The 57,671-nt window shown below is 50.0% G+C and carries 54 protein-coding genes and 2 riboswitches (1 of these 56 running past the window's edge); of the genes, 4 read left to right on the top strand and 50 right to left on the bottom strand.

Features of this window, described 5'->3' with window-relative positions; translation table 11 throughout:
- The 16 genes from DWY84_RS04440 to DWY84_RS04365 form a co-directional block, all read right to left on the bottom strand.
- Positions 1–587, bottom strand: the 5' portion of a protein-coding gene (locus DWY84_RS04440) for an ABC transporter ATP-binding protein (protein ID WP_118531202.1). The gene continues 199 nt to the left of window position 1, outside the view; 587 of the gene's 786 nt are visible here — the first part of the coding sequence; its start codon is at positions 585–587; its stop codon lies off the left edge, out of view.
- Positions 587–1,441: an ABC transporter permease gene (locus tag DWY84_RS04435; RefSeq protein ID WP_118531201.1), complete on the bottom strand. Its 855-nt coding sequence runs from the start codon at positions 1,439–1,441 to the stop codon at positions 587–589. Before DWY84_RS04435 ends, DWY84_RS04440 begins: the two co-directional genes overlap by 1 nt.
- Entirely contained in the window at positions 1,438–2,379 is a 942-nt protein-coding gene (locus DWY84_RS04430) for an ABC transporter permease (protein WP_118531200.1), read from the bottom strand. Before DWY84_RS04430 ends, DWY84_RS04435 begins: the two co-directional genes overlap by 4 nt.
- A gap of 15 nt (positions 2,380–2,394) precedes the next feature.
- Positions 2,395–3,198, bottom strand: a complete 804-nt coding sequence (locus DWY84_RS04425) for a class I SAM-dependent methyltransferase (RefSeq protein ID WP_118531198.1) — start codon at positions 3,196–3,198, stop codon at positions 2,395–2,397.
- A 127-nt stretch (positions 3,199–3,325) separates the two neighbouring features.
- Entirely contained in the window at positions 3,326–4,672 is a 1,347-nt protein-coding gene (gene larC, locus DWY84_RS04420; protein ID WP_118531196.1) for a nickel pincer cofactor biosynthesis protein LarC, read from the bottom strand.
- Between the two features lie 60 nt (positions 4,673–4,732).
- Positions 4,733–5,500, bottom strand: coding sequence for a nickel pincer cofactor biosynthesis protein LarB (gene larB / locus DWY84_RS04415; RefSeq protein ID WP_118531195.1), 768 nt, complete (start codon positions 5,498–5,500; stop codon positions 4,733–4,735).
- A complete protein-coding gene (gene larE, locus DWY84_RS04410; RefSeq protein ID WP_118531194.1) occupies positions 5,497–6,246 on the bottom strand; it encodes an ATP-dependent sacrificial sulfur transferase LarE in 750 nt (249 codons plus the stop codon). The genes larB and larE overlap by 4 nt, the downstream gene beginning before the upstream one ends.
- A gap of 289 nt (positions 6,247–6,535) precedes the next feature.
- Positions 6,536–6,943: a DUF3842 family protein gene (locus DWY84_RS04405; RefSeq protein ID WP_118531192.1), complete on the bottom strand. Its 408-nt coding sequence runs from the start codon at positions 6,941–6,943 to the stop codon at positions 6,536–6,538.
- A gap of 75 nt (positions 6,944–7,018) precedes the next feature.
- Positions 7,019–8,497, bottom strand: a complete 1,479-nt coding sequence (gene pap, locus DWY84_RS04400; RefSeq protein WP_118531190.1) for a polyphosphate:AMP phosphotransferase — start codon at positions 8,495–8,497, stop codon at positions 7,019–7,021.
- A gap of 91 nt (positions 8,498–8,588) precedes the next feature.
- Positions 8,589–9,473, bottom strand: coding sequence for a Sir2 silent information regulator family NAD-dependent deacetylase (locus DWY84_RS04395; protein ID WP_118531188.1), 885 nt, complete (start codon positions 9,471–9,473; stop codon positions 8,589–8,591).
- Entirely contained in the window at positions 9,427–10,197 is a 771-nt protein-coding gene (locus DWY84_RS04390) for a protein-ADP-ribose hydrolase (RefSeq protein ID WP_118531186.1), read from the bottom strand. Before DWY84_RS04390 ends, DWY84_RS04395 begins: the two co-directional genes overlap by 47 nt.
- A gap of 2 nt (positions 10,198–10,199) precedes the next feature.
- Positions 10,200–10,580, bottom strand: a complete 381-nt coding sequence (locus tag DWY84_RS04385) for a 4Fe-4S binding protein (RefSeq protein WP_243024755.1) — start codon at positions 10,578–10,580, stop codon at positions 10,200–10,202.
- 1 nt (position 10,581) lies between these two features.
- Positions 10,582–10,947, bottom strand: a complete 366-nt coding sequence (locus DWY84_RS17700; RefSeq protein ID WP_118531183.1) for an FAD-binding protein — start codon at positions 10,945–10,947, stop codon at positions 10,582–10,584.
- A gap of 5 nt (positions 10,948–10,952) precedes the next feature.
- The gene (locus DWY84_RS04375) at positions 10,953–11,591 is read right to left on the bottom strand and encodes an ECF transporter S component (RefSeq protein ID WP_182434910.1); all 639 of its coding nucleotides are present in this window, start codon (positions 11,589–11,591) and stop codon (positions 10,953–10,955) included.
- A 60-nt stretch (positions 11,592–11,651) separates the two neighbouring features.
- A riboswitch (FMN riboswitch) is annotated at positions 11,652–11,766 on the bottom strand.
- Positions 11,767–11,784: 18 nt separating this feature from the next.
- Complete coding sequence (locus DWY84_RS04370; RefSeq protein ID WP_118531179.1) at positions 11,785–12,180, bottom strand: pyridoxamine 5'-phosphate oxidase family protein; 396 nt, start codon at positions 12,178–12,180, stop codon at positions 11,785–11,787.
- Positions 12,181–12,290: 110 nt separating this feature from the next.
- Entirely contained in the window at positions 12,291–12,794 is a 504-nt protein-coding gene (locus DWY84_RS04365; protein WP_243024753.1) for a nuclear transport factor 2 family protein, read from the bottom strand.
- A 207-nt stretch (positions 12,795–13,001) separates the two neighbouring features.
- Here DWY84_RS04365 and DWY84_RS04360 point away from each other — a divergent pair, with 207 nt between their 5' ends.
- Positions 13,002–13,334 (top strand): helix-turn-helix domain-containing protein, encoded by a 333-nt coding sequence (locus DWY84_RS04360; RefSeq protein WP_118531177.1) that lies wholly within the window; start codon positions 13,002–13,004, stop codon positions 13,332–13,334.
- Positions 13,335–13,487: 153 nt separating this feature from the next.
- Here DWY84_RS04360 and DWY84_RS04355 read toward each other — a convergent pair whose 3' ends face one another.
- The 8 genes from DWY84_RS04355 to DWY84_RS04320 form a co-directional block, all read right to left on the bottom strand.
- Positions 13,488–15,917: an ABC transporter permease gene (locus DWY84_RS04355; protein ID WP_118531175.1), complete on the bottom strand. Its 2,430-nt coding sequence runs from the start codon at positions 15,915–15,917 to the stop codon at positions 13,488–13,490.
- Complete coding sequence (locus DWY84_RS04350) at positions 15,914–16,588, bottom strand: ABC transporter ATP-binding protein (RefSeq protein ID WP_118531173.1); 675 nt, start codon at positions 16,586–16,588, stop codon at positions 15,914–15,916. The genes DWY84_RS04355 and DWY84_RS04350 overlap by 4 nt, the downstream gene beginning before the upstream one ends.
- A gap of 113 nt (positions 16,589–16,701) precedes the next feature.
- Positions 16,702–17,967: a HAMP domain-containing sensor histidine kinase gene (locus DWY84_RS04345; RefSeq protein WP_118531171.1), complete on the bottom strand. Its 1,266-nt coding sequence runs from the start codon at positions 17,965–17,967 to the stop codon at positions 16,702–16,704.
- Positions 17,943–18,632: a response regulator transcription factor gene (locus tag DWY84_RS04340; protein ID WP_118531169.1), complete on the bottom strand. Its 690-nt coding sequence runs from the start codon at positions 18,630–18,632 to the stop codon at positions 17,943–17,945. The genes DWY84_RS04345 and DWY84_RS04340 overlap by 25 nt, the downstream gene beginning before the upstream one ends.
- A 24-nt stretch (positions 18,633–18,656) precedes the next feature.
- On the bottom strand, positions 18,657–18,848 hold the full coding sequence (locus tag DWY84_RS04335; RefSeq protein WP_118531168.1) for a DUF6019 family protein: 192 nt from the start codon (positions 18,846–18,848) through the stop codon (positions 18,657–18,659).
- 211 nt (positions 18,849–19,059) lie between these two features.
- On the bottom strand, positions 19,060–20,433 hold the full coding sequence (gene rlmD, locus DWY84_RS04330) for a 23S rRNA (uracil(1939)-C(5))-methyltransferase RlmD (RefSeq protein ID WP_118531166.1): 1,374 nt from the start codon (positions 20,431–20,433) through the stop codon (positions 19,060–19,062).
- Between the two features lie 515 nt (positions 20,434–20,948).
- Positions 20,949–21,893, bottom strand: a complete 945-nt coding sequence (locus DWY84_RS04325) for an HD domain-containing protein (RefSeq protein WP_118531165.1) — start codon at positions 21,891–21,893, stop codon at positions 20,949–20,951.
- Positions 21,894–21,981: 88 nt separating this feature from the next.
- Entirely contained in the window at positions 21,982–23,301 is a 1,320-nt protein-coding gene (locus tag DWY84_RS04320; protein WP_118531164.1) for a PDZ domain-containing protein, read from the bottom strand.
- 232 nt (positions 23,302–23,533) lie between these two features.
- Between DWY84_RS04320 and DWY84_RS04315 the strand changes: the two genes are divergently transcribed.
- Together DWY84_RS04315 and DWY84_RS04310 are read left to right on the top strand one after the other, a co-directional pair.
- Complete coding sequence (locus DWY84_RS04315; protein WP_118531163.1) at positions 23,534–25,927, top strand: endonuclease MutS2; 2,394 nt, start codon at positions 23,534–23,536, stop codon at positions 25,925–25,927.
- A gap of 16 nt (positions 25,928–25,943) precedes the next feature.
- Complete coding sequence (locus DWY84_RS04310; RefSeq protein WP_118531161.1) at positions 25,944–26,654, top strand: response regulator transcription factor; 711 nt, start codon at positions 25,944–25,946, stop codon at positions 26,652–26,654.
- A 338-nt stretch (positions 26,655–26,992) separates the two neighbouring features.
- Here DWY84_RS04310 and DWY84_RS04305 read toward each other — a convergent pair whose 3' ends face one another.
- The 26 genes from DWY84_RS04305 to DWY84_RS04180 form a co-directional block, all read right to left on the bottom strand.
- A complete protein-coding gene (locus DWY84_RS04305) occupies positions 26,993–27,763 on the bottom strand; it encodes a hypothetical protein (RefSeq protein WP_243024752.1) in 771 nt (256 codons plus the stop codon).
- Positions 27,764–27,784: 21 nt separating this feature from the next.
- Positions 27,785–29,191 carry a HAMP domain-containing sensor histidine kinase gene (locus tag DWY84_RS04300; RefSeq protein WP_118531157.1) on the bottom strand — a complete coding sequence of 469 codons (1,407 nt, stop codon included), beginning with the start codon at positions 29,189–29,191 and terminating at the stop codon, positions 27,785–27,787.
- A gap of 23 nt (positions 29,192–29,214) precedes the next feature.
- Entirely contained in the window at positions 29,215–29,817 is a 603-nt protein-coding gene (locus DWY84_RS04295; RefSeq protein ID WP_118531155.1) for a Fic family protein, read from the bottom strand.
- A 314-nt stretch (positions 29,818–30,131) separates the two neighbouring features.
- Positions 30,132–30,893 (bottom strand): response regulator, encoded by a 762-nt coding sequence (locus DWY84_RS04290; protein ID WP_118531153.1) that lies wholly within the window; start codon positions 30,891–30,893, stop codon positions 30,132–30,134.
- The gene (locus DWY84_RS04285) at positions 30,886–32,556 is read right to left on the bottom strand and encodes a sensor histidine kinase (protein WP_118531151.1); all 1,671 of its coding nucleotides are present in this window, start codon (positions 32,554–32,556) and stop codon (positions 30,886–30,888) included. The genes DWY84_RS04290 and DWY84_RS04285 overlap by 8 nt, the downstream gene beginning before the upstream one ends.
- A complete protein-coding gene (locus tag DWY84_RS04280) occupies positions 32,553–33,605 on the bottom strand; it encodes an extracellular solute-binding protein (protein WP_118531149.1) in 1,053 nt (350 codons plus the stop codon). Before DWY84_RS04280 ends, DWY84_RS04285 begins: the two co-directional genes overlap by 4 nt.
- 164 nt (positions 33,606–33,769) lie before the next feature.
- Positions 33,770–35,209 carry a phosphoglucomutase/phosphomannomutase family protein gene (locus tag DWY84_RS04275; protein ID WP_118531147.1) on the bottom strand — a complete coding sequence of 480 codons (1,440 nt, stop codon included), beginning with the start codon at positions 35,207–35,209 and terminating at the stop codon, positions 33,770–33,772.
- A gap of 69 nt (positions 35,210–35,278) precedes the next feature.
- Positions 35,279–36,931: an iron ABC transporter permease gene (locus DWY84_RS04270; RefSeq protein WP_118531145.1), complete on the bottom strand. Its 1,653-nt coding sequence runs from the start codon at positions 36,929–36,931 to the stop codon at positions 35,279–35,281.
- Positions 36,925–38,004, bottom strand: coding sequence for an ABC transporter ATP-binding protein (locus tag DWY84_RS04265; protein WP_118531143.1), 1,080 nt, complete (start codon positions 38,002–38,004; stop codon positions 36,925–36,927). Before DWY84_RS04265 ends, DWY84_RS04270 begins: the two co-directional genes overlap by 7 nt.
- A gap of 233 nt (positions 38,005–38,237) precedes the next feature.
- A complete protein-coding gene (locus DWY84_RS04260) occupies positions 38,238–39,356 on the bottom strand; it encodes an ABC transporter substrate-binding protein (protein ID WP_118531141.1) in 1,119 nt (372 codons plus the stop codon).
- Between the two features lie 323 nt (positions 39,357–39,679).
- Positions 39,680–40,180 (bottom strand): tRNA (cytidine(34)-2'-O)-methyltransferase, encoded by a 501-nt coding sequence (locus DWY84_RS04255; protein ID WP_118531139.1) that lies wholly within the window; start codon positions 40,178–40,180, stop codon positions 39,680–39,682.
- A 7-nt stretch (positions 40,181–40,187) separates the two neighbouring features.
- Positions 40,188–41,363, bottom strand: a complete 1,176-nt coding sequence (locus tag DWY84_RS04250) for an aminotransferase class I/II-fold pyridoxal phosphate-dependent enzyme (protein ID WP_118531137.1) — start codon at positions 41,361–41,363, stop codon at positions 40,188–40,190.
- On the bottom strand, positions 41,360–41,842 hold the full coding sequence (locus DWY84_RS04245; RefSeq protein WP_118531135.1) for an Lrp/AsnC family transcriptional regulator: 483 nt from the start codon (positions 41,840–41,842) through the stop codon (positions 41,360–41,362). The genes DWY84_RS04250 and DWY84_RS04245 overlap by 4 nt, the downstream gene beginning before the upstream one ends.
- Before the next feature lie 53 nt (positions 41,843–41,895).
- Positions 41,896–42,477 (bottom strand): AIR synthase-related protein, encoded by a 582-nt coding sequence (locus DWY84_RS04240; protein WP_347560765.1) that lies wholly within the window; start codon positions 42,475–42,477, stop codon positions 41,896–41,898.
- Between the two features lie 88 nt (positions 42,478–42,565).
- A complete protein-coding gene (locus tag DWY84_RS04235) occupies positions 42,566–44,128 on the bottom strand; it encodes a VanW family protein (RefSeq protein ID WP_118531133.1) in 1,563 nt (520 codons plus the stop codon).
- Positions 44,129–44,373: 245 nt separating this feature from the next.
- The gene (locus tag DWY84_RS04230; RefSeq protein WP_347560764.1) at positions 44,374–45,156 is read right to left on the bottom strand and encodes a 3'-5' exonuclease; all 783 of its coding nucleotides are present in this window, start codon (positions 45,154–45,156) and stop codon (positions 44,374–44,376) included.
- Positions 45,153–47,102: a DUF4080 domain-containing protein gene (locus DWY84_RS04225; protein ID WP_118531131.1), complete on the bottom strand. Its 1,950-nt coding sequence runs from the start codon at positions 47,100–47,102 to the stop codon at positions 45,153–45,155. Before DWY84_RS04225 ends, DWY84_RS04230 begins: the two co-directional genes overlap by 4 nt.
- A gap of 3 nt (positions 47,103–47,105) precedes the next feature.
- Positions 47,106–47,606, bottom strand: a complete 501-nt coding sequence (locus tag DWY84_RS04220) for a dCMP deaminase family protein (RefSeq protein ID WP_118531129.1) — start codon at positions 47,604–47,606, stop codon at positions 47,106–47,108.
- 102 nt (positions 47,607–47,708) lie between these two features.
- Positions 47,709–48,764, bottom strand: a complete 1,056-nt coding sequence (locus DWY84_RS04215; protein WP_118531127.1) for an L-threonylcarbamoyladenylate synthase — start codon at positions 48,762–48,764, stop codon at positions 47,709–47,711.
- Positions 48,765–48,927: 163 nt separating this feature from the next.
- Positions 48,928–49,569, bottom strand: a complete 642-nt coding sequence (locus DWY84_RS04210; protein WP_118531125.1) for an ECF transporter S component — start codon at positions 49,567–49,569, stop codon at positions 48,928–48,930.
- A 160-nt stretch (positions 49,570–49,729) separates the two neighbouring features.
- Positions 49,730–49,850, bottom strand: a riboswitch (FMN riboswitch).
- Positions 49,851–49,886: 36 nt separating this feature from the next.
- Positions 49,887–50,651 carry an N-acetylmuramoyl-L-alanine amidase gene (locus DWY84_RS04205; protein WP_347560763.1) on the bottom strand — a complete coding sequence of 255 codons (765 nt, stop codon included), beginning with the start codon at positions 50,649–50,651 and terminating at the stop codon, positions 49,887–49,889.
- Between the two features lie 106 nt (positions 50,652–50,757).
- Positions 50,758–52,266, bottom strand: a complete 1,509-nt coding sequence (locus DWY84_RS04200; RefSeq protein WP_118531333.1) for a metallophosphoesterase — start codon at positions 52,264–52,266, stop codon at positions 50,758–50,760.
- A gap of 42 nt (positions 52,267–52,308) precedes the next feature.
- Entirely contained in the window at positions 52,309–53,970 is a 1,662-nt protein-coding gene (locus DWY84_RS04195) for a glycosyl hydrolase family 18 protein (protein WP_118531123.1), read from the bottom strand.
- 121 nt (positions 53,971–54,091) lie between these two features.
- Positions 54,092–54,385: a hypothetical protein gene (locus DWY84_RS17220; RefSeq protein WP_147354272.1), complete on the bottom strand. Its 294-nt coding sequence runs from the start codon at positions 54,383–54,385 to the stop codon at positions 54,092–54,094.
- A 160-nt stretch (positions 54,386–54,545) separates the two neighbouring features.
- Positions 54,546–55,112, bottom strand: coding sequence for a hypothetical protein (locus DWY84_RS04185; protein WP_118531119.1), 567 nt, complete (start codon positions 55,110–55,112; stop codon positions 54,546–54,548).
- Positions 55,113–55,165: 53 nt separating this feature from the next.
- A complete protein-coding gene (locus tag DWY84_RS04180) occupies positions 55,166–56,620 on the bottom strand; it encodes a serine/threonine-protein kinase (RefSeq protein ID WP_118531117.1) in 1,455 nt (484 codons plus the stop codon).
- A gap of 228 nt (positions 56,621–56,848) precedes the next feature.
- Between DWY84_RS04180 and DWY84_RS04175 the strand changes: the two genes are divergently transcribed.
- Positions 56,849–57,616 (top strand): adaptor protein MecA, encoded by a 768-nt coding sequence (locus tag DWY84_RS04175; protein ID WP_118531115.1) that lies wholly within the window; start codon positions 56,849–56,851, stop codon positions 57,614–57,616.
- Positions 57,617–57,671: the final 55 nt, after the last annotated feature.

Raw genomic sequence — 57,671 nt, 5'->3', positions numbered from 1 at the left:
ATCAGTATCTCCTCTACCACCTGTTTCTGCACCGAAACATCCAGCGCCGAGGTTGGTTCATCCGCCAAAAGGAGCCGCGGATTTAAAAGCATCGCCGCGGCAATTCCGACCCTTTGCTGCATACCGCCGGAAAGCTCGAAAGGATAGCTTTTTAAGATTCTCATGCCATCCGAAAAACCAAGCTTTGCCAGCAGTTCCAGTGCCCTGTCCTGAAATTCTTTCTTCGAGATCCGGCTGTGTTCCTTCATCGTTTCGTATAACTGGACTCCCACCGTGCGAATCGGTGAAAAGGAGCTGCCCGCGTTTTGAAAAATATAGCCAAGCTCCGGCCCATTCAGTCTCCGGCGGTCTCTCCCTGGTAAATCTGTGATATTTTTTCCCTGATACCAGATATCGCCCCGGGTGACCAGCCCCTCCTGACTCAACAGTCCCATGGCGGCCTTAATCAGTGTAGATTTTCCGCTGCCACTTTCTCCTACAATTCCAAGTATTTCTCCCGGATCTACCGCAAAGCTTACCTGCTTTACCGCCAGCTCTCCCCGGTAGGATATATCCACCTGATCGTATCTTAATAAATGTTCCACCATTAGTTTCCTCCCCGGCTCTTTGGATCCGCGTAGTCCCGGATCGTATCACCCAGAAGATTAAAAATCATAACAGAAAGAAAAATCGCGATTCCCGGTGAAAAAGTAATCCAGGGAGATATGGTCATAAGGCTTCGCGTGTCACTCATCATGCTGCCCCATTCCGGAACCGGAGGTTTGGCCCCCAGTCCCAGAAAACTCAGCGCCGCCAGTTCCATCATCATGGTTCCGATGTCCAGCATGGAAGTCACCAGTACCGGCCCCATGATATTCGGCAGAAGATGTTTCAGAATAATCTTGAACGTTCCGCTGCCGGAAAGCTTTACCGCCCGCATCCATGTCGTTTCTTTCCGGGCAAGGGTCTGGCTGCGGGCAATCCGCGCATACTTAGGCCAGGAAATGGCTGCCAGAGCAATGATCGCGTTATGCAGTCCGCCGCCAAAGCTGCCTGCCACCGCCAGCGCGAACACCAGGCCAGGAAAGGCAAGAAAAACATCTGAGATCCTCATGAAAAAAGTGTCCGTGAAATCGCCGCGCCAGCCACAGAGAATGCCCACGGCTGTGCCCACAACGGTAATCACCGACACCAGCAGCAGCGTGGAAAACACACTGGCTCTGCTTCCGGCTATCACCCTGGAAAGCATGTCTCTCCCATAACGGTCTGTGCCCAAAAGATGAAGCGCACTGGGTGCCGCCTTAACATTGCTTAAATCCTGTAAATAGGGATCATATGGGGTAAGATACCGGGAAAAAGCGGAAGCAATCACCAGAAGCCCTGCCAGGGTTCCGAACACAAACAGGCGCATCCGTACGCTGTCACGGTATTTTTTCTGAATTCGAACGGTCACATTGTTCATTCTTCCCTTACCCCCAGACGAATTCTGGGATCCAGTGCATGATAAAGAAGGTCACTGATCAGATTTACCAATACATAAATCACCGCCATCCAGACAACATAGGCCTGGATCATCGGATAATCCCTCATGGTAATCGAATCGACTGCCAGTTTCCCTACACCGTCCCACATAAAAATACTTTCAATGATCGCGGTTCCTCCCAACAGACTGCCAATGGACAGAGCCATCAGAGTAATAATCGTCAGCATCGAAGATTTCAATACACTCTTCCAGAGAATCACGCCAGGCCGGATGCCCCTTGCGCTGGCTCCCATGACATAATCCTTATTCAGTTCTTCCAGAACCGCTGCGCGCACCTGCCTCATATATTTGGCAGACATGGCAATGGCCAGTGTCAGCGTTGGAAGCAGCGCGCTTTGCATGGTATTTCCGCCGGAAATAACCGGAAACAGTTTCCAGTGAATAGAAAACAACTGCGTCAAAAGCAAAGCCACAAAAAAATTTGGCATAGAATTGCCCGCAAAGCTGAAAAAGCGCAAAAAATAATCTGTAAACTTATCATGGCGCACCGCAGCCAGAACCCCCAATGGAATAGAGAATACAACCGTTGCGCCCATAGATAACGCCGTTAACAACAGGGTTGCAGGCAGTTTCGAAACAAAGGTATCAAACACATTTTTTCCCGAAACATAGCTGATTCCCATATCCCCGGTCAATATTCCACGAAGCCAGGCCAGATACTGGGTGAAAAACGACTGGTCCAGCCCCAGCTCCGCTCTTCTGGCATCGATGATTTCCTGAGCAACCGCGCCCTTGTCTCCATAGAGTTCCATCACGGCATCACTGCCTGCCGCACGCATCATGGCAAAGGACAAAAAAGTGATGCCAAACAACACCGGAATCAGCTGCAGCAGCCGCTTTCCTATATATTTCTTCAATTTTCGTTACCTCTTTCATCCCTGATCAGCCGTTACCGGCTTTTCCGCACAGATCATAAAGGTATGATTCAGACTGTCCCGCTCCCAGTCCAGCGGATCCTGCACGCCAGGGCCAATGTCCTCAATGACCTCAACCATCCGCATACCTAGTTTTTCTAACACCTTTTTATCCCACTCGGGGCGTTTTTCTTTCGAAAGTGGAAGCGCATAAGCGGTCTGCTCCAGTTCCAGCACCCGTGCCTTTGACATATTTCCTGCATAATTGTGAACCGGGTATTTTGCGCGGAAGGCCGCCTCCGCGGCTTTCTTCCGGGCGCTAAGTTCCTCATCATAAAGATACAAATACCAATTGGCATCAAAATATATCATGCGTCCGCCCGGCGCAAGGACTCTCTCCCATTCCTCCAGGGCCTGCTCCGGATACTCCAGATTCCAGATGACGTTTCGGCTGACGATCAGGTCAAAGCTTCCATCTTTAAACGGAAGAAACTCGCCCCGGTGAAGAACAAAATCCACCCTTGCCCCATAACTTTCCGCATTGCTTTTCGCGTACTGCAGCATCTCTTCCGTCACATCGACTGCAGTTACCTCATGCCCGGCCAACGCCAGATTGATGGCAAAAAATCCCGGACCGGCGCCAATATCCAGCACCCGCAGCACTTCTTTCTGAGGCGCGTGGGAGAGAATCAGCTTTCTCCATGCCTCCCTGCGCCAGTCATTCATCTCTGCAATGTTCTGCGCACTGTAACTCTTTGCCCGGTCCGTCCAGTAAGACGTAAGGGCATCCAATATCGTATCCTGATTATTATGTTCCTGCACCTCTCAAGTTCTCCCGTTCCCGCGGCAGTTTTCTTTCTGTTCAGCTGTTTAACTGTTCACCAGCTTCCCATCCACATTGCTGCCACTTTTTATTTCTGTGCTGCTGCGCACACAGCCTCGTTTTATATCAGATACTTTTTCGCACCTCTTCCAGGGACATTCCCTGCTCTCTGGCGATCCGCGCCAGATCCTCGTATTCATATTTCTCCCGGGTCACGCCATAACCAGAGGAAATCTTTTTCTGTACCTCTCCGTACGGAGTCTGCACGGTCTCAAAGCTGCGCTTTAGGGTGTAGCGGCTGCAAGCATGCTCCCGCACGCCGATGGTAGTAGTGTTCTGGAAGATCACGCGCACCAGTTTCTCTTTTTCCGCCTCATGACACAGGACGCTCAAGAGTGTGCCCGGTCTGGATTTCTTCATGCCCGCCGCAACGGTGTAAACCTCCAGCGCACCGACTGCCAAAATTGCTTCCATGGCAAACCCAAGCTCTTCTGCCGTCATATCATCCACGTTGCACTCTAACTGCAGCACACTGTCTCCAGCATCCTCCGTCTCACCCAGCATTGCACGGATGCAGTTGGCCTGCTCAAAATCCTTCTTGCCCATGCCATAACCGATCGCCTCGGTCCTCATTACCGGCATATCACCAAAACGGGTGGCAAAATGCTTTAACAGCGCTGCGCCGGTCGGAGTGCAGAGCTCGCCCTTCACTGCGCCGCCGTACATCGGCACACCATTTAAAATGTAAGCAGTGGCCGGAGCCGGAACCGGCAGAATGCCGTGAGCGCAGTGCACATGACCGCTTCCCACATGAACCGGGGAAACGATCACCTGATCCGGAGCAATCTTGTTCATCAGCAGGCAGACTGCTGTGATATCCGCAACGGCATCCATGGTTCCCACCTCGTGGAAATGGATCTCCGTAACCGGAACGCCGTGGGCATGGCTCTCCGCCTCCGCAATCAGGCCGTAAACTGCCATCACATCCTGCTTCACCTGCTCCGGAATGTTCAGGTGACCGCAGACGATATGCTCAATATCATGGAGACTGCTGTGGTGATGATGCGTGTGACCAGCATCACCGTGTTCGTGGGTGTGTTCATGGGTATGCTCGTGGGCGTGCTCGTGGTGGTGCTCATGGGTGTGCTCATGATCTTCATGCTCATGGAGATGATCGTGATGCTCATGGCACGCGCTTTCATGACTGTGCTCGTGCTCATGTGGATGATCGTGATGCTCATGATGGTGATGGAACATCTCCTCGGACTCTTCCTCCCCATGCACCCTCACGGTCATATGAGTTCCGCCGATGCCGCACTTGCTCATGGCCTCTTTGCTGAACTGCACACCGGGAATCCCCAGGCCGTTCAGTTCTGCCACAACCGCATCCGGGTCTGGCATCAGTTCCAGTAAAGCCGCAGTCAGCATATCGCCTGCAGCGCCCATTCCACATTCCAGATATAATGTCTTCATATTACAATCCCCTCTCCGTAACCGTTCTTCTGTACTTTTTAGTCACGCTTTCTCAGTTTTTCACTTCTTACTTTCTGCGCCTGTCATATGATTGATCATGCTTGCCAGATATCCGGCTCCGAATCCATTATCAATATTCACCACCGAAACTCCGCTGGCACAGGAGTTCAGCATGGATAACAGTGCGGATACGCCTCCAAAGGATGCCCCATATCCGATGCTTGTCGGTACCGCGATCACCGGACAGTCTGCCAGGCCTCCAATGACACTGGCCAGCGCGCCCTCCATTCCGGCAATGGCAATAATGACGGACGCACTCATGATCTCATCCATGTGGGCCAGCAGTCGGTGAAGTCCGGCCACTCCCACATCATACAGGCGCACCACCTCATTGCCGTGGGCTTCGGCCGTCAGGGCCGCTTCTTCTGCCACCGGAATGTCAGAAGTTCCGGCGGTTGCCACCACGATCTTTCCCAGTCCGTCTGCTGCCGGAAACTGGCCAATGGTACCAATCTTCGCGTCTTTGCGGTAATCCATCTGCGGGTAAGTTTTCTGAATCACATCTGCCTTCTCCGCAGACAGGCGGGTAATCAAAATGGTCTTTACCTCATGTTCCAGCATCGCTCCGATGATCCCCGTCATCTGTTCCGGTGTCTTTCCGGCACCGTAGATCACCTCAGCTGCGCCCTGGCGAATTCCCCGGTGCAGGTCTACCTTTGCGTAACCAATATCCTCAAAAGGTTCTTTTTTGATGGCAAGCAGCGCGTCATCTACCGAAAGTTCGCCGCTTTTTACTGCCTCAAGAGTCTTTCTGATCTCGCTGTTCATCCGCGCACCTCCAGATCCAGAAGCACAGCCGGATAGCTCTTCTTTAACTCATCCAGAATTTCTTCTCGCTTCTCCATAAGCAGCGGAAGCTGGTTTTCCGGCAATTGCAGGCGGGCCGCGCCGTTCGGCATCATGCGGACACGGAAATCACTGAAGCCAAGGGAGAACAGAAAATCCTCTGCCTTTTCCGTCTTCTGAAGCTTCTCTGCCGTGATCTCACAGCCGGTCGGAATACGAGTTGCCAGACACGCGTAAGACGGCTTATCCCAGGTAAAGAGGCCTCCCTCTTTGGAGAGTCTGCGGATCTCAGATTTTACGAGGCCGCACTCTCTCAGCGGAGATTTTACCTGCAGCTCCTGTAGCGCTTTCATACCCGGTCGGTCTCCCGCATCATCAGAGGCATTGGTTCCGTCTAACAATACGGTATAACCATCCTCCGCAGCGGCCTTCATGATCATATTAAAAATAACCTTCTTGCAGTAATAGCAGCGGTTGGATGGGTTGGAAACTACAACCGGATCGGAAAGCACATCCGCGCGAAGCACCCGCACCGGTGCTTTTAGCTGCTCTGCCAGGCGCATGGCATCATCCATCTCAAACTGCGGCTGGAACAGCGCCTTTACATAATATGCCTTCACATCCGCGCCGTATTTCATCGCTGCATAAAGCAAATAAGAAGAATCCACGCCGCCGGAAAAAGCCAGCGCTACCTTCGGGTTTTCTTTGAAAAATTCCTGTAAGTTCATAAGTTAAGCCCTCTCTTTCTCAAAGTAATTGTCCCAGGTGCGGCAAACAGCACCGTAAAGACAGAAAAAAGGCATGCGGCCCCTCCTGGAAGGGCCATATGCCTTCATGTGCATACATTATTCTAAATAAAATACTGACACACCACCTGTAATATTCAGGTGTTCATCTCATAATCACTTGCTGCTAATTAATTCATAATCAGAAGCTTCGTGCTTCTGCCAGACAGCTTCGTGCTGTCAAAATCTATGAAGAATTATAGCATATTCTTTCTTTTATGGCAAGCGGTGCCTATCCAATCAGCTTTCCTACTTCTGTCACCACGCCTTCAATCAGCTTCGCCATACTCAGATCCGTCACGCCCACAATGTAATTATCACAGTGGTTCACCGGAACCAGAATACGCTTAGCCGGACTCTGGCCCACGGCCACCGCCATGGCTGCCGTGATCTCGCCAAGGAGGGCATCTGCAATCACAATTCCAACTGGTCCAATGATCACATCAGCCTTGCGGCTGCACACAATAACCGGATTCTCTCCGGTAGCCGCCACATCCGCCCCGGCCTTTAACATGGCCGAAGTGGCCAGACTGTTGGTTCCCACCGCGGTGATGTACTGCTCCGGGTACCGCTTCTTTAAAGCGCTGACAATCTGCTTTCCAATGCCGCCGCCCTGCGCATCAATTACAAGTATATTCATAATGTTGCTGTTTCCTCTTTTCTGAAGGTTTCGTCCAGTTTACTCATTTATATCCTTTTACATCTTTTTACAACTTTACTCTCGCACTTTTAACGCTTTCTCCAATTCCTCCACCACGATCTTCATCGCCTTGATCCGAGCATATTTCTTATCTACAGATTCCAGGATATGCCACGGCGCATAGGTCGTACTGGTTTTGGCGATCATCTCATTCACAGCCTGCTCGTACTGATCCCACTTATCGCGGTTTCTCCAGTCTTCCTCCGTGATCTTCCACTGCTTCTCCGGGGTATTCTGGCGTTCGGTGAAACGCTCTAACTGGGTATCCTTATCAATCTGTACCCAGAACTTGATGATGACAGCGCCCCAGTCATGAAGTTCTTTCTCAAATTCATTAATCTCATGGTAGGCGCGTTTCCAGTCATTTTCACTGCAGAAGCCCTCCAGCCGTTCTACCATCACACGGCCGTACCAAGTCCGGTCAAAAATGGCAATGTGACCGGTTTTCGGCAGTCTTGTCCAGAAACGCCACAGATAATGCCGCGCCTTCTCATGGGGTTCTGGGCTTGCAATCGGGTGCACTTCGTATCCTCGGGGATCCAGTGCGCTGGTGATGCGCTTGATATTTCCGCCCTTGCCGGCCGCATCCCAGCCCTCATAGGCAATAACCACCGGAACCTTCTTACGGTACAGGCGGTTGTGCAGCTCACCCAGGCGCTGACGCAGCTGCTTTAATTCCTTTTTATAATCCTCATCCGAAATGGTCTTATCCAGCGGGACCTCGGAAAGCAGTGGCATCCGCTCCAGCGGGAATACATTCTGCAGAAGCGGCACAGCCATCTGGCTGTTACTAAGGGCAATGTCAATTCCCTGTGTCAGAATCTCCATAATCTGCAGTTCTCTCCACTTTCTGGACTTTGCATCAATGATATACCAGGGAGCTGACGGCTGATTCGTCTGCTTTAAATAATCCGAAAATATTTCCTGGCACTTCTCATAATGCTCATTCTGCCATAAGTCATAACTGCCAACCCGCCATGCCGTATCCTTCTCATCGGTCAGACGGCTGATCCGCTTTTCCTGCTCTTTCTTTGAAATATTTAAAAACAGCTTTACTACCAGATAACCATTGTCCGTAAGCTGACGTTCAAACCGCTGCACGCTCTCAATCCGTTTCGCGTACTCCTTTTCCGAAAGTTTCCCCTGCAGATACCCGCCTGTCAGCTCGTTCATCCAGCCGGAATCAAGAAATACAAACTTTCCCGCCTCTGGAATCTTTGCAAAATGGCGGTACAGGAACGGTTTTCTTGCATCCTCCTCCGTCTTCTTCTCCATGTCAAATACCTTGAAGAAACGAGGGTCAATATTCTGGATGATGCGTCCAATGCTGGAGCCCTTGCCGGAGGTTCCCCAGCCTTCCACCAGCACCAGTACTGGCACCTTTTTCTCTTTCATCTGAAGCTGCTGCACCGCCATTTTCTCCCTGGCTGCTTCCAATCTGTTTTTGAGTTCCTCTTCTTCCGGCATCTCGGCCGCTATCCATTCTCTCAGCATAAAAAACCTCCTTTATCTGGCAGTTCACTTTTTTGCTTTCTCTTATTATAAAAAGAAAAAGGACGAAACATCAAGTGTATTGTCCTATCTTTTATTGAATTGCAGTATCAGACAGGCTATGCAAAACCTGTCCAATATCTGCATCCATGCAGATAGACTGCTTTTTGATCTCCTGCGGGCAAACCGCTTGCCCTTGGTTGATACAGGCGTAGATTGCGTTTGGATTCTTCGCCGTCATCTGCCAGAAGGGGTATTTGATGATGACCGGGGTGTTATAGCCAATGCCCAATTCAAGAAATAGAATTTTTTGTCCTGCGCGGGTTCGGAGGAAATTCTCATACCGCTCCGCTGCTGCGTGCCAGCCTTCATCCTCTACAAAGGTATCATCACAGCGGAGATTCATGGTCAAAGGCTTGCCGCAGTGAGGACAGGACGGAAGAAGCTCGGTCGGGACTTTCATATTTTCCTGCCGCTTGACCATTTCGCGGATCACAGCTTCGTTATCAAAGGTTTCCTGACAGCAAGGCTCACTGCACTGGAACAGGCCGTAATCGCCCTGCGTGTAAAAAAGCCGCTTTTTGTCAAAGCCAGCCTTCTGAAAGCAATGGTCAACATTCGTGGTGATGATAAAATAATCTTTGTCCTGTACCAGCTTAAAAAGGTCCTCATAGACCGGCTTAGGCGCATCCTGATAGCGGTTGATGTAGATATACCGGCTCCAATACGCCCAATACTCCTCCAGCATGTCAAAGGGATAAAAGCCGCCGGAGTACATATCCCGAAAGCCATATTTCCGGGCAAAATCAGAAAAGTATGTTTCAAACCGTTCGCCGGTGTATATAAAGCCCGCTGCCGTAGACAGTCCGGAACCGGCACCGATTACCACGGCGTCACTGTCCTGTAAAGCAGCTTTCAGCCGTTCCATCGGCTCAGAGCAGCTTTTCGTAGATGGCTTTGTCCAAATCCTTGAAAACATTGAAGATCACCTTCTTTACACTGGTTTGTTTTTTGAGAAATTCTTTGACGGTCTCTATGGCGATCTCTGCCGCCAGCTCGTTTGGAAAATGAAACTCACCCGTGGAAATACAGCAGAACGCCACGCTTTCCAGATTGTTTTCCGCTGCCAGTTCCAGGCAGGAGCGGTAGCAGGAGGCGAGCAATTCCTCATCCGCTTTGGTCACGCGCCCGTTGATGATCGGGCCGACGGTGTGCAGCACATAGCGGCAGGGCAGATTGAACGCCGGGGTGATCTTTGCCTGACCGGTGGGCTCGGGATAACCTTGCTGCCTCATCAGCTCCGCACAAGCAAGGCGCAGCTCCACGCCCGCAAAGGTGTGAATGGCGTTGTCGATGCAACGGTGGTTCGGAATATAGCAGCCGGTCATGCCGCTGTTGGCAGCGTTGACGATAGCATCACACCGAAGCGTTGTAATGTCACCCTGCCAGAGATACAGTCTCGGCTGAACAGGCGTCAGGTCGTCAATATCGGTAATGCCCTTTGCTGCGGTTTCAGCTTGCAGATATTCGTCCTGTGTTTTCAGAAACTCAGCATCCATACGCCGGGGCGCACGAATATTCATCAGTCCCCGCAAAAGCTGGCGCTGGCTCTCCGACTCTGCCTGGATACTCAAATCCCGATATTCCGGGCGTTCTTTCAAAAGTGACTGAATGAGAAACTGTCTTTTTTCACTCTGGTTCATAGTCAAACCCTCTTTTCGATAACCTGCTTAGGGCAGGTTTCCGCACACCGTCCGCAGTGGAGACAGTGGTGCTGGTCAATCACCACAGGCTTCTTTGTAATGTCGATGCACTTCTGCGGACAGACCGAATAGCACAGCTTGCAGCCGATGCAGCCTTCGCCTACATAGTAACCCGGTGCTTCCTGTGCTTCTTTTCCAATGGTGCAGCTGTCCCGGACAATGTGTGCCGGGTCGCTGATATCAAAATACTCGCCGTCCGCTTCGTACAGGCAAAACACCTCTAACGCACTGCGGGTATCACCGGGATAGATGGACTGCATATAGGTGTTTTTCTCAAAAATCTCATCCACGAGGGATTTCAAATATGGAACATCTGCTTTCATTTTACTTATCCTTCTGATTTCGAGCCAGATACAGCCCGACTTCCCGTCCCAGTGTCTGTGCGATACTGATGCTCTGCCCCGGCATGGATGTGGTATATTGTACACCAAACCGTCTTCCGATGCAATTTCCCGTGGCATATAGGCCCGAAATCGGTTCAAAGTCCCGGTTTAATACCTGCTGGTTTTCGTTGATCTCCAGCCCGCTGACAGTTACGAGAATTTTCAGCGATTGCCCACCGGGTCTATGACTGTCTTTGATCGTGCCGCTTGCATAGAAGGGCGCCTTTTCGACAGGGTTCATCAACCGGGAATCTTTCCCAAAATCATCGTCATGCTTTTGGCAGCACAATTCATTATATCGTTTGATCTCTCCTAAAAATGTTCTGCGTTGCGAAACTGCGGCTCAGGTACGGCAATGATCCCTCGTAGTGTATTTCCGGCACGCTTATAAATCAGATAGGTGATAAATGATGTCACGCCGTGCTTGAAAAGGTTAAAAGGAAACACTGAAAACAGCATCAAAGACGGAAGGTCGGTAATCATGGGGTTGACTGCGGTGCCCATGCTGATGATGGCATCCATCGGCATCCCGTATAATTTGGAATACAGCGGAAACGCAATATAGGCATTGATAAAGATGAATGCTGCACTGACCAGAACCGTGGATACCGTCATGGCGATAATCGCTCCCTGCCTGGTATGTTTCCAGCGATAGAGCAGAGATGCAGGAAGGATAAAGCAGATGCTTCCCATCACATTCATCAGTTCTCCGACATACCCGGTATCCGACCCCTGCATAAGAACTTTCAGCAGTATCTTGACAGTTACTACGCTGCAACCGCTGAGCGGTCCCAGAAAGAACCCGGCAAACAGTGCCGGCAATTCAGAAATATCGAATTTCAAAAATCCCGGCGCAAACGGCAGCGACAGATTCAGCAGCATCAATACCGCTGAAACAGCTCCCATCATTCCAATAAACACCGTCTTTTTTACAGATATCTGTTTCATCATTTTCATTCCCTTTCTGGGATAGTGTAATGCCCGATGGTTGTGATAGACCATCGGGCATTGTTCTATCCTCTTTCATCCGGACTATACCGTCGGTTACGGAATCTCACCGTATCATGCCTTTCGGCTTGCGGACTTTACCGCCGGTGGGGAACTGCCCCCCGCCTCGAAGATCGCAATATTCTGTCTTATTTCTTTAGAATTCGTAAGGAGTGTTGCCGGAGAAGTCAGCGATGACGCCGTGCGCATCGTCCAGATAGAACACCTCAAAGATAGGGTTGGTGGCCTCACCGTACTGACCCTTCACGATAGGGTTCTGGATGCACATTTCCTTGGCAGCCATATTGTTTTCGAACACAGCCTTGCCATGCAGACGGATCCATGCGTATTCCGGGCTGGAAACGGAGATCTCTACCTCCGGGTTCTCCTGCATATCCTTGTATACATCCTTCTGGTTGTTGGTGCAGAACCACAGCTTACCGTCCAGTTCGCCAGCGAACATAAACGGGCGGCACTTTGCCTTACCGTCACGACCGACGGTAGCAAGATACTGCACAGGGTTGACATTCAGAAATTCTACGACTTTGTTCATGATAAGTACCTCCGTAATTTGTTTTTTCTCTTGGTGATTTGATTGTAATACGATTTGTACGGCTTGCGAAGTACGCACAATATTGTGGTATGGTTACCTCCTGGTAACCATTAGAACTTACCGTTCTGATTCTGCCAGGTGGACTGGTCTGCGATGGTCTCCATCACATCCCAATGCTCGGCAATCTTGCCGTCCTCATCGAAGCGGAAGATGTCAAAGGCGACCTGCTCACCGGCACCAGCAAAATTATAAATTGTCTGCAAGAATACCTTGTCACCGTCCTCGAATGCACGGATGTTGTTCACCGTCGTTTTCACATCAGCGGATGCAAGATATTCCACGGAACCGATAAAAGCGTCCGCACCGGTGCCGTACGCCAGATTGTGCTGGATGTAACCATCAGAGAGCAGGCTGCGGGCGGTGTCCGTATCGCCGGTAGCAAAGGTGTTGATGAGCGCCAGCGCCTTTTCGGTCTGGCTCTGTTCCTGCTGGTAAGGCGCCGTTTGCTGGGTGGGTTCCACGGATGTTTCAGGTGCAGCCGTTTTAGAACCGCAGCCGGTGAGAGCCGTGCCGAGCATGGCAAGAGCCAGCGTGAGAGAAAGAATTTTTTTCATTTTAAGTAACCTCCTTGGTGATTGGGCTTTCTTTCGTTTGCCTCTGGCAGTATAATAATACCGTAGCCACAATTCGTAAAGTAAGCACAATATTGTGCTGTAGTTACCAAATAGAAACTAATGAGTAGTTACCAAGAAGAAACGATTGCGCCGTTACTGGGTTTTCGGCAATTTGGCGCTTGAAAAAATATTTTTGGAGGGATTGAAATGATCGAAGCAAAAGCAAAGAACGAACTTCCTGCCTGTCCCGTAGAGACCACGCTGACCCTCATCGGGGACAAGTGGAAGGTGCTGATCCTGCGTGACCTGATGCCGGGAACAAAGCGGTTTGGGGAGCTGAAAAAGTCCGTTGGCAATGTGTCACAAAAGGTCTTGACCGCCCAGCTCCGGGCAATGGAGGAGAGCGGACTGGTGAACCGCAAGGTCTACGCCGAAGTCCCGCCGAGAGTGGAATATTCTCTGACGGAACTGGGCAAGAGCCTGAAGCCCATTCTGGATTCCATGTGGGCATGGGGCGAAGCATATAAGGCCAAACAGTAAGAGAGCCTGTATGCTTCATTACACACAGGCTGCTTAATCAAATTTATTATAATTGATGAAAAATCGGTTGCATTTTGTCAAAAGTACAAAACTTTTTGAAGCCAAGTGCTTTTAATTCCTGTTATGATACTGAGGATATCCCAGCAATACTTGCTATCCCTGATACCTTATTCTTTCTACCAGCGTTTCCTTTTTCAGATTACTGCTTAAAACACAGGAAAGCACAATTTGTAGAATACCAACCAGAAGAATCATAACAAGAATCGGGATAAGAGGAACGTGATAAACGTTCATTCCAAAAATCCCATTATGCTTCGCATAGGAAAACAGTGCATAGCCAAGGGGCAGACCGGCAGCAAGTGCGACGCAGATGGTGCCAACCGTAAAAATCAAACCCTGTATTTGTAAGCACAGATTCAACTGCTTATTAGTCATGCCTACCGCTTGCAGCACACCGTATTCCTGCTTCTTCGTGATGATATTGATGATCATGGTGTTTGCCAGATTCATAAACCCAATGAGACCGACAATTGCCATGAACAGATAGCAGCCAAGCTTCATCATACGGCTTGCGTATTCTGCAGATTGTAACTGTGCATGATAGGTATCCATTTTTATATGCGAAGTATTAGAAATCAAAGTATTCAGACTCTGTTCCACAGATGCAACATCTTTTTTATCACAGTCCACCCACAGATAGCCATAGGCTGTTCCCCTCGGATTCATGGAACGGTAAACACCTTCCGGAATGACAAGATAAGTGTCCGCGCTTACAAAGGATCCTGCAATCTTTCCCTGATAGGTATAGGTTTCACTTCCATTCTCAAAGTCAAATGCAATAGATTCACCCGGAGCATATCCATCTTGTTCCATCCATGTCGACCAGCCAAAGAAAATTTCACCATTCTTTACCGCCTGATCATAGTCCATAGAGCCAATATCCCCGTCTTGGCGCATAAAATCAAAATCATTTTTACTCACAATATCAGCCGGATATCTTGTTCCGTTCAGATTTACATAGACAATCTCTCTCATCATGACATCTGTCACTCCTGGAATGCTTTTGATTTCTTCAATCATTGAATCATTCAGTGGGTTGTTCTGTAGGATTGTGTCCAGATTATTCTCCGAATAGGCTTCATCATAATTCTGGGAATAATCCAGCTGCAACTCAAATTGTCCATGGTTGATTGCAATCCGCGCCTCGTGCTCCGTGTCAATATTCCCAACATAATTAGAGATAATTACAAACAATACACAGGAAAGCCCCATGGTAAGAATCGTAGCAATGGTTCTTTTCGGATTACCTGTCACATTTGCCATTGCCATGGAGAAAACGGTGACATCTTTTCTGCCTTTTCGTCTGCCCTGTTTTTGCGTTTTGGAGCCGTCAAGATACCGTGTCGCTTCGATAGGTGAAATCCGAGAAACAATTTTCATGGGTTTGCGCAGAGCCAAAACGACCGTAAGAAACGATACAAAAATGCAGAAGAACATAATTGTCAGTGAAAACAGAGGCACCTGATGGTTCTTGATTCCGGACGATACCAGATTTCCCTGCTCCACCAGCCAGTTGAAGCTGACTTTTGCAATCAGGAAACCAAACAGCAGCCCCAGCGGTATCGAAGGAACTGCCAGAAGAATGCCCTCACGAAAGATCAACTGCTTCATTTGCTTTCTGGTTGCACCCAGCGCCTTGATTTTTCCGTACTCCTGAACCTTCTGGGCGATCCCGACCTGGAAGATATTATAAATGACCACAACGGAAAACAGCACGATTCCGAGGATCAGGGTTCCACAAACCACAATCATTTCATAGCTCGGCTGCAATACCCACTGCAGGTAGAGGTCATTGATGATCACGTTTTTCTGGTCAATGCCGCAGGAATCCGCGATTTCTTTTATAACAGGCGCAACATTATTCATAGATACATTTGCAGAATCGCTCAAGGTAAAATAGATATTATATTGCCTGTCACCCTCCGCAACACGCTCATTATAAAAATCCTGCGAACCGAATACAACATAGGAAGCCTCGATGGTATATTCATCCCGGTCATATAAAATCCCGCTGACAGTAAATTCCACCGGTGCGTATTCCGACTGCATGCCGGAACGGTACTCCAATGTTACGGTGTCTCCGACCTTTACATCATGGTATCCCACTGCATCAAAGAAAGCGCGTCCTGCGGCAATTTCCTGCGCCTTTTCCGGATAGGTACCTTCCTTCAACACATACTCCTGATTATAGGGAAGCATTTTCCTAACCGTTTCATCCGCACTGACAAAGCCGCCTTTTTCATTTCCTTTCAGGATGCCCTCCGTACACATGATGCCGATATCAGATATCTCAGCTCTGCGTTCCACTTCTTTTAATTGCGTACCATCTGCGGCGATAAACAGGCCGTAGTTGCTTCCGTATGAGCTTGCCGCCTGACTTTTCTGTAAATGAATTACCCCATTTCCCACAGTACTGATGATAACAAGCAGCATCGTGGTCAGACAGATTGCCATCATGATCAGTATACTTCTTGTCCTGTTCCTTTTGTCATTGCTATATGCAATCCTGTTTATTGTCTTCATCTGAAATCCACCACCTGTCCGTCCTCAATCACCAGAATACGGTCAGCGACCTGTGCAATTTCGTCATCATGGGTAATCATTACAATTGTCTGTCCATATTTTTTTGCTGTCATCTTAAGCAGAGCGATTACCTCATCACTGGTCTTAGAATCAAGATTTCCTGTCGGCTCATCTGCAAATATAATTTCCGGACGATTCACCAGTGCTCTTGCAATTGCTACTCTCTGCTGCTGTCCTCCGGATAACTGATTTGGCAGATTATAAATCCGGTTTTCAATCCCCAGAGTTGTAATAATATCATTTACATACGCTTCATCCACTTTTCTTCCGTCCAGCCCCAGTGGCAGTACAATATTTTCCCAGACATTAACAGATGAAACCAGATTAAATGCCTGAAAAACAAATCCGATTTTTCTTCTGCGGAAAACAGCAAGGGCATCTTCCTTCATCCTGTATAAATCTTTCCCTGCTAAAGTAACACTGCCTTTTGTCGGGGTGTCTAGCCCTCCAAGCATATGAAGTAATGTACTTTTACCGGAACCTGACTTTCCAACAATTGCGACAAATTCTCCCTGCTCAATCTGAATGTCCACCTGATTGACCGCTTTGACCTGATTCTCACCTGCGCCATAAAACTTACAAAGCTGCTTGGTTTCTAATATCATACTCATGTGTTGCCTCCTTTTCATCTTACATCCAAATTGTATCAGGGCAATCTTTCATTTCACTTTCAAAAAACGAGCAGAAGTCTTACAGAATTGTAAGATTTCTGCCCACTTAAAATTTAACCAACATATGGTAATTGAATCACAAACGTGCTTCCTTTTTTCTTTTTGCCGGAGGTTACCGTAATCGTACCTGCGTGTTTTTCGATAATTTCTCTCGATAGAAAAAGTCCGATTCCTGTACCACTCTTTTCCATGACCTCCTTGGAACTTCCTCTGTAAAATCGTTGAAAAATTTTGTGATACTCATTCTGCGGAATACCAATTCCCTGATCCTCAATTTCCATTCTTACAAGATCGTTTCTTTTTTGTAACCGGATAAATATTTTTGAACCACACGGACTGTACTTGACCGCATTATCCAGAACGTTGATCACAGCTTCACCAAGCCACCTTTTATCCTGCATAATCGTGCATGTTTCCAGCTCTTTTTCATAGCCAAAAACGAATTCAATTTCTTTCTCATCCGCTTTAGGATAAGTGCGGTTCACAGCAGATATGACAGTATCTATAAGCGGAAGTTTTTTCTTATTAATCTGAATCAGTCCAGTTTCCAGCTTGGATATTTCAAGAAGCGACTGCAATAATGTCTCCAGTCCATCCAGAGCACTCCGACAACGGATACGAAACTCCTCCTGTTCTGTGGCACTTAAGTCATTCTGCATCAGCACACTAAAACATGTATCCAAAGCTGCAACCGGTGTCTTTAACTGGTGAGAAATATCAGAAACCATTTCTTTCGTGTTCTCCTTTTCTGCCCTTGCTTCTTCCTTTATCAACTGAATATGATGTCCGATTGCTTCAAGCTGGTCATTCAATTTTTCCAGTTCTGCCTGATTTTCCGTTTTCAGTAAATCATCAAATTTATTTTCACGGAATCTGATCAGAATTTCTTCCAACTGGTCTAAAATTTTCTGATGACACGCATCTTCTTTTTTCTTCCAATAAAGTAAAAAAGTCAAAAGAAGCACGCATATCACAGTGCTTACAGCACCGGTCACCATAACCTGATGCCGGAATTGCGAATAAAATGCATTCCCTTTATTCCCCCAGTATCCATATTTCTCCAATAATCGCCTTCCCTGTTCGTTAGTTTCAATATCCTTATCCTTAAGCAATTCCGAAACAGCATCCAGCCCGGAAAATTCTTCCTTTGCAGCAATCTCTGTCATAAGATTCATTTTATATTTATAATCTTCATAAAACACATACGTGGTAAAGCAATTTAATATTGCAAACAATAATATGACAGATAATACCAAGGAGAGCACTACTGTAATCTTCTTGCGATATCTCTTTGTCACTGCCTTACCTCCTGATTCCATATATACCCAAGACCTCTGATATTCTTTATATAGACCGGTGCAGCCGGATTGTCTTCGATTTTCTCACGGAGTCTTCTGATATTGACAGCGATTGTATTTTCATCCACAAAATCCCCTTCCAGATCAAACACATTTTCCAATATTTGTGTTTTTGAAAGAATCTGTTTCGGATTCTGAAGAAAAAAAGTCAGCATTTTCAACTCCGTTTTTGTCAGACTGATTTCACGACTCTTTATCAGGACTTTCATTTCTCCTGCGATAAATACGATATCTCCCGAAATCATCTTTCCGGCTTCCGTTTTCTCCTGTCTGCGGCGGAAATGTGCTTCTATTTTCAAAAGAAGTACCGAAAGACTAAACGGCTTTGTAATATAATCATCTGCCCCTGCTTCATATCCCATGACCTGATCCATCTCCTGATCTAGTGCTGTAAGGCAAATAATGTATGTATTATAATTGCTTCTCATCCACCTTACAAATTCCAGTCCATTCCCATCCGGAAGATTCACATCACAAATGGTAACATCCACATTATTATCACTTGCAATTCTTTTCGCTTTTTTCACTGATTCTGCAGAAAAAACCTCATATCCGGATTTTTTCAGTGAGAATGTAATTCCACGATTTAAATTTTCATCATCTTCGACCACGAGTATACCTGGCATAGCATATGCACCTCTCTTTATTAACTATTTTTCCTCTTCGTTAAGACCTAGTTCGTTACATATTTGTTCTGCCACAATATCCTCGGTAGTGACTTTCCCTGTAATATCCCTATAGGCTTCTTTTATTCCATTTTTGACCGCCCACTTAACTATAAAATATAATGCAAGTAAGACGATTAGTGCTGTGCCAAAACTAATTCCTAATTCTTCAAACATTTCATTACCTCTGTCAATCCCGATTTAATCAATTATCCTTCACATCTAATCCACTGTCTCAAATCGTGACATCTAATCCGAGGTTACAACCTGGCACACATTTTGCGGTGGATATGTTTCCATATAAGAAAACCGAGCTTTTTCAGAAGTCTGGCTTCAAATCCAAACCTCCGAAAAAGCCCGGAAATACGCCGCTTTCTGGCACTTGATTTTATTTCCTTGACATCAAACAGACCGTCTCTACATGTCCGCTCCACGGGAACATATCCACAGTTTTTACCCGTTTCACCTCATATCCTCTCTCTCCAAGATACTTCACATCCCTGGCCAGAGTCGCGGAGTCGCAGCTGACATATACGACTTTCTCCGGTGCCATCTTTACGATGGTGTCCAGGCAGACGCTGTCGCAGCCTTTTCTTGGCGGATCTACCACAATGGTGTCGGCGTAGACCTGGTTCTTTTCATACTGTTCCGGCAGTACCTCCTCCGCTTTTCCAACAAAGAACTCGACATTTTCAAAATGGTTCAGCTTTGCGTTGGCACGGGCATCATCAATCGCCTGCGGAATAATCTCTACGCCATATACCTTCTTTGCTTTCTGCGCCAGAAACAGGGAGATGGTTCCGATACCGCAGTAAAGATCCCACACGGTTTCCTCACCGGTCAGGCCTGCATACTCCAGCGCGGTTCCGTAAAGCTTCTGGGTCTGCACCGGATTGACCTGGTAAAAGGACAGTGGGGAGATGCGGTAGCAGACATTTCCGATATAATCGGTGATATAGCCCGGCCCGTACAGATTTACAATCTCTTTTCCCATGATGACATTGGTCTTTTCCCGATTGATACTGCAGGAAATGCTTGCCATGTGGGAAGGGAAGAGCTTCACCAGGCGCTCCACCAGCACCTCCGGTGCCTTTAGTTTCTCCACATCGCCATTCAATACCAGACAGACCATCAGTTCTCCCGTGGTAAAGCCCTTGCGGATCAGCACATGGCGGACAAGTCCTTTATGGGTTTCTTCCTCATAGGGCGCGATATGATATTCTTCCATAAAACCGCGGATGCAGTCCAGGATCGGCTGATTTTCTTCCACACCAAGCAGACAGTCCTCCTGCTCAATGATAGCGTGGGTCCTGCCTGCATAAAAGCCTGTGATGATGCGTCCGTTTTTATCTTTTCCAAACGGGAACTGTGCTTTATTGCGGTAACGCCAGGGCTCTTCCATGCCGATGATCGGCTCCATCGGAATCTCGGTCAGTCCGCCGATGCGGCTTAAATTATTGCGTACTTTGTTTTCCTTAAACTTTAACTGTTCTTCATAGCTCATGGCCTGAAGCTGACATCCGCCGCACTGGCGGGCAGACGGACAGCGTGGGGTAACGCGGCATGCTGATGGTTCCAATACCTGCATCAGACGCGCAAAGCCGTAAGACTTCTTCGTTTTCATGACCCTGGCTTCCACCACATCGCCGATCACGGCATCCTTTACAAACCAGGTGAAGCCGTCGGTCTTTCCGATTCCTTCCCCTGTATCGCTCATATCCTCTATCTGAACCTGAAATACATCATTCTTTTTCCAATCCATGTTTTTATCCTCTCATCTCACTTCAATCCAACCAGGAATCAATATCCCTGACTGTCCGAACCAGAGCATTTCTCCGCCCAGCTTTCTTCCTCCCATTTTACGGGTTTTCCCGCTCCTGCGCAAGCATTCCCACAGTATCCTTTCAAAAACTTTAGCATACCCCTTCTTTTCTGTAAGATTTTGTTTAGAAACTTCCTGGTTTCTTCACAATCTCCTCAAACTTTAGACACATTTTTCTAGTATCATAAAGCCATGATGTGAGGGAGAGAAACAAAGCAACCTCATCATCATAATGAACAGAAGTAAACGAACATGTTCATTATACACCAATATAAGAGAGCCCGGCGGCACCAAGCGCGCAACCGCTGCCGGGGTCGTCCAATAACAATCCGTTATCCATCTGCTATGATGGAACAAACGGTTCCCATATATCGATACTTTACATTACCTCTTTCCCCTTTTTAATCAGAAAACGCGCCCAAGCAGGCGCGTTTTCTGATTTTTTATGTTCTGTTTCAGCAGTCTGTCGTCTTGCGGATATTCGTCTCCAGCAGCCGGTTATATCCCAGCCATCCCTGGTTATCTCCCGCGCCCCGCAGCACCTCGATCATCGTCTCCATCTTCGCGTCAGCGTTGTCCGCGAAGTTCAAAGCCATAGCCTCTAACAGGGCCGGTTTCTTCGGGGAACCATACTCCAGCTCACCGTGATGTGCCAGAATGCAGTGCTTTAACTCGGTTGCCAGCTTCGGCGGAAAACCTTCGATGGTGCGCATCCGTTCGCTGACCATCTCGGTACCGATGATGATGTGGCCAAGCAGCTGGCCGTCATCGGTATAGTCATTCTCCGGGAATACGGAGAGCTCTTTGGTCTTTCCAATGTCGTGGAATATGGCCGCGGTAAGAAGCAGGTCACGGTTTAACATCGGGTAGGCAGCTGCAAAGTAATCACACATCTTGGTGACGCTTAACGTATGCTCCAGAAGGCCGCCCACAAAACCGTGATGCACGCTCTTGGCCGCACTGTGGAACTGAAATGCTTTCGCGAAATCCGGGGCACCGAAGTAGCTGTCCAGAAGCTTTCTCAGATACGGATTCTTTACAGAAGCAATGAGTGCCAGCAGCTCGGAATACATCTGTTTGACATCTTTTAAGGATACCGGAAGATAATCCGCCGGAATGTACTCGCCCTCATCTGCCTTGCGGATCCGCTTGACATTCAGCTGCTTTGCTCCCATGAACATAGTCACATCCGCATCGATGTAAACATAATCCAGCGCCTCAAAATTACCGACTCCCGGAGAACCCAGATCCCACAATTTCGCATCCACAGTGCCTGTCTTGTCCTGAAGAACCAGATTTCCGTATTCCTTGCCATTCTTGGTCAGTGCAATCTGCTTGCTTTTGCAAAGATACACATCGGAAATGTGCATGCCTTCTCTGAAACCGTCAATATACCTCATATCTTTCCCTTTACTTTCTATTCTATCATTTTTATTGTTCTGTTTTGCCGCCCACTGCGGCGCGTTTTCTAACTCATTTACGCGTCCGTCAGCGGCTGCCTACCGTCACGTCAAACTCCAGTTCCGTGTAGGTGTCCCGACCATTGCGCGCTACCGTCACATGAATGATCTGCCCGCAGGTCATCTTGTCCAGTGCGGCCTGGTATTCTTTCATGGATCTCACCGGATTTCCATTGATATGCGTGAGAATATCACCATTCTGGATGCCCGCGTTATATGCCGGTTTTTCCGTTACGGCATTCACCACGTAAACACCTTCCGGCAGACCATTTGCCACCTGGGCATCTGTCACTTCCTGGCCTACGATTCCAATGCATGGAATTGCCTGGCCATTGCTGAGCTTCTCCAGGATTCCCTTATAATCGGAAATGCCAAAGATTTCTGTTACCTGACTTTCGGTTCCTGAATTATCTGCAGGTACCTGGGCCCAGCCCACCAGTTCTCCATCCGTATTGATCAAAAACGTACCGCATTCCGCATTCGCCAGAATATCGGAATACAAAATGCGGCAGTGCTGATCCACCATGGGACTGCTTTTCACCACATACGAAACAAAACCATAATCCAGGGAATGAACCACCCCCGCCGGGCTTCCTACCGCCGCAAGCAGATCTCCCTGCCGCACCTGATAGGAATTGCCAAGGGCCATCGGCTCCAGATCCCGCAGCTGCGATGAATCTACATCTCCTGTGCTGATGCTGACTATGGCCATTCTGGATATGGCATCCTTCTGTTTCATATGGCCATTTACATCTTTTCCATTTTCAAAGGTCACTTTGATGGAATCTGCCTGCTCCACCGCAGCCTCTGGTGTCAGAACCAGAAGCTCCTGGCTTGTCTTTGCGATGATGACCCCGGCATACAGACCTGTGGTTTCTACCGGATTATCAAACCAGTCTGTATTCTGCTGAACTGAATGAACCACCACCACGCTTTTGTCCGCAGTCTGGGCTCTTGCCTGCAGGCTGTTTAACAGCGAACTCAGGTCGTCTACTGTATAACGGTAATGCTCCAGCGCAGTCTGGACCATTTCCTCTACCGGCTCTGTCTCCGTCTCTGCCGCGCTTTCTGTCTCCTGCGCTTCTACAGAGGATTCCACTTCGTCCTTCGGAATGGAGATGGCAGACGCAGTTGGCCGGTTTCCCTCCGACAACTGTTCCAGGATCGGCCTGGTCAGCGCAAAGCACACCGCTGAAACCACACCAAATATCACACCGGCACAGGCTGCTGTTGCCATCTTTGTTGCAATCTGCTTTTTGCTGGGCGCCGGCCTTACAATCTTTTCACTGATAAAATCACGGTCATTCTTTTTTTCAGGTTTCTTTTCTGGATCCTGTATTTCAGACATTCATGTCCTCCTTACTTCATAATCCCCGTGACTGTTCAGTACCGTTACAGTCACCCTCCCGTATGCATCACTTATGCATTATCTTTTATTATAAGGTTTTGGGGCAATTTACGCAACTAAAAAGTGTTGTCCGCCCTTTCGCCGCCGTGCATTTCATGTTATAATCAAAAGCGCCTGAAGTTCTTCCCTCAGGCAGTTTTCCGCTATCAATAAAACACAATCGAGGATTTTTATGAACCAGAAAGTATTAAAAACATTAGAATATAATAAGATCATTACCCAGCTGACCAGCTACGCAGCTTCCACGCCGGGAAAGCTTCTCTGCCAGAACCTGCTTCCCATGAGTGACTACCATGAGATCGTGCAGGCCCAGACAGAGACCAGCGACGCCCTCACCCGTGTCCGCATGAAGGGCAGCCTTTCTTTAAGCGGTGTCCGCGATGTGCGCGATTCCTTAAAACGCCTGGAGATTGGCAGCGCTTTAGGCATTCCGGAGCTGTTATCCATCAGTTCCCTGCTTACTGTGGCAGCCCGCGCCAAAGCATATGGCCAGCATGAAGAATCCGAGGAATTTCCGGATGACTCCTTAGACTCTATGTTCCGCAGCCTGGAACCGGTCACATCCGTCAACAATGAAATCAAGCGCTGCATCCTCTCTGAGGATGAGATCAGTGACAACGCGAGCCCCGGCCTGCATAAGGTCCGCCGCTCCATGCACGGCATCAACGACCGCATCCACACGCAGCTCAACAGCATCTTGAACAGCTGCCGCTCTTATCTGCAGGATGCCGTCATCACCATGCGTGACGGACGCTACTGCCTGCCGGTCAAGGCTGAGTACAAATCGCAGGTAAACGGCATGGTGCATGACCAGTCTTCCACCGGCTCTACCCTGTTCATCGAGCCTATGGCAGTCATTCAGCTGAACAATGAACTGCGCACCCTGGAGATTCAGGAACAGAAAGAGATTGAGGCCGTCCTGGCCGATTTAAGCGGTCAGCTCATGCCTTACACCGAGGAGCTGGCTATTGACCTGCAGATTCTTTCCCAGCTGGATTTCATTTTTGCGAAGGCAGCGCTGTCCCGCCACTTTAAATGCAGCGAGCCAAAGTTCAACACCGAAGGCCGCATCCACATCAAGGATGGCCGCCATCCGCTTCTGGACCCCCAGAAAGTGGTTCCGATCACCGTATGGCTGGGCACTGATTTTGACCTGCTGATGGTCACCGGCCCAAACACCGGCGGTAAGACGGTTTCCTTAAAGACCGTTGGGCTCTTTACTTTAATGGGACAGGCCGGCCTGCACATTCCGGCATTTGAAGGGTCTGAGCTGGCCGTGTTTGAAGAAGTATTTGCCGATATCGGCGATGAGCAGAGCATTGAGCAGAGCCTTAGTACCTTCTCCGCCCACATGACCAACATCGTACACATTTTAAACCAGGCAGACAGTCATTCTCTCTGCCTCTTCGATGAGCTCTGTTCCGGAACCGACCCGACTGAGGGTGCGGCTCTGGCCATTGCCATCTTAAATTTCCTGCACAACATGAAATGCCGCACCATGGCTACCACCCACTACAGTGAGTTAAAGATCTACGCTCTCAGCACTCCGGGCGTGGAGAACGCCTGCTGCGAGTTCGATGTGGCTACCCTGCGCCCGACCTACCGCCTGTTAATCGGCATCCCAGGTAAGAGTAACGCCTTTGCCATCTCCAAAAAGCTGGGCCTGCCGGACTACATCATTGATGACGCGAAGACGCATCTGGAGTCCGAGGATGAAACCTTTGAGGATGTCATCAGCCGTCTGGAGGAAAACCGGGTCACCATCGAGAAGGAGCGCGCGGAAATCGAAAGCTACAAAGCCGAAATTGCCCGCCTGAAATCCGGCCTGGAAAAGAAGGAAGAACGCTTCGACGAGCGCAAGGATAAGATGATCCGCAAGGCCAACGAGGAAGCGCAGCAGATCCTACGGGAGGCAAAAGAAACAGCAGACCGCACCATTAAGAACATCAACAAGCTGGCTGCTTCCTCCGGCATCGACACCAAGGCCCTCGAGGCAGAGCGCACAAAGCTGCGCGACAGCTTAAAGAAGGTCGAAGGCGGCCTCTCCTTAAAGCAGGAGACCAAGAAGCCGCACAAGGCCATCAACCCGAAGACCCTGAAGCTGGGCGACGGCGTGCGTGTGCTTTCCATGAACTTAAATGGTACCGTCAGCAGCCTTCCTGACGCCCAGGGAAACGTATTTGTCCAGATGGGCATTCTGCGCTCCAAGGTAAACATAAGCGATCTGGAGCTGCTGCAGGAAAATTCCGTCAGTGGTCCGGGACTGGAATCCCGCAAAAAGGGCAGCGGAAGCAGCAACATCAAGATGTCCAAATCCTTCGGCATTTCCCCGGAAATCAATGTGCTGGGCATGACCGTAGACGAAGCCGTGGCACAGCTTGACAAATATCTGGATGATGCCTATATTGCCCACCTGCCGCAGGTACGCATTGTACACGGAAAAGGTACCGGAGCCCTGCGCGCCGGCATTCACAAACATTTAAAACGCCTGAAATACGTCAAGGAATTTCACCTGGGCGGCTTCGGGGAAGGCGACGCAGGCGTAACCATCGTAGTATTCAAATAATCGGGAGGAAAAAGACATGGCTGAAAAACAGCGGATTTTGATCGTAGATGATGATGAGAACATTGCGGAACTGATTTCTCTCTATCTGATGAAAGAATGCTACGAAACCTACATTGTCAATGATGGTGAAGCAGCACTGAAAATCTTTCCGGAATTTAAGCCAAACCTGATTCTTCTGGATCTGATGCTTCCGGGTATTGACGGCTACCAGGTCTGCCGCGAGCTGCGGGCCACTTCCCAGGTGCCGATCATTATGCTCTCCGCAAAAGGTGAGATTTTCGACAAAGTACTGGGACTGGAGCTGGGTGCCGATGACTATATGATCAAACCCTTCGACTCCAAAGAACTGGTGGCCCGGGTCAAGGCGGTACTGCGCCGCTATCAGGCTGCTCCGGCACCTGCCGCACCAGAACCGCCCCAGCAGGGCGAATACGTGGAATACCCGGATCTGACCGTCAACCTGACCAATTACGCCGTCACCTACTGCGGTCATTCCGTGGAGATGCCGCCGAAGGAACTGGAGCTTCTGTATTTCCTGGCTTCCTCACCAAACCAGGTCTTCACCAGAGAGCAGCTCTTAGACCATATCTGGGGCTACGAATACATCGGAGACACCCGTACCGTGGACGTACATATCAAACGTCTCCGGGAAAAGATCAAGGATCACGCCAACTGGGCCCTGACCACCGTATGGGGCATCGGATACAAATTCGAAGTACGCAAGTAAAAATATAAATCATAGTCACGAAAGGTCCGAAGCAGGCCGGGGTGGTAAAAAGCTGAAATTCCCGGCTTTTGATCAATACCGTTCTGGCTGATTTTATTTCTCTCGTAGCGGGGCCAATACAGTAGAAGCCGGTTATCCCGGCATTCCGCGGAGCATAAATATGGGTATACGTGTCCGGCTATGCAGCGACTGGTGTTTGAGGGAGGCGGACGATTCGTCCGACTATCCGCAAACATCTGTCAGCTGCATCGTCCGAACACAATACCCATATTTTGCGCAGCGGTATGCCGGGATTACCGGCTTCGGACCTGTAGTGGGTTCTGTCTCTATATTACTTTTTACTGGATCCAGGCTCCGTCTCCTCCGACGTAACATCCGTCCGGAGTCCGGCTATTTACAAACATGGCTCCGGTGCTGTCCGTGTAATACCATTTTCCGTTATCCTCAATCCATCCGCAGCGCAGATAGCCATTCATTCCGAAGCAGTACCAGATTCCGTCTATCTGCACCCAGCGGCCCACCGGGTAGCTTCCATCTTTAAACTGGAACCATTTGCCGCCCTGATCAATGCACCAATGGTTGCCCCGTGCGGTGGAAAAATCCTGTCCGCTGCCTGCTGCCACACCGGGACCGCCGGTGCTGGCCGGATTCCTTCCAGTATCCCCGGGGCCTCCGGAAACATATTTTCCATCTCCGGGACCTCCGGAATAGCTGTGGCGGTAATCATAGCTGAGATCATCTGCTTCCTCCGCAGTCAGAAACATGGTATCGGAGCTTACCCACTCTCCCTTTGCCGATCCGCTTCCCACGGCGCGCACCATAAAGCAGTAGTTGCCTCTGCGGGTCATGTGACCGGCAAAATCATAGGAATTATCGTAGACCGATACGGTACTCATCACAGAAGAATCGTTCCGGTACAGCTTCACCTGATAATACCGGGCTGACGTGTTGTCCGTCCAGGTACCGCTGCCGGAATCTCCGTCCCATCTTACATTCTCTACATTCAGATCCGTACCGGGATCCGGTGCCGCAAACCCGCTGACTGCTCCGGCCAGGCTCATCCCCATGGCAAGCAGCATGCCTGCAATATATTTCCCTGTTTTTTTCATACGCATTCTCCTTCTTTGCTCTTACAGATTCGTTGCCAGGGGCAGGGAAAAGATAAACTCCGATCCCACGCCTTCTGTGCTGACTACATCAATGTTTTCCCCGTGTGCCTGAATGATCTCTTTTACAATGGCCAGCCCCAGTCCGGTGCCCTTTTTATCTTTTCCGCGGGACAGATCAGACTTATAAAACCGGTCAAACACCTTTTGTACACTGTCTTTCGGAATGCCAATGCCCGTATCCTTCACGGAAACAAAAATCTTTTCGTTTTTAATGCGGGTCTGGATATAAATCGTGGAGTCCTGATGACTGAACTTGATGGCATTGTCAATCAGGTTATAAAGCACCTGCTGGATCTTTCCAAGATCTGCGTACACCATCTGGATGTTATCGGAAAAAGTCAGTTCAAAGTTGATGTTTTTCTTCCCACAGGTTCCTTCAAAGGATGCCGCTGTGTCTTTGATCACGCGGTTGATATCAAAGCTTGACCTCGAAAGATATCCCTTACTGTCTAAGGAATTTAACGTCAGCATACCCTGTGTCAGCTTAGTCAGGCGCTCCGTCTCTGAAATCACGCGGGTTAAGTATTTTTCGTACATCTCCGGCGGAATCGTTCCGTCTATAATCGCCTCCAGATAGCCTTTGATAGATGTCAGCGGAGAACGGAAATCATGGGATACGTTGGCTATAAAGTTTCTCTGATATTCCTCCAGCTTGTTCAGCTCGCCGGACATATAGTTTAGCGTACCGGCCAGATAGCCCATCTCATCCCGGGTATTCAGATCAATCCGGTACTCCAGATTGCCGGCCGCATATTCATTGGCACCCTCCGTGATCTTCTGCAGCGGAAAATACACAGTCTTCGTGAACACCAGCAAAATGATCAAGGACAGGATAAACAGGATTGCAGCCGTTATGTAAACCACATTCAGATTTGAATTGCTCATCTCCCAGATCACGCTCATAGGAAGATGCACCAGCACATAGCCGTAGGTATTGTAATTTCCCGTAATGGGTGCGGAAACACTTAAAACATCATACGGAAAGAGGCCGTAGTAAGCTCCGGTACAATAAGACTTATTGCCTGTCGCCGTCGGATCAAACCCCTCAATGGCTGTCCCGGCCCGCTTATTCTGTTCGCTGTCCACCACAATGATGCCCTGGCGGTTTACCACCCAGATCTCCGCCCGCACAAACTTGGCCACGGCCTGAAGCTGCGGGTAGACGGAATCCAGATCCTGCTTCTTTCCCTGATACACACTGCTGTAGGCTGACGCGATCAGATTCGCCTCGTCATACATGGCTTCCGCCTGGTTTTTTACCTGATTTTTGTTCATCAGCCGCGCGGAAAAGGTCGCAATAGACGCAAAGCCAAGCAGACCGAATACCAGATAGCCTAAGATGAATTTATAGTAGAGTGAATGTTTCATAGCTGCTGTTTTGTCCCCCGCTGTTAAAGTTCTTCTGCCTTAAATGTCGTGTAGCCCTCATAGTAATAACTGTGGTCAATGCCTTTCATGAAGACCTCCCGGCTGTCCGTCTGGTCAGTCATCGCTGCCTTAAGCACATGCTTAATCTCGATATCCCGGATCGGGCTGCGCTCCATGGCCAGAAGATAATCCTCTTTATCCACCAGACTCCAGTTCACAACTTTTCCAATCTCATGTTTCAGAATATGATCAAGCCAGATGCGGGTGCTACGCCCATTTCCTTCCCGAAATGGATGGGCAATGTTCATCTCCACATATTTTTCAATGATCTCATCGAAATCCGACTGCGGCATCTGGTCAATGTTCGCAAGCGCCGCATCCAGATACATAAGTGGCGCAAAGCGGAAATTCCCCTTGGCCAGATTCACGGTCCGCAGTTGGCCCGCGAACGGATAAATATCAGCAAAAAGAATTTTGTGAATTTTCTGTAGCGTGGAAAACTTCCCAGCCGGCTCCCCGGCAAGCAGATCCTTTTCAAACAGCTCCTTCGCACGCTTTTTACTCAGCCGCTCCTCTTCCCGGGCAAGTTCCGCAGAATCCATGATTCCCAATTTATTTTCAAGCATAAAAAACCCCTTATTCTGTAATGGATGTCCTAGTTATATCCATTTTAGCACAAAATAAGACTGAAATAAACAAACAAAAAGCACGCCTGGCAGCGTGCTTTCCGTTTAGGAGTTGAGTTTCTGATTTCACGGGTCAGATGAAACCAGACGAAATGTATAGAATATTCACATGTAGTTAGTTGCGGCTAACTGTCATTATATTAGCATAGGCTAACTATTTTTGCAACCCCTTTTTCCAAATTTTTTTAATTTTTTTGTATTTCTTTTTGTACGCACTGTTTCCGGCATTGTCCCGCTGAAGCTGCGCCTCTGGCTTACCGGCTGCGGTCCTGGTATTCAGACGGAGAGATTCCTGTCACTTTCTTAAACTGGGCGCTGAAATACGCTGTGTCAGAATATCCCACCTGCTCTGCGACTTCATAAACCTTCACCCGGCAGTCCTTTAAAAGAGTCATTGCCTTTTTCATCCGGTACAGGGTGAGGTAGCTGGTAAAGGTATAGTCCGTTTCCTTCTTAAATACCCGGCTTAAATATCCCTCACTGATTTCCAGCTCTCCAGCCACTGTGCTGATATTGATATCTTCCTGGTAATGCTCCCGGATTTGCTGCACCGCCTGCTCTACATATTTATTTTTCGTATTTTTCACCGAACTCAACCGGATCACTGGCATGTCCTGTTCCTCTGCCTCTTTCGTCTCCCGCGCTTCTTCCTGTCCCTGAATATGGCGGACTGCTGCCTCCAGTTCCCCGTCTTTTAACGGTTTCAGCAGATAGTCACTCACCCCAAGGCGCAGGGCGCTCTGGGCATATTTAAAATCACTGTAGGCTGTCAGGATGATAAACTTTGTCTGGCAGCCATTTTCCCGCAGCTTCGCGATCATCTCCACGCCATCCATGCGGGGCATCTTCACATCCGTCACCACAATATCCGGCGAAAGGCGCTCCACCAGTGCCGCTCCCTCTTCTCCATTGGCAGCTTCCCCCACGATGACGCATCCTAGCGCTGACCAGTCAATGGTCAGGATAATGCCTTTGCGCGCCATGGTCTCATCTTCCACCACTACTACTCTATTCATGTTCCACGTCCTTCCTGAATGGCAGGCGCAGCGTCACGGTAGTTCCGTCTTCCTCCACCTCGGCATGCATGCCATATTCTTCTCCATAGTAAATCTTCAAAATCTGAATCACATTGTAAAGTCCCAGATGGCCATCCCGTTTTGCCGGTGCCGGACTGTTGATCCAGTCCACCATATCCTGATTCATGCCGCAGCCATCATCTGTCACGGAAATGCTCAGCACGCCGTCTTTCTGAGCCGCATAAATGCAGATATAGCCATTATCGCAGCCCTCAAGGCCATGGATGATGGCATTTTCTACCAGCGGCTGCAGGATCATCTTCGGAATCATGCTTTCTTCCAGCACATCCGGAATCTCTGTCTCATAGAGGAACTTTCCGCTGAACCGGATCTTCTGGATGCGGATATAGCTGTCTATGGTATCCAGCTCCTCTCTCAGGGTGATGAACGGCTTGCTGGAAATGCTTTTTCTTAAGATCACTGCCAGATTTTCCGCCAGCACCGCAATCTCCGGGATCTGATTGATCTTGGCATTCCACTTAATGGTATCCAGTGTGTTATACAGAAAATGCGGATTTAACTGTGTCTGATACAGGCGCAGGGTCGTCTCATTTAAATCCTTCTGCTGCTGCACCTTCTCTTCCAGATATGTTTTCAGATCACGTACCATACCGTTAAAGCTGTCTGTCAGCCTTCCCAGTTCATCGGTACGGGTACTGTGGACACGGATGTTTAAATCTCCTGCTTTAACCTTTTCCATGGCCTTATCCAGCTGGCTGACCGGCTTTACAATATTCCGTGTCAGCGCGCCGGAGATCATCATGGACAGGACCAGGCTTAACAGGGACATGGCCAGAAGCACCGTTCCCATCGTCTGCAGGGCCGGGGAACTGATGGGCGCCTGACGGCACAGGATCACATAAAACCCACGCTCTGGTTCCTGCATCCACAGATACTGTGTGTCCTCCTCCTCATTCATGTTGGTCTCATCATAGTCTGATCTGGAACAGTACAGAAGCCTCTTGTGGGCATCCAGAAGCCAGATGGTATCCGTCTGGGAATAGAAGCCGCTGAAAACATTATCAAAATTTTCCCGGGTAAAATCCAGCACCAGATATCCGGTCCTGGCTCCGCCGGAATTTTCTATCGCGTAAGCCCCCTGCATCAGCACACGGTCATCATTCAGTGTCAGGTATGGATCTGTGCGGTACCAGGTCATGCCCGCCTGTCCGGATGCTTTCTTTAAAATACCCCAGTACACCGGAAGAGAATCTGCCCGCGACAGTGTATCCGTGGTAAACCGTAGCTTTCCGCCCACATCGTACACACTGATCTGGGCATGTCCGTAGATTTCCTGCGAGGCCTGATATAAAGAAACGTACATGCCCCGCTGCATTTCTATCGTAGTGGTATCGATCATATAGCGGGACACGGTACCGTTCCTTGTAAGTTCCCGGCACGCTTCCTCACAGTCATCCAGAAGCGCTGCAAAACGGCTGCGGATCTCCGTAATCTGCCGGTTCGCCTCCTGCTCACTCTGGCGGTTCAGGGAAGCTGTAAACAGCCGCACCATGACCACGCTGGTTAACAGAAGCGGAACCAGTGTTACCAGAAAGCAGGCCAGAAAAACCTGGTCCCGGAACGAAAGGGTTTTTTGCTTCATGCTCCGCCCTCCCTTCCGTCTGCCTGCTGCCACAACATATCTGCCTGCCGTTTTGCTTCCGAAAGCTCAGCCCATCCTGCCTCTGAAAGCGGCAGCTTTTCCATCGGATCCATGCCCTTTTCCGCAGCCGTGTCCGTCCGCACGGAACGGCGGTTCCGACTCACGGCCATGATCTTCTGCGCGTCACGGCTGAGCGTAAAATCCAGAAAGGCCAGGGCTTCTTCTTTATGGCTACTTCCGGCGCGGACTGCCGTGCCGTCCAGCACCGCCACAGTTCCCTCCTCAGGATAAATATAATCCACATCGGCACCGCCGCAGAGAAGCGTCTGAGCCGCCGCCTCCGTGGTCACGCCAACCGAATAACGCCCGTCCAGGATCCCCTCATTGACCTGCTCCACGCTTTTTAAGACCTCATAATTCAGATTTTCTGCCAGTTTTTCAATATAAGCCTCACCGCTCTGACTGCCAAGCATGGCTGCCGCAAGTGCCAGGGCAGATACATCAGACTGCTCCGGATCCGCAAAGGCCACACGTCCCTGCCACCGGGGCTCCAGCAGACTCTCCCAGCCCACCGGAAGCTCCCTGTAGGTCACCACATTGGTGTTGTACATGATTACCAGCGGCAATACTGAAAAACCGGTCCAGACATGGTCCGGTGACACATACCAGCTGTCCAGCATTTTGGTCTCACTGCTCTCACAGGGAAACCACAGCTCTTTATATTCATCCAGAAGTTCTGTGTTCACACCAAAGGCCAGATCCCATTCTGCCGGCTGATCCGGTCCGGGCTTTCCATCTCCGTTTCGCTCTGTCTGTTCCTGCGCAAACCAGGTCCGGATCTCTTCCGATGTTCCCGCCTGCACTTCAACTGTCAGACCGGTACGCTCTTCAAATTCCTTTACCACCGGCTCATAAACCGGAAGTTCCAGATCCGTACAAATCACCAGATCTGCCTGCCGCGTAAGCGGCGGCTCCGTCCTGCGCCCACAGCCGGAAATAAACACTGCCAAAACGAAAAATGCCGTTTTTCCAAAGTTTCTGCTTTTCATCCAGTCATTCCCCTCAAACTTCAGTCATTTCAAAACAAAAAAATCCCCGTTCTCCGGACTTCTGCCATTTTCGTGACTTCATGGATTTCCCGCATCTTCACTGATACGGCTTTATCACTATATTATAGCAGAAATCCCGGAAAAACGGAGATTTTGCAGGACATTTACAGTCCCAAAAACGTCTCAAATAATTCACAGAGCAGCACAGCTTCATGCTCCGTCTGCATCTCACAGAAGATGCGAAGCAGCGGTTCCGTTCCGGAGAACCGGGCGCTGACCCAGCCTCCATTTTTTAAGTAAACCTTGCAGCCGTCCATGTAGGAAACATGATCAATCTCAAATGGGATCTCCGGCAATGCCTGGTCCATCATCAGGGTCTTGTGGATGCGTTCCTTTTCCTCTGCCGTGAAACGGTACGCGCGCTCTTCCATGTGGATCTCGCCGTACTCCTTGCGGATGTCCTCAGCAATCTCAGAAAGCTTCTTGCCGCTGACTGCCATCATCTCCACCAGAAGGGAAGCCGCGTAAATACCATCCTTGCCATGGATATGGCCCTTCACCGTCAGACCGCCGGAGGATTCGCCGCCAATGATAGCATCGGTCTCCTGCATCTTTGCGGAAATATACTTAAAGCCCACCGGCACCTCATAGCATTTCTGGCCGAAGCTCTCTGCCACCTTGTCCAGCACATGGGTAGTAGACAGGTTGCGCACCGCCGGGCCGCGCCAGCCGCGGTATTTCAGCAGATAATAATACAGCATGACCAGAATGGTATTTGCGTGAAGGTAATGTCCCTTATCATCAATCACACCCAGACGGTCCGCATCACCATCGGTGGCAATACCGATGTCACAGTATCGGTCCAGCACATAGTTTTGCAGATTGCGCAGCGTGCTCTCGGTCGGGGCCGGCATTTTACCGCCAAACAGCGTGTCATGCTGGGCGTTGATGGTCTCCACCGCACATCTTGCAATAGAAAGAATGGTGCAGAGCGCCGTCAGGCTCACGCCGTACATTGGGTCGATGGCTATGCGCAGATCCCGTTCCCGGATGGCATCCAGATTGATGAGGGAGATGATGTTGTCCAGGTATTCATTCATGGGATTCATCTCCACCACCTGGCCGCTCTTTACCAGCTCCTGGTATGCATGCGGCGGCATCTGCCCGTTCTCCTCCAGGTCCGGCACGTAGAGCTTGTCTGCCTGCTCCAGATATCTCTCAATGTCCGCGGTCTGATGCTCATCCGCATCGCGTCCGCCTTTGGTAAATACCTTGATGCCGTTGTAGATGGCCGGGTTATGGCTGGCCGTTACCATCATGCCGTAGCTGAGATCATGCTTCATCACATAGAACATGATGAGCGGTGTCGGAGAACTGCGGTCCACAAACAGCACCTTGATTCCCTGCTGCCCAAAAATCTCGCAGGACCAGATGACAGCCTCTTTGGAAAGGAAGCGCCGGTCATAACCGATCACCACCGGCTTGTCCTCCACATGCTCTGCCTTGATTTTCAAAGACATGGCCAGTGCAAGCTTCTGAATGTTTTCTTTCGTAAATTCTTCGCCAATGATGGCTCTCCAGCCACCAGTGCCAAATTTTATCATAACCACACCTCGCTTTTGAAAGAGCTCCGGCGGCCTCTCAGACCGCCGAACGCTCTAACTGTTTCCGAATCAGACAACCGATACCTTGCCCTTGCTGACTTTTAAGAAGATCAGAAGGGAAATCACGGTGCTGACGGTCAGAATGGACGCCAGGGCCGCCGCGGTACCAAAGCTGTTTCGTACAACCTCTGTATAAATCGCAACAGAAATGGTACTGGTCTTGCCGCCGTACAGCATAACGCTGGAGGACAGCTCATTGATACAGGTAATCCAGCTTAAGATCGCGCCGGAGAGAACGCCTGGAGCCATCAGTCTTGCGGTTACATTTACAAAGGTCTTCATCGGGGACACGCCCAGGCTGATGGAGGCCTCTTCCACGCTCACATCCATCTGCTGCAGGAACGCGCTGCCGGAACGGACCGTGTAAGGCAGCTTGCGGACGATAAACGCAATGATCATGATCATCGCGGTACCGGTCAGGATCACCGGCTGCTTATTAAAGGCAACAATTAAGCTGATACCAAGAACTGCGCCCGGAATAACGAACGGGAACATGATCAACAGATCCATCAGCTGGCCTGCCACGCCTTTCTGGCGCACAACAATGTAAGAGATCAGCATGCCCAGGATGATGATGAACACGATCGCAATGGAAGAGAATACGAAGGTGTTGCGGATGTTGGTCCACAGGCGGTTAAAGATCGTCACATAGCTGTCCAGGCTGAAGCCCTTCTGGAAACCGGTGAAATCACATTTGATAAAGCTGCTGACAATCACCACGATCTGCGGCATAATGCCGATCAGGGTAACCAGCAGTACCGGCAGGGTAACCAGGAAACGTTTGCCGCCGTGAAGCACTTCTTCCTTCGGCGGACGCATAGCGGTCATCACGTAGTTTTTGCGGCTCACGAAATACTTCTGAACCAAAAGCACGGTAGTGGAGCAGAGTACCACAACGACAGAAAGGGCACTGGCCAGATGGGCATTACCGCCGATCTCACTCATGTACTCGTTGTATACCAGAACCGGAAGAACCATATAGCCTTCACCGATCAGCATCGGGGTACCGAAATCTGCCAGACTGGTCATGAATACCATGATGGCACCTGCCGCAATGGACGGAGCCACAACCGGAAGCGTGATGGTTAAGAGACGGCGCAGCTTGTTGCTGCCCAGGTTCTCTGCCGCTTCTTCAATACTGGAGTCGATACTTCCCATAGCCCCCGATGTATACAGGTACACGTATGGGAAAAGCTTAAACGTAAATACCAGGATGATACCCAGCTTGCCATAAATACTCGGCAGATGAATGCCGATATTCGCAAACAGCTTTGTCACAAAACCCGCGCGGCCAAACAGCATGATCCAGCTGTAAGCACCGATGAACGGCGGGCTCATAAGACTCATGATGATAAAAATGTGAATGAAGTTTTTGCCAAACACATTGTAGCGGGACATAAGGTACGCGATCGGAACTCCCACCAAAAGTGTGGTACAGGTGGTCACGATGGATACGAACAGGCTTCGTCCCAATGCTGAGTAATAATACTTCTTCGTGAAGAACCGGATATAGTTCTCAAAGGTGAAGCCGGCTGTCTTGTTGGAGAAAAAGCTTCGGGTGATCAGGGTGCAGAAGGGGTAGATCAGAAAGATTAGCATAAAGCCAATGACTACCACCTTAACCCAGAACCAGAAATCCAGTTTTTTCCGGGATGTTACCATGAAATCACCTCCTGGGTTGCTGCATCGTATACGCCCACTGCGTTGATGTCAAAGTTGACCTTTACCTGCTCGCCGTCTGGGCGGACTGTCTGAACATCCTTGGTGTACTCGTTAAGCTGCAGGGTCTGCCCATTGTTCAGTTCAATCTCATATTCAATGAAATCCCCCAGAAAGGTGGACATCACGATCTTGCCCGGAAGTCCGTTGCTCTCATCAAAGAACAGCTGCTCCGGTCTCGCGGAGATGATGCCCTTGCCAGAGAACGGCTTTTTCAGTTTACAGGTAATACTGCACTCATCCTTGATATTTAAGACTGCTGCCTCCGGATTTTTGCCATCCACCTCACACTCTACAAAATTGGAGACTCCAATGAATCCGGCTACAAAGGTATTCTCCGGTTTTTTATAAATGGCTTCCGGAGTTCCCACCTGCATGATGTTGCCCTCTTTCATAACTGCGATGCGGTCAGAAATCGCCAGTGCCTCTTCCTGGTCATGGGTAACATAAATGGTAGTAATGCCGAGTCTTCTCTGCAGCTTCTTAATGGCAGTTCTCATCTGCACACGCAGCTTTGCGTCCAGATTGGAAAGCGGCTCATCCATCAGAAGAACTCCCGGTTCAATAACGAACGCACGCGCCAGAGCAACGCGCTGCTGCTGGCCACCGGAAAGCTCGTTGGGCTTTCTGTCTTTTAATTTACTGATCTGCACAAGCTCCAGTGCCTCTTCTACCTTGCCAGGGATCTGATCCTTCGGGCATTTCTTTGCCTTCAGACCGTAAGCCACGTTCTCAGCCACCGTCAGATGTGGGAAGATGGCATAGTTCTGGAACACCATACCGATATCACGCTTGTGGGCTTCCAGATTGTTGATGACCTTGTCATCGAAACAGATTTCGCCGCCGTCCACACTGTTGAATCCCGCGATCATGCGCAGCAGGGTGGTCTTGCCGCAGCCGGACGGCCCCAGCAGTGTAAAGAATTCACCGGGCTTAATTTCCAGATCCACCCCGTTTAATGCGGTAAAGTTTCCGTATTTTTTTACGGCTTTCTTTATGATGACTGCATGACTCATATTCATTCCTCCATTCCTGTTTTGTTCTGTAACTCCCATTGCCCTGCGAACCAGAGACTGGCCTGCATTTCAAAATCCGCTCTGACCATTTTTCCCCTTAACCGAAAAGGCTGCCCACCCGCTTGGGGCAAGGCAGTCTCTCCGTTTTCGCTCAGCTATTTACTTGTCGTACTCTGTCACATGTTCTCATCTTCCGTTTCCGTCATTCCCGAAACCGATTCTGAACCGTGCCATTAATCTACCATGATATCGTTGAAGTGCTCGATGTTTGCTTCCTTCTCATTTGCTGCCCAGTCAAAGTCATAATCAACTAAAACAAGATCATCCAGTTTTGCCATGCCTGCGCCAACTTCCATATCGCTGCGAACCGGACGACGTCCCCAGTTCTCACTCTGCTCGGTCTGGCATTCTTTGGAGGTAACGAAATCGATGAACAGTTTCGCGTTCTCTTCGTTCGGGCATCCCTTAACCAGTGCAACACCATCCGGAACTGCGCTGGTGCCATCTTTCGGATATACAAATCCAACGGACGGATCGTCTGCGTATTTGATTGCGGATTTCTCAATGGTGATACCTACATAGAACTCACCGTCAGCTACCATCTTGTGGCACTTACCTGAGGAGTCAACGATCTTGCCATCCAGATTGTCATACAGTTTCTTGATGAAATCCCATCCGGCTTCCTTGCCGCCATGTCCAAGGATCATGGTGCAGAGCTGGGTGTATGCGGAACCAGATTTAGACGGCAGACAGTAAGCAATTTTGCCCTTCCACTCCGGTTTGGTCAGGTCTTCCCAGGACTCCGGAATGGTTAAACCATCTTTCTCGATCAGGTCCTTGTTATAGAAGATAACCATCGGAAGCGGACTCTCACCGATCCACAGACCATCCGGATCTTTGTATGCGTCACCGATGAACTCATCGTTTGCGCATACATACGGCTGGAAGTACTCTTTGAATGCTGCCAGGGAGTCTGCGCCGCCGCCCCATAATACATCTGCGATCGGGTTTGCGGACTCTGCCGCGATTCGGTTACAAAGCTCACCGGTTCCGGCTGCTACTACCTCTACCTTAACGTTCGGATATTTCTCCATGAAGAGGTTTACACCTGCATTCAGCGGATCTGCGTCATGCGGGGAATAAACAACCACGCTGCCGGTGTAATCTTCCGGAGCCTTCTCTGCTTTCTCCTCTTTGGAAGCGTCCTCAGCCTTGGATTCTTCTGCTTTTGTCTCTTCCACCTTAGTCTCTGCCGGTGCTGCAGTGGTCTCTGCTGCCTTTCCGCCGCCACATGCGGTCATACTCAGTGCCATAAGTGCTGCCAGTGATGCTGCTAACCAACGTTTTTTCATAATACCTCTCTCCTTTTCACGTTCTGCTTAAATTCACGTTCTTATATCACGTTCCCCGGGATGGCCTGCTGTGAGCGAATGAGCAGCTGTGCCTCGTTACAGTCCGCATTTTTGTGAACTATAAGTTTTTCCCTTAAGATACTCTTATTATATGATGTCTTTGTGCGTTTTTCCATTTGTATTTCTGACTTTTCTTTTGTAATTCTGAACTTTGTATAATAAATTTGTTTTGTGCATGATTGTTTTGTGCATTATTTATATGTTAAAAAAGGAGAAGGCGTCTGCCGCTGACAGACGCCTTCTCCTTGCTGTTATTTTCACTTTTACACTTCATCTTTCCAGTGCAGCCGGTGCAGATGCCCTTCCATGTTCATCTTCTCAAATCCATTCTGGCGCAGTGCCTCATACAGCACGATGGCCACGGAATTAGAAAGATTTAAGGAACGGATATCACCCCACATGGGAATGCGCACGCAGTTTTCCTTGTGCTCCACTAGAATTTCTTCCGGGATTCCGGCACTTTCCTTGCCGAACATGATGTAGCAGTCCGGCTCGTACTCCACCTCAGTATAGGTTTTCGGCGCTTTGGTGGTAGCCATGTAGATCTTCGCCCCCGGATTGCGGTCCAGAAAATCCTGAAAGTCCGAATACACGGTAACATCCAGCTTATCCCAGTAGTCCAGTCCGGCACGCTTTACCGCCTTTTCATTCAGCTTAAAGCCCAGCGGCTCAATCAGATGCAGGCGGGTGTTGGTGGCCACACAGGTACGGCCGATATTGCCGGTATTCATCGGCATTTCCGGCTCAAATAATACAATGTTCATCTTTCTCTTACTCCGTTTTTCCGTCCAGACGGTCCACAAACCGTTTGATGCGGCTTAAGGCCTCCTTCAGACTCTTTAAGGAATAGGCATAGGATACGCGCAGGAATCCCTCTCCGCAGTCACCGAAGGCGGTTCCCGGTACAACTGCCACCTTTTCTTCCCGCAGCAGGCGGGTCGCAAACTCTTCGGAGGTCATGCCAAACCGCTTGATGCTTGGGAACATATAGAACGCGCCCTGCGGCTCAAAGCAGTCCAGATGCATCTCCTCAAACGCATTGATCAGGAAACGGCGGCGCTGGTCATAGGACTCACGCATGTGCTGTACGTCTTCATCGCCATTGCGCAGTGCTTCCACTGCCGCGTACTGGCTGGTGGTCGGCGCGCACATGATGGCATACTGATGGATCTTCAGCATCTGTTTTAAGATCACCTCCGGCGCGCAGGCATAGCCCAGACGCCATCCGGTCATGGCAAAGGCCTTGGAGAAGCCATTGATCAGAACGGTGCGCTCCTTCATGCCCGGCAGAGATGCAATGGATACATGATCCTCTTTCGCATAGGTCAGCTCTGAGTAAATCTCATCCGAAATGACAAACAGATCTTTCTCAAGAATGATCTCAGCAATCTTCTCCAGATCTTCCCGCTCCATGATGGCACCGGTCGGGTTGTTCGGGAACGGCAGCACCAGGATTTTTGTCTTCGGAGTGATCTTTTCCAGTAATTTCTCCGGGGTTAAGCGGAAGCGGTCTTTCTCCTCCAGCTCGATCGGCACAGGGACACCGTCTGCCAATACACAGCACGGCGTATAGGAAACGTAGCTCGGCTGCGGGATCAGCACTTCATCTCCCGGATCGATCATGGCGCGCATGGCCGCATCAATGGCTTCGCTGCCACCCACGGTCACCATGATCTCATGGTCCGGGTCATAGCAGACATTGCAGCGGCGCTCCAGATAGTTGTGGATCTCAATCTTTAAATCCTTTAAACCTGCGTTGGAGGTGTAAAAGGTACGTCCCTTTTCCAGGGAATAGATGCCCTCCTCGCGAATGTGCCACGGCGTGTCAAAATCCGGCTCGCCCACACCAAGGGAAATGGCATCCTTCATCTCACTTACGATATCAAAAAATTTCCGGATCCCGGACGGCGGGATGGAAACGATCTTTTCATTTAATGGGTTTCTCACGGGGTAATCAGCATCCTTTCATCCTGGACCTCATCGCAGAGAACGGTTCCGTGGTCCTTATATTTTTTCAGTACAAAATGGGTTGCCGTGCTTAAAACAGAATCCAGCGGAGCCAGCTTGTCAGAAACAAACTGTGCTACCTGGCGCATGGTCTTGCCCTCGATAAATACGGTGAAATCGAAAGCACCAGACATTAAGTATACTGCATTCACCTCGCTGTACTGGTAAATGCGCTCCGCGATCTTGTCGAAGCCCATGCCGCGCTGGGGAGTTACCTTTACCTCGATCAGCGCAACCACTTTCTCCTCACTGGTGTTGTCCCAGTTGATCAGGGTGTGATAACCACAGATAATATGCTCTTTCTCCATCTCGGCAATCTCATTGGCGACCGCGACTTCGCTCTCCCCTAAAAGAATCGCCAGGTCATGGATATCGATTCTGCTGTTCTTTTCGATTACCGCCAAAATTTTCTCTCTCATTTCTTGATTGCCTCCTTGTATAGTTTATGTAGATCTATAGGGAATCCCGGGGGTTAGTTGAAAAAACCGGGAATCACTTTCGTTATTTCATCAGGCTGTGGACGCTCCAGAAACCCTCGTCCCTCCTGCACGATCATTTCCCGTGCAATGCCTTTGTTCACCCGGCCCATGACCTGGGCCGGAATGTTTTTTGCTGCCAGTGCGCGGACAAGCTGACCGCCATTATCGGCTGTTAAAAGCACACAGCCCTGGCTGTAAAGCCGGTACGGGTTTAACTCCAGCCGTTCACAGACCTCCACCGTCTCCTGACGGATGGGAATCTGCCGGAGATAAAATTCCACGCCGGTCTCATAAGCGCCGGTCAGGTTCCAGATGGCGGTTAAAATGCCGCCCTCCCCCGCCGGTTCCCACTCCGCGGCACCGCAGTCACGCCAGAAACCATTTTCTTCCCGCAAAAGATACCGGCTGCAGCCTGCAATCTCTTCCATATATCCATTGGAAAACCAGCGGGACAATTCTTCTTCCTTTGCCTCCGCCAGCTTTACCGTACCCGCAAGACCCGCGTAGCCCGCCACCACCAGATCCTGTCCGGCGTGCAGAAGTCCCGTGTTCTCGCGCTCAATCTTTCGCATCATATAACTTCAAACCTTTCACCGCGGATTCCTGTGCCGCAGGCACATCTGACCGCTTCTACTGCCGCACTTGTTCAAAACGTGCGCTCTTTTACTGTTCCCCAGGACCATCTGTCGCAGGAGCCGGTGCTTCTGCCGGTGCTGATCCCGGACCGCCGGAGGAGCTCTCTGACGGCTGGCTCACCACGCCAGGACCAACTACCGAGCTCTGGGACGGCTGCGGTGCGGCGGTCTCTGCCGGTGCGGTCTGTTCCGGCGCTGTCTCTGCCGGCTGTACCAGAGTCTGGCCCGCTGCCGGAACAGCCGGCTGAGCCGGTGCTGCCGGACCTACCAGAACAATCGCCTTGGACGGATTATAAGTATCCGTGTGCAAAATGGTGCGCTCTTTCTCTACACCGTCTACCGTTACCACTTTCCAGAGTCTGGACTTATAACCGATATGCGCGGACTGGACCTGTTTGGTCTGGCCCGGCTTTAAGGAATTATCCACCTTGCGCTGCGGCTCACCCGGATCCGTCTTGCTTAAGGTCTCAGAAATGTATTCCACCTTCCGGTTTGCAGGACGGGTTTCCTTTCCATAAATCGTAAAGGTCAGAGTCTTGCCCGCCGTGGTTCCCTCAATGTAGATCGGGGTGCTGTAATTATTGGTAATCTTGATATCTTTATAAGTACCGGCAATCGCCGCATCCATGGATGGCTTTACATACGTAACGATCATGGAATGGTTCTGCCGCTGGGTAATCTCCAACTCTGCTGCCAGGGACGCGTCATACAGCGTCGTCGCGATCTGGCAGACGCCTCCACCCACACTGTCTACAACCTGTCCATTCTCGTAAGCTGCCGCCGTAAAGTAACCATTCTCAATGGTAAACGGATGCATGCATTCATAGCCGGATAAAGTCTCGCCCGGCATGAGCACGTGGCCGTTGATCTTGGATACGCCATTCGCAATATTGCCGGAACGGGATGCTCCGCTGCTGGCATAGGCTGTGGTGCAGGTACCCAGTACATCGGAAATAGACTCCAGATCCGCTTTTTTGATCTTTGGCTCCTGCTCACTTACGACTGCGTCCACAGAAACTACTGCACTGGTTTCTTTTTCCAGCGCCTTGTTTAACGCGTCTATGGTGGCCTTTACATCTACCGCCATGCCGCTCTGCTCCGGCGTAATCTCAAACTTCCCATTTACCCGGGTAATGGCCGCATCCCGCGGCTCTCCCGACAGACCGGAACACTGTTCTTCCACAAAGGTCTGAACCGCCGTCTCATCTACTCCGGCTTCCAGAGAAATGTGCACCGGTTCTTTTTCCAGATCCCTGCGCTCCATGTACTGGCGGATCAGGCAGCCGCCTGCGGCATAGTCTTCCGCCTCCTGCAGCGCGTCCGTGTTTGCGCACGCATAGCCAAGATCTTTTGCGGTGGTCTCTACTTTATTTCCCACTACATCGAGCGTTATGCTGCGTTCTTCCAGGGCAGAAACATAGGACGCAAATTGTTCCTCCGCCTGCTCCTTTGTCAGTCCGCCCAGCGCAAAATCACCTGCGTAAATGCCATCTGGAAAGGTTTTTTCTTTCGCGTAAGCCGGAAATGCAAACACACTTCCAAGTATTGCTGCAAAGGCCAGGCCTCCCAGCGCACTCCACTTTTTCATCATTATCTCCCTCTGTCTGCATTCTGCTGCAACACTGTGTCCACGCGCTTTTGCCTGTGTTCCAGGACGCTTTACATCATGACAGATAATGCCATCGGAGCTACCATAGCCACGATCAGGATTACAATCACAACGCCCATAATGATACGGGCTTTTTTATTGTTATGCATATTCATCATAATAAAATTCACCTCTTCTAAAAATAGTGCCCGCCGTTTTTCTCCGCAGGCAGGCTTTTGTTTTTTGTTTTACTGAATTCTTCCATACCGGGATATGATCTTATCCGTGATACGGGAAACCTCATTCCTGCTCAGATAGTCAATCTGCACAGGTAAATCTATTTTATGATATTTTAGTAAATACCGCAAGTCCTCTTTTTGCTTTTTGGAGGCCGGCTGTTCCCGCTTTACCTTGTAGATCAGCGGCTTTGCGGCAAACGCCTCCGGTGCCTCTGCCCCATGCTTCTCCACCAGTTTCTGATACAGACGATGGGCATCCAGCGCATCCCCCAGTGCCCGGTGGGCGCTCTCCTGGGCAAGCCCATAAAATGCACAGGCCGCTCCGAGGCGTTTACTCTCCTCCGCCGGCATAAAGCGGCGACAGAGCGTCAGAGTATCCATTCCGTTCTTTTCAAAGGCAAGTCCCTGGTTCACGGCGGCCCGCTTCACAAAACTGTAATCGAAAATGATGCGGTGGCCAAGCAGCGGAAGTTCTCCACAGAAAGCAAGAAATTCCTCCAGGATATCCACAATGTCCGGCGCGTTCTCCAACATATCCCCGCGGATACCGGTCAGCTCTGTAATTCGTTCCTCCAGTTCCCGGCGCGGATTCAGCATGGTATGGAACCGCCCGGTTTCCGCTCCGTCTTCCACGCGCACCGCGCCAATCTCAATCATTTTATCCCGTTTCGGATTTAAGCCTGTGGTTTCTAAGTCCAGTGCAATATAACTGTTCGGGATCTGCCAGCCATATTTTGACACAGCCTTCTGCTCCGGCAGCGAACCGGCGGCTGTATTTTGCTCATTTATCACGCTTCTATCCTCCCCAGCACCGTCAGTTTCGCATTGTGGTTCAGCCGGTCTTTCTCCCGGTAATCGAACAGAAGAACCTCACCGGAGCGCAGCACCTCCGCGTGCACCTGGATTCCCAGGGTCCGCAATTCCGGAACCATACGGCGAAGCTCTTCCTTATAAGGAGCCTGCGGCAATGCAAAGGACGGACGGCTTTTCGCGTTTTCCCGGAAATACAGATCACACATCAGCGCGTCCTCAAATGCGCCCATCTGCTCTGGTTCCACTTTCTGACCGATCAGGTCATGGAATATCTCATATCGGGCCAGCCGGCTGTGGTTCAGTCCCGTCAGGTGCTGCTCATCGTAATACTGCGCCATATACTCATACATGGCAAACGCACTCTCAAACTCCTGTTCAAACAGCTTTAAGGTTCTTAGAAACTGGCGGCTGTTGTAATACACCTCCACCATATCCTCCACGCCTTTTAGGCGGAGTACATCACTGTACGGCAGCCACTTTGTAGACAAGACCTCATACGGTGCCTTTCCCCGGTATTTCAGTCCATATTCTTCTACCATGTCATGCATATAGGAGCCCTTCAGTACCTTCAAAAATCCAAGCTGAAACTGCTCTGGCTCCATGGAATAGACCTCATTGAAGGACCGTCCAAAGGACTCGTAGTCTTCAAACGGAAGCCCGGCAATCAGATCCAGATGCTGATGTACATTTTTTCCGGCATTGATTCGCTCCACCACATAGCGAAGCCGTTTCAGATCCATTTTCCGCCGGATTGCCCGGATTGTCTCCGTGTTGGTACTCTGCACGCCAATCTCCAACTGGATCAGTCCCGGACGCATGCGGCTGATCAGTTCCAGTTCTTCCTCATCCAGCAGGTCCGCCGTAATCTCAAAATGGAAGTTGGTCACGCCATTGTCATGCTCCAGAATATGCTTCCAGATGGCCATGGCATGACTCTTTTTCGCGTTAAAGGTCCGGTCCACAAACTTGACCTGAGGCACTCGTTTTTCCAGAAAAAAATCCAGCTCCGGCAGAACCAGCTTCAGATCCCGGAAACGCACAGACTTGTCAATGGAGGAAAGACAATAGCTGCAGGAAAACGGGCAGCCGCGGCTGCTCTCATAATAGACAATACGGTTCTCAAAGCCTTTTAAACTCGGATACAGAAACGGGATCCGGCTCATATCCATGACCGGGCGGATAGGCTGGTCACAGATGATTCCGTCCGCCCCATGGTAGGTCAGACCCGCCACCTGGGACATGCAGTGCCAGAAAGCTGATACCCGTGCGTTGCCTGATATTTCCGATACCCGGGCAGTCTCTGGCCGGTCCTGCAGTTCCGGCAGCCGGCCGGAATCTGCCACGCTCTCAGCCGCCACGTTCTTCTGCTCGTTCCACCCCAGGCTCCGCACCGTGCAGCCCAGCGTCCGGTAGCATTCCAGAAGTGCCGCGAACATCTCCTCGCCTTCGCCCTTCATGACGCCAAACACCTCCGGCTCCCGGACGAGAAGCTGCGGTGCGTCATAAGAAACCTCCGGGCCGCCCAGCCAGATATCCGTATCTGGCAGCACCTTGTGAATGTCCCGCACCAGATCCAGCGCATAGGCAATGTTCCAGATATAACAGGAAATCCCCACCATATCCGGTTTTCTGCGGTAAATATCTTCCAGAATCAGCTCCATCTGGTTGTTGATGGTATATTCCGCAATTTCCACCTGCATGCTGTGGCTTTCCCTTGCCGTTTTTTCTGTCACTCCAGCGTACGGCCCGTGTTCCTCCTGTTTTTCCGCCCCCAAGGGCACGCAAGGGAGACCATCCTCCCACGGATTCTGGTCTCCCTGCACTGCTTGTGCCGCGCCCTTAGACTCGGCAAACATTTTTAAACTGTACACCCCAGGATTGGAGTGGATGTATTTGGCATTTATTGCCGTAAGTAAAAACTTCATATCTTATACGTCAATCTCAATCTTTCTTCCGGTCTGGTCGTACTGGTAATACCGCACGCCTGCCGCGTTCAGCATGCGCTTGGAAGCCCGCACGGACGGAGAATCCGGATATTTATCTTCCTTATAAATGATAGTCTTAATTCCCGCCTGAATAATGGCTTTCGCGCACTCATTGCAGGGGAAGAGGGTCACATAAATCTTACTGCCCTCCAGGCTGCCGCCCCGGTAATTTAAGATGGCATTCAGCTCACTATGGGTCACGTACAGATATTTGGTGCTGTACGGATCATCCGCCTCCTGCTCACGTCCCCATGGAAACTCATCATCGGAACAGCCCTTTGGAAATCCATTGTAGCCCATGGACATGATCTTGTTGTCCTCGCTGACAATACAGGCACCCACCTGGGTATTCGGATCCTTGGAACGGCGGCCCGATAAATCTGCCACACCCATAAAATATTCGTCCCAGGAAATATAATCGATACGTTTCTTGGAATTGCTCATAGTACGCTTCCTCCCATCTCTTCATTTTTCTGTTTGTCCAGTGCCTGCCATCAGACCGTCTGTTTCGGTCAGCAACACCACCAAAGCAGCCTCTTTACATTTTTACACCTTCAGCACATGATACCCCGCCGCTTTCGTCAGCCGGTTCATGATGGCCTGTCCCAGATGATCCTTGGAAAAGCTCTCCGAATAAATGCAGTCCACATCCAGATCATCAAACTCTCTCAATACAGCAAACAGATTATGGGCAATGGTTTCTTGCTTCGCCCGCGCTCCCACGCTGCGAACCTCGCCCAGCGGGAAACGGTCTCTTGTCTCATCGGTACAGATCACACCGACCTTTTTGCCCTCAGCAAGTTTCTCCTGTACCAGTGCGTTGATAGTTTCCACCACCTTATCTGTCTCACCCTCTACCAGCTGCAGATCCGCGTGCGGCGCGTAATGGCGGTATTTCATGCCCGGTGCCTTTGGCCTCAAATCTGCGCTCGGCGGTGCCTGAATAGCCGGATCAATCTCCACCCGGCCCACGGTCTCCCGCAGCATTTCCATAGTGATAGCACCCGGACGAAGCAGGGTCGGAACATCCCCGGATACATCCACAATGGTGGACTCCACACCAATTCCAACCGGACCACCATCCAGAATCATCTCAATCTTGCCCTCCATATCCTGCCATACATGCTGGGCAGTAGTCGGGCTCGGCCTGCCGGAAGTGTTGGCACTCGGCGCTGCCACCGGAACTGCGGCCAGCCTGATCAGTCGGTTTGCCACCGGGTCGCTTGGCATGCGGACTGCCACCGTATCCAGACCACCTGTCGTTCCATAAGGCACAATATCACTCTTTGGAAATACCATGGTGAGGGGACCCGGCCAATATGCTTCCGCCAGCTTTCTTCCAGTCTCCGGAATATATGCTACCAGCGGCTTTAACTCCTCCAGACAGGAAATATGCGCAATCAGCGGATTGTCCGACGGGCGGCCTTTCGCTGCGTAAATCTTCTTTGCCGCAGCCTCATCTAACGCATTGGCACCAAGTCCGTACACCGTCTCCGTTGGGAATGCCACCAGACCGCCATCACGTAGAATCTGAGCGGCCTCTGCCAGTTCCTCATCTTTGATCTGTTTTGTATCTTCTATTTTAATCAGTTTCGTATTCATGTTTTTACCTTCTTTGCAATTGCGCTTTTACCGGTACAATGATTCTGCCTTATCATAACACAAGACGCCCTGCGGTGCAAGGCACACCGCAGGGCGTCATAATAAACTCCATATCAGAAATTATACCTGTTCACACTCTATATCAACTGCAGCAACGGATGCTCTATGCGTTGACACGTTTGCTGTTCTTTACCGCTTTCTGATGATTTCCCACACTGTGGATCAGAACGCTGACGCGCTTGTAAACCAGAGAGGTAACCACAGATACCACAATACCCTTTACCAGATTGAACGGTCCTACGCAGAAGAATGCGAAGGTCCATACGCTTCCCACTGCCGGATTGATAGCAGCACCTGCTGCCAGAATGGTCTCCATCGGCATAAAGTTGGAGTAGAACGGAAGCATCACCAGGGCATTGGCTGCCACGCCAACTACTGCCATCAGAACGGTTCCCACAACCAGACCCGTCATAGCGCCTTTGCGGGTATGGGAAACCTTGTAGATGATACCTGCCGGAACTACCATGGCACAGGAAATGACCAGATTTGCAAACTCACCCACAAATCCAGTACTGGTTGGCTTTAATACCAGCTTCACCAGAATCTTGACCACTTCCATAATGGCTCCAGCCACTGGCCCCATGGCAAAGGTACCGATCAGGACCGGAACCTCGCTGACATCCAGTCCGTAAAAGCTCGGTGCCAGAAACGGAAGCGGAAATTCAAAGAGCATCAGCACACCGGCCAGTGCGCCGAACATTCCCATCAATACCACATTTTTTGTTGTAAGCAGTTTTTCTTTCATGTCTTTTTCCTCCTGAAATTTTGTATTTAAGTTCATCATTCAGAGGAATCGTGTGTGGCAGAGGAGTGGAAATAAAACAAAAATCCCCCGGATATCTCTATCCGGGGGGGGGTTCAGTCATTCATGCCGCTCTCACGGGAGCTCCGCGAAAGTCTTCACACAATTTCTTCTCTCATCCAGACTATACTGTCGGTTTTGGAATCTCACCAAATCAGCTGCTGAAAAGCAGGTCGCGGACTGTAACCGCCGGTGGGGAATTGCGCCCCGCCCCGAAGAACTTATCGTTGACTTAACTATAGTACATCTCTTTACAAAAATCAAGCAGATTTCTCTCCATTCAGGAACTCCATAATTCCCATATGAAGTGTCCAGGCCAGCCGGTCCTGATATTCCTCCGCATTCAGATCGGCTGCCTCCTTCCAGTTGGATAAAAAACCGCATTCTACAATCACGATTGGCTGTTTTACATGTAAAAGAAGATAGTAATTTCCATTGGGCTTTGCCTGTCTGGTATTCCTCTCCCCTAATACATAATCAAAGCGCCTCTGCAGAATTTCTGCGAGGCGCTTTCCTCTTTCGGATGTTTTGTAATAAAAGACCTGGCCGCCGGATATCGGTTCCTGATGATAGCTGTTCTGATGAATGCTCACCACCAGATTCGGATCCGCTTCCGTGATCTTTTTGCAGCGGTTTTTCATGTCCGCCATTTTTTTGCTGCTGTCACGTTCCGCATAAAGGCCCCGGTCATCTTCCCTGGTCATACATACTTCCACACCCTCCGCTTCCAGATACGCCTTCAGCCGTTTCGCGATCTGCAGGTTAATCTCTTTTTCCAGGCTTCCATCCACACCAATCTTGCCCGGATCGAAACCGCCGTGACCGGCGTCTAAGACAACAACCGGAGGGCGGCTCTTCGCCATCACTGCCTGCCCGGACACCATTAGTCCCGCCTGCCGGGATACCAGAAATACGGCTACGAGGAGCATGACTGCCATCAGAAGTTCTGGTATTCTCCGGCCTTCTTCCTTCTGTTTTTCTGCTTCTGTCTGCCAATTATGCCAGGTCCATCCATCTTTTTTCACCTTACCGCTCCAGATTCCACTTTTCCTGTAAAATATATGATTCCGGAGCTTCGAAAAAAACACCGTCTTTTCATTTATCATGAAGCAGCCTGACAGCAGACAATATTTATTCCACTTCCAGCCGATTATAATTCCGAACGCCGTCTTCCAGAATATACTGGAAGTAGTCGCCCTGCTGGGTTGCCATGCCCTTTTCCATCCAGAGCGGATAGGCAGGATCCTTTCGTACCTGCTCCTGAACCTGGTATGCCGTTCCCTGATAATAATGGTATTTTAACAGGGAATACAGCTGAGCCATCTGCTCCCGCTCACTGTCTGAAACCTCTGGCACTTCCCTCAGTGCCGCCACTGCCTGGTTATAGAAAACCCGCCGCAAAAACGGGGTCTGAAATTCCTTGAAATCCAGAAGCTCCGGCTCTGTCTGTCCGTTTTTCTTCGCCCACGCTTCCACATCCAGAGATCTGGTCCGATAAAGAAAACTCCGGTCATCCCGGTAGGTCAGGATCGCGTACTTGCAGGATGGCGTTGCCAGTGACGCAGTTACCATCTCCCATACTCCACGGTTTTCATCGGACCGTTTGCAGTGCTGCACATGCAGATGTCCGCTTAAAAACAGCGGTACATCCCATGTTTCCAGAAGATCCACAAACTGTTCACTGTGTTCAATGGTACATTCATCTACATAGATCTCGCTCTCATCCAGCAGGTTATGATGGGCAATGGGAATGATCTCCACACCGGCATCCCAGGCTGCTTCTAACTGCTGTTCGATCCATTCATAGGTTGCCTCGGAAATAGCTCCGCCAACCTTATTCACCGGACTGTACTGGCAGCTGTCAATCATGAGGAGCCAGGTGTTTTCATCCAGCTCATACAGATAACTCAAACTGTTCAGATCCTCACTGGCCGCTTCATCATAGCCAAAGGCCTGGTAAATCTGCCTGAATTCCTCCGGGGTCGTATACTCTGCCGGAAGTCTTTCCTCTCCCTCGTAGCGCGCCGCCTGGCGGTTATTGATATCATGGTTTCCCGGAATAACAAGAACCGGAATTCCGTTATTCTCCACCCGGTGAAGCTTTTCCGCCAGATCCTTATGGCTGGCCTTCTCGCCGTTTAATGTCAGATCTCCGCTTAAAACCAGTGCATCCGGCCGCAGCTTCACCACCTCATCCAGAAACGCATCGGTGATCTGGTCAATATACGTTACTACCTTGCCGTCACCATACTCTACCATTTCCTGAAAGCGCGGCCCGCCATCGGTCAGGGAATCAGAAAAGTAATGGATATCCGTACCCAGCATGATATTTTCCATCCATCCGCCGTCTTCTGCCTTCGGAAGCGGTCCGGAATCTTCCACAATTTCTGTCTCCTGCGTTTTTTCCTGATGCTTCAGGTCTTCCCTCTTTTCATCACCGGAAGAAGTTTCGGCTGCGGACGCATCCGTTCCGGCCTCACTGTTCTGTTCCGTTTCCCTGCTTTCTTCCTGGCTTTCTTCTGATACTTCCGTCACAGCCGCCGGATTTTCCCTCTGACATCCACTAAGCAGCGCTGCTGCAGCCAGAACAGGCAGAAAGGCAGAAAGAATCTGCCTTCTGCCTCCCAGTCTCTTTTTCATATCCATCACCCTTTCCAAACCATCTCGCATTTAAAAGCAGAACTATGGCAGTTTCACGACATCCCAGACATCTGCAGGCTCCAGCCCAAGACGCCAGCAGGCAACACCCGCCAGGCCATTGTCCCGGATCAGCTGCATTTTCAGTTCCAGGGAGCGTTCCTCTTCCATCCAGATTTCGTAGTTCACTCCGTCCTTCTCCAGTTCTCCATAATACTGGCCAAGATCCTCCTGCCAGTATAATTCCACCTGATTGATTTCCACCCATTCTTTGGCACTTGAGATGCCTACGGACTGGGAACTGGTTCCCGACGCATCTTCTTTCCAGATGCGGGTATAAAACGGAATTGCGCTGATCAGTTTCTCCTTTGGCACCTGCTTTAACAGATCCGTAATGCCCTGTCTCTCATAGCCAATGGACGCGACCGAACCGGCCTCTCCGCCTGCAAAATGCTCGTCATAACCCATCATGACCACATAATCCGCCACGCGTCCCTGCTCCGCCCAGTTATAAAACGCGGAATAGGAAGCCGGCACATAGGAATCAATGGATAAGACCAGGCCAGCCTTTCTGCAATCCACAGAAAGTTCCCGGATAAACTGTACATAATGAGGTCCCGCAGAAGCCTTGATTCCCTCCACATCCAGGTTGATGCCGTCAAATCCATAGGTTTGCGCATCCTTCATCAAAGATGCGATCAGCTTCTTTCTGGCCGCCGTACTGGCAAACAGTACCTCTGACTGTACATTGTCTCCCTTATTGAAATTATCCAGCACTGCCCACACCTGCATGCCCATAGCGTGCGCCTGATCTACATAATTCTTATCCGCAAGAGACTCGTAATTTCCACTGTTGTCTGTCAGCATGAACCAGGTCGGCGCAATCACATTCACGCCTTTTGTAGCAGATATCAATGTCTGCATTGCCTGATTTGCGGAAAGGTTGGTCACCTGATGCCATACTAACACCACCGGCTCGTCCATGGAGATGCTGGTGTATTCCGGCTCCTGAAATGTGCTGACCAGAGTTTTTGCTTCCGTTTCTTTCAGACGCCGGTTCGGCAGATACCCGACCTGGCCATCCTCCGTCCGTACCCGGCTCCAGTTTTCCAGCTGTTCCAGAACCGTCACCTCTGCCCCGGATGGAACTTCTGTGATCAGGGCACTCTTTACCCCTCCCCGGATTCGCAGCGCGGTATTCTTCTTCACCTTTGCAAGCTGCTGTGATTCCCATGTGGTATCTACAAAGATTCTGTGTACCCCGTCCGTATCGAAGGTCTCAATGCGCACATTAGTATAGGCACTCACCAGGCTGGAAAGCAGCCAGACCGTTCCGTCCTGCTGTACCAGCAGCGGCTTTCCGCTGCTTCCCATGGTTTCTTCATTGGCGTACACGATCTGGTCCGGCAGTGTATAGATCAGCTGGCTGTTTTCCTCATCCCAGTAGAACCGCTCATTGACTGCCTCATCAACCCAGTCGACCGGCAGATAAACCTGGCCGTCTATATATCGGCCCTTCACGCCCTCTTCCCGTTCACTGTTCAGAAAAACCGCGGACTCATTCCCGCTGGCCTGATACCATTCACTCTGATCCACCTGCTCTTTTGATGGTTTGTACTTTCGGTATAAAATAAATCCCGCCGCTGCTCCCGCAGCAAGCACGATCGTCAGTATCACAGTCAGTACTGTTGTCAGAAATCTTTTCATCTGCCGTATCTCCTTACTGGTATTCTTATGTTCCAGTATAGCATAAATCTGACACGGCTTCTCTTAAATTTTCCTGATCTTTTTTCTTTTCCCGGGCTGAATCGGGATTCTCTTTTTTTCTTTATCTGTGATACACAATATCAAAATGGATTTCTTTTAACCGCCTGGCTTTCATATAGTCTTCTGCTTCTTCATTCACCCCCTCGCCCTGAGGATCTTCCCGCGGAATATCCTCCAGAATATAATCTCCCATATAGAAACTGCCGTCCTCACGGACCTCAAACAGCTTTTCCCACGTTGCGTCGCTGGCGTCCACCCCATCGATCAGCACGCGGATCCCGCGTTTCTGATACCGCTTCAGACCTTCCACGTAAACCTGTTTTCCTTCGCTTTTTTCATTCTCCTGTACGGTCATATAATACCCCTTTTCTGCAAAACGGCATCCGTTATTTCCAGAAGGTTTTGCGTGACACATTTTCTGCTGCGGTTCCGACACTATGAACCACAGCCCGTTTCTTCCACTTGTATAAAACACGGTGCCGCCCGCATTTTTTACTTGCTCTCCGGTCCTTATCTCACCTTGCCCGGCCCCGCCGCGCAAACAATAGGTCCTCAAAGCACGGTATCTCTTCTCTGGTAATGCGAAAAGCATCTGCTGAAGCTGGAAGTCTCTGCAGCCTGCAGCGAAACAGCTTTTCTATTTCTCTTCTGGTATCTTCTCCGCCCGAAACAACGGCCATTCTCCAGCTTTCATCTCTGTTTCCAGCCTGCTCCAGTACCTCCAGAAATGCTTCCGCCTTCCATTCACTTAACGATCCCACCAGGATTTTTCTGTCACAACGCGCGCACTCACACAGGCTGCTCTCTGTTACTTCTCCGTAATCCAGAATAATGTAATGATAGTCTCTGCCCAGACAAAATGATAATACCGACGGATCTGCCATTTTGTAATAATCCACTTCCATAATCCGAAACACTTCCCCTTTATTCCGGCTCTGGTCCGTCTCCCGCCATTCTTTTCCGGCAAAACGCCCTATCCTTTCAAAATCACCGTGATCGTTCCACTCTAATAGCGCTGTCTTTTTTCGTTTCACTCCCGTCAGATAATTTGCCAGGGAAATCGCCAGATGACTGGTTCCCACTCCCCGGCCACAGCCAGCCAGGCCAATTACACAAACCCGGGGTCCTGACAGGCCTACCGGAGTTTCTTTTTTCTTTCCCCAAATACGTTTCGCGACGTGTCTCCTCCCTGTCCAAACCACCGGTTCCAGAGAAGCCGGTACACACAGTCCGATTTCCGGCCTCCTGTAAACGGATCCTCGAAATACGGCATCCGCAATCCTTCTGCGCATGGCTGCTTCTGTCGAAAGGATAAACTTCCACAAAACAGATTATAAATGACGTTCAGTCCACGCACAGATGCACATAACTCTGCCGCTTCTTCGGAATTTTCCCATTCCCATGGTTTTCCTCCGCATATAAGCAGGTATCCGTCTGCGTTTTCCTGCGTCAGCAGGCCCGGATCCGCACCGCAGTCCAGAATGCGGATCCGGTATCCGGACGGTTTCCATTCCACTGCCTCGCCATAGCAGGGAAGCATGGGTGTTTTCCAGATACGAAACACACCACATGAATCTGCCCTGGCTCCACGACACTCTGCCAGCTGGCGTACCGCGCCGGATTCATTAAATTCTTCGTAAACCGCTGACATTCCGCACTTTTGCAGATATGCCGCCAGTCCCATAGCAATGTGGGTTGTTCCCACACCGTGACGACTGCCCGCCACAGCAATCACCAGAGACTCCTCCATACACTTTGCACCATATTGAAATACGCCATTTTCTGACTGTTCCCAAAGTTTTTGCAACGCTTGTTCCAGTTCCTCTGCGGTCTGAAACCGTCTGTCTTTCTCTTTCTGCAGACACTTTCGAATCAGACGCATCAGGCGCCGTTCGGTTATTCCTGATAATTTCACCTGCTCCGGCCGGACCGGTTCCCCCGGGAAATGTCCTGTCAGCATGTAATGGAGGACAGCACCAATGGCATAAATATCGGTTCTTCCATCTAAAACATCTCCCGTATACTGCTCCGGCGCCGCGCAGCCAGCCGTTCCGTAACGTTCTGCCAGGCGTTCTGCTTCATCCGCGTAAACTGCATGATCAAAGTCAATCAACTTGATTGTGTTTTTATAAAGTAAAAGATTTTTGGGTTGTAAATCAAGATATAAGACAGGGGTAGGCATTGTTGAATGCATGATATGTACCAGATGGCAAATCTGAATTCCGTACCGGATCGTCATTGCCGATGAACAATGTCCCGATTCACGGATCAGGGCATATAAAGAATCTCCTTCGAGATACTCCTCAATCAGGTAGCTGTACTGCTCATCTTCTGCCAGGTCATATACGATTGGTATTGCCTGGTCACGAATCCCCTTCAGTATCAGCGCTTCTTTTCTAAACAGTTCGTAGTTAACAAAGGTCTTTGGAACCCTTTTAATGGCGCGGTATTCGTCAAGCTCCATGTGCCTTGCCAGAAATACTGTGCCGCTTCTGCCGCAGCCAAGTACACGGCACAACCGGTACTTTCCGAATAAAATGGTATCCGCTGTTCTTCTCCCCCTTTCCTGTACTCGTCTCTGTGATTTCATTGTAATTCAAATAACGTTGTCAGGCAAGTGCATCCATCTTCACCATTCGACAAAATTCGCCATTCCGGTAAAAATCACATTTTCCGCCTACAGACTGTACTTCTTAACATTTCCTGAAATTTTCACATAGGAATTGATATTTCCCCGTATCATATACTATAATTAGAGTAGGAAAGCAGATTCTTTTTTCTGTTTCCCCCTGAATTTCAAATTGAAAGGAGTGATCTTATGAAAATTGAACGAATCAATGAAAACCAGATCCGGTGCACACTGACCAGTTTTGACCTTAGTTCCCGCAACTTAAATCTGGGTGAGCTTGCTTATGGAAGTGAGAAAGCCCGCGGCCTGTTTCGTGAGATGATTCAAAAGGCCTCCAATGAAGTTGGCTTTGACGCTGAAGATATCCCCCTGATGGTGGAAGCTATTCCACTGTCCGGTGAAAGCGTGATGTTAGTCATCACCAAGATAGAGGATCCCGAGGAACTGGACACCCGCTTTTCCAAATTCTCCCCTCTTTCCGAGGATGGGGTGGAAAATCTCTGGGGCGGTCTTGCAAATGAACTGTTAGAGGGCGCTGACGGACTCATGGAACTGTTTAAGCAGAATATGCTGGCGGCCAATGCACCGGATGCTTCTGACACGGCCACACTGCAGACCCCGGATGCTTCCGCGGACGGAACTCCTTCAGACGGTGTTCCATCCATTCAGACCCGCATCTACCGTTTCGGAAACCTCGACCAGATTTCCGACGCTGCCAGAGCGGCGCTGCCGCTGGGAAACGTAGCCAGCAAACTTTATAAAAAGCCCGGAACCAGCCAGTATTACCTGGTTCTTTCCAGTCAGTCCGCTGATCCTGTCGTTTTCAGCCGTGTATGCAATCTGCTTGCGGAATACGGGGAAAAGATCCGGACAGACGCCGCAGGCGAAGCCTACTATCAGGAGCATTTTGAAGTCATCATTGGAGCAGACGCATTGCAGAAGCTGGCGCTGATCTGAATATCAGAAACACAAAAACGAAAAAGTGTCTTCGACACCTCAACTCCCCTGCCCC

The organism is Clostridium sp. AF27-2AA (assembly GCF_003478505.1).
Classification (GTDB): Bacteria; Bacillota; Clostridia; order Lachnospirales; family Lachnospiraceae; genus Brotaphodocola.
This window is presented reverse-complemented; position numbering and strand designations above follow the sequence as displayed.

Bases quoted from the DNA above. Each gene is read 5' to 3' on its own strand.
- DWY84_RS04435 (WP_118531201.1), bottom strand. From the start codon at position 1,441: ATGAACAATGTGACCGTTCGAATTCAGAAAAAATACCGTGACAGCGTA.
- larC (WP_118531196.1), bottom strand. From the start codon at position 4,672: ATGAAGACATTATATCTGGAATGTGGAATGGGCGCTGCAGGCGATATG.
- larB (WP_118531195.1), bottom strand. From the start codon at position 5,500: ATGAACAGCGAGATCAGAAAGACTCTTGAGGCAGTAAAAAGCGGCGAA.
- larE (WP_118531194.1), bottom strand. From the start codon at position 6,246: ATGAACTTACAGGAATTTTTCAAAGAAAACCCGAAGGTAGCGCTGGCT.
- DWY84_RS04405 (WP_118531192.1), bottom strand. From the start codon at position 6,943: ATGAATATACTTGTAATTGATGCGCAGGGCGGCGGCATTGGAAAGCAG.
- pap (WP_118531190.1), bottom strand. From the start codon at position 8,497: ATGCTGAGAGAATGGATAGCGGCCGAGATGCCGGAAGAAGAGGAACTC.
- DWY84_RS04395 (WP_118531188.1), bottom strand. From the start codon at position 9,473: ATGTTTTCAAGGATTTGGACAAAGCCATCTACGAAAAGCTGCTCTGAG.
- DWY84_RS04390 (WP_118531186.1), bottom strand. From the start codon at position 10,197: ATGAACCAGAGTGAAAAAAGACAGTTTCTCATTCAGTCACTTTTGAAA.
- DWY84_RS04385 (WP_243024755.1), bottom strand. From the start codon at position 10,580: ATGAAAGCAGATGTTCCATATTTGAAATCCCTCGTGGATGAGATTTTT.
- DWY84_RS04375 (WP_182434910.1), bottom strand. From the start codon at position 11,591: ATGATGAAACAGATATCTGTAAAAAAGACGGTGTTTATTGGAATGATG.
- DWY84_RS04370 (WP_118531179.1), bottom strand. From the start codon at position 12,180: ATGAACAAAGTCGTAGAATTTCTGAATGTCAACCCTGTGCAGTATCTT.
- DWY84_RS04365 (WP_243024753.1), bottom strand. From the start codon at position 12,794: ATGAAAAAAATTCTTTCTCTCACGCTGGCTCTTGCCATGCTCGGCACG.
- DWY84_RS04360 (WP_118531177.1), top strand. From the start codon at position 13,002: ATGATCGAAGCAAAAGCAAAGAACGAACTTCCTGCCTGTCCCGTAGAG.
- DWY84_RS04355 (WP_118531175.1), bottom strand. From the start codon at position 15,917: ATGAAGACAATAAACAGGATTGCATATAGCAATGACAAAAGGAACAGG.
- DWY84_RS04350 (WP_118531173.1), bottom strand. From the start codon at position 16,588: ATGAGTATGATATTAGAAACCAAGCAGCTTTGTAAGTTTTATGGCGCA.
- DWY84_RS04345 (WP_118531171.1), bottom strand. From the start codon at position 17,967: ATGGAATCAGGAGGTAAGGCAGTGACAAAGAGATATCGCAAGAAGATT.
- DWY84_RS04340 (WP_118531169.1), bottom strand. From the start codon at position 18,632: ATGCCAGGTATACTCGTGGTCGAAGATGATGAAAATTTAAATCGTGGA.
- DWY84_RS04335 (WP_118531168.1), bottom strand. From the start codon at position 18,848: ATGTTTGAAGAATTAGGAATTAGTTTTGGCACAGCACTAATCGTCTTA.
- rlmD (WP_118531166.1), bottom strand. From the start codon at position 20,433: ATGGATTGGAAAAAGAATGATGTATTTCAGGTTCAGATAGAGGATATG.
- DWY84_RS04325 (WP_118531165.1), bottom strand. From the start codon at position 21,893: ATGAGGTATATTGACGGTTTCAGAGAAGGCATGCACATTTCCGATGTG.
- DWY84_RS04320 (WP_118531164.1), bottom strand. From the start codon at position 23,301: ATGTCTGAAATACAGGATCCAGAAAAGAAACCTGAAAAAAAGAATGAC.
- DWY84_RS04315 (WP_118531163.1), top strand. From the start codon at position 23,534: ATGAACCAGAAAGTATTAAAAACATTAGAATATAATAAGATCATTACC.
- DWY84_RS04310 (WP_118531161.1), top strand. From the start codon at position 25,944: ATGGCTGAAAAACAGCGGATTTTGATCGTAGATGATGATGAGAACATT.
- DWY84_RS04305 (WP_243024752.1), bottom strand. From the start codon at position 27,763: ATGAAAAAAACAGGGAAATATATTGCAGGCATGCTGCTTGCCATGGGG.
- DWY84_RS04300 (WP_118531157.1), bottom strand. From the start codon at position 29,191: ATGAAACATTCACTCTACTATAAATTCATCTTAGGCTATCTGGTATTC.
- DWY84_RS04295 (WP_118531155.1), bottom strand. From the start codon at position 29,817: ATGCTTGAAAATAAATTGGGAATCATGGATTCTGCGGAACTTGCCCGG.
- DWY84_RS04290 (WP_118531153.1), bottom strand. From the start codon at position 30,893: ATGAATAGAGTAGTAGTGGTGGAAGATGAGACCATGGCGCGCAAAGGC.
- DWY84_RS04285 (WP_118531151.1), bottom strand. From the start codon at position 32,556: ATGAAGCAAAAAACCCTTTCGTTCCGGGACCAGGTTTTTCTGGCCTGC.
- DWY84_RS04280 (WP_118531149.1), bottom strand. From the start codon at position 33,605: ATGAAAAGCAGAAACTTTGGAAAAACGGCATTTTTCGTTTTGGCAGTG.
- DWY84_RS04275 (WP_118531147.1), bottom strand. From the start codon at position 35,209: ATGATAAAATTTGGCACTGGTGGCTGGAGAGCCATCATTGGCGAAGAA.
- DWY84_RS04270 (WP_118531145.1), bottom strand. From the start codon at position 36,931: ATGGTAACATCCCGGAAAAAACTGGATTTCTGGTTCTGGGTTAAGGTG.
- DWY84_RS04265 (WP_118531143.1), bottom strand. From the start codon at position 38,004: ATGAGTCATGCAGTCATCATAAAGAAAGCCGTAAAAAAATACGGAAAC.
- DWY84_RS04260 (WP_118531141.1), bottom strand. From the start codon at position 39,356: ATGAAAAAACGTTGGTTAGCAGCATCACTGGCAGCACTTATGGCACTG.
- DWY84_RS04255 (WP_118531139.1), bottom strand. From the start codon at position 40,180: ATGAACATTGTATTATTTGAGCCGGAAATGCCGATGAATACCGGCAAT.
- DWY84_RS04245 (WP_118531135.1), bottom strand. From the start codon at position 41,842: ATGAGAGAGAAAATTTTGGCGGTAATCGAAAAGAACAGCAGAATCGAT.
- DWY84_RS04240 (WP_347560765.1), bottom strand. From the start codon at position 42,477: ATGATGCGAAAGATTGAGCGCGAGAACACGGGACTTCTGCACGCCGGA.
- DWY84_RS04235 (WP_118531133.1), bottom strand. From the start codon at position 44,128: ATGATGAAAAAGTGGAGTGCGCTGGGAGGCCTGGCCTTTGCAGCAATA.
- DWY84_RS04225 (WP_118531131.1), bottom strand. From the start codon at position 47,102: ATGAAGTTTTTACTTACGGCAATAAATGCCAAATACATCCACTCCAAT.
- DWY84_RS04220 (WP_118531129.1), bottom strand. From the start codon at position 47,606: ATGAGCAATTCCAAGAAACGTATCGATTATATTTCCTGGGACGAATAT.
- DWY84_RS04215 (WP_118531127.1), bottom strand. From the start codon at position 48,764: ATGAATACGAAACTGATTAAAATAGAAGATACAAAACAGATCAAAGAT.
- DWY84_RS04210 (WP_118531125.1), bottom strand. From the start codon at position 49,569: ATGAAAGAAAAACTGCTTACAACAAAAAATGTGGTATTGATGGGAATG.
- DWY84_RS04200 (WP_118531333.1), bottom strand. From the start codon at position 52,266: ATGAAAAAGAGACTGGGAGGCAGAAGGCAGATTCTTTCTGCCTTTCTG.
- DWY84_RS04195 (WP_118531123.1), bottom strand. From the start codon at position 53,970: ATGAAAAGATTTCTGACAACAGTACTGACTGTGATACTGACGATCGTG.
- DWY84_RS17220 (WP_147354272.1), bottom strand. From the start codon at position 54,385: ATGACCGTACAGGAGAATGAAAAAAGCGAAGGAAAACAGGTTTACGTG.
- DWY84_RS04180 (WP_118531117.1), bottom strand. From the start codon at position 56,620: ATGAAATCACAGAGACGAGTACAGGAAAGGGGGAGAAGAACAGCGGAT.
- DWY84_RS04175 (WP_118531115.1), top strand. From the start codon at position 56,849: ATGAAAATTGAACGAATCAATGAAAACCAGATCCGGTGCACACTGACC.